Origin of the sequence: Myroides albus (assembly GCF_009711045.1) — a bacterium.
GTDB lineage: Bacteria > Bacteroidota > Bacteroidia > Flavobacteriales > Flavobacteriaceae > Flavobacterium > Flavobacterium album_A.
Genome location: NZ_WMJX01000025.1, coordinates 1 through 40,845, shown reverse-complemented (window position 1 = coordinate 40,845; position 40,845 = coordinate 1). Strand labels below are relative to the sequence as shown.

The 40,845-nt window shown below is 35.0% G+C and carries 32 protein-coding genes; 6 read left to right on the top strand and 26 right to left on the bottom strand.

Going from position 1 to position 40,845, the window contains the following annotated elements:
• Positions 1 to 41: 41 nt before the first annotated feature.
• Positions 42 to 2,405, bottom strand: a complete 2,364-nt coding sequence (locus GJV76_RS11170; protein ID WP_155092700.1) for a hypothetical protein — start codon at positions 2,403 to 2,405, stop codon at positions 42 to 44.
• Between the two features lie 158 nt (positions 2,406 to 2,563).
• Here GJV76_RS11170 and dusB point away from each other — a divergent pair, with 158 nt between their 5' ends.
• Positions 2,564 to 3,556 carry a tRNA dihydrouridine synthase DusB gene (dusB, locus tag GJV76_RS11165; protein WP_155092699.1) on the top strand — a complete coding sequence of 331 codons (993 nt, stop codon included), beginning with the start codon at positions 2,564 to 2,566 and terminating at the stop codon, positions 3,554 to 3,556.
• 210 nt (positions 3,557 to 3,766) lie between these two features.
• Here the strand turns inward: dusB and GJV76_RS11160 are convergent, their stop codons facing one another.
• The 5 genes from GJV76_RS11160 to GJV76_RS11140 form a co-directional block, all read right to left on the bottom strand.
• Positions 3,767 to 4,354, bottom strand: coding sequence for a DJ-1/PfpI family protein (locus GJV76_RS11160; protein WP_155092698.1), 588 nt, complete (start codon positions 4,352 to 4,354; stop codon positions 3,767 to 3,769).
• Between the two features lie 144 nt (positions 4,355 to 4,498).
• Positions 4,499 to 5,326 carry a mechanosensitive ion channel family protein gene (locus GJV76_RS11155; RefSeq protein ID WP_155092697.1) on the bottom strand — a complete coding sequence of 276 codons (828 nt, stop codon included), beginning with the start codon at positions 5,324 to 5,326 and terminating at the stop codon, positions 4,499 to 4,501.
• Positions 5,327 to 5,341: 15 nt separating this feature from the next.
• Positions 5,342 to 6,541, bottom strand: a complete 1,200-nt coding sequence (locus tag GJV76_RS11150) for a C1 family peptidase (protein ID WP_155092696.1) — start codon at positions 6,539 to 6,541, stop codon at positions 5,342 to 5,344.
• Positions 6,542 to 6,993: 452 nt separating this feature from the next.
• The gene (locus GJV76_RS11145) at positions 6,994 to 7,872 is read right to left on the bottom strand and encodes a hypothetical protein (protein ID WP_155092695.1); all 879 of its coding nucleotides are present in this window, start codon (positions 7,870 to 7,872) and stop codon (positions 6,994 to 6,996) included.
• 240 nt (positions 7,873 to 8,112) lie between these two features.
• Positions 8,113 to 10,014 (bottom strand): S9 family peptidase, encoded by a 1,902-nt coding sequence (locus tag GJV76_RS11140; protein ID WP_155092694.1) that lies wholly within the window; start codon positions 10,012 to 10,014, stop codon positions 8,113 to 8,115.
• A 419-nt stretch (positions 10,015 to 10,433) separates the two neighbouring features.
• Here GJV76_RS11140 and GJV76_RS11135 point away from each other — a divergent pair, with 419 nt between their 5' ends.
• A complete protein-coding gene (locus tag GJV76_RS11135; protein ID WP_155092693.1) occupies positions 10,434 to 11,666 on the top strand; it encodes a dicarboxylate/amino acid:cation symporter in 1,233 nt (410 codons plus the stop codon).
• Positions 11,667 to 11,691: 25 nt separating this feature from the next.
• A complete protein-coding gene (locus GJV76_RS11130) occupies positions 11,692 to 12,405 on the top strand; it encodes a DedA family protein (RefSeq protein WP_155092692.1) in 714 nt (237 codons plus the stop codon).
• A gap of 143 nt (positions 12,406 to 12,548) precedes the next feature.
• Here GJV76_RS11130 and GJV76_RS11125 read toward each other — a convergent pair whose 3' ends face one another.
• The 14 genes from GJV76_RS11125 to GJV76_RS11065 all read right to left on the bottom strand — a co-directional run bounded on the left by GJV76_RS11125 (position 12,549) and on the right by GJV76_RS11065 (position 30,137).
• Positions 12,549 to 12,887, bottom strand: coding sequence for a 2Fe-2S iron-sulfur cluster-binding family protein (locus tag GJV76_RS11125; RefSeq protein WP_155092691.1), 339 nt, complete (start codon positions 12,885 to 12,887; stop codon positions 12,549 to 12,551).
• Positions 12,888 to 12,889: 2 nt separating this feature from the next.
• Complete coding sequence (locus GJV76_RS11120; protein ID WP_155092690.1) at positions 12,890 to 13,942, bottom strand: NAD(P)/FAD-dependent oxidoreductase; 1,053 nt, start codon at positions 13,940 to 13,942, stop codon at positions 12,890 to 12,892.
• 119 nt (positions 13,943 to 14,061) lie between these two features.
• Entirely contained in the window at positions 14,062 to 14,301 is a 240-nt protein-coding gene (locus GJV76_RS11115; RefSeq protein ID WP_155092689.1) for a NifU family protein, read from the bottom strand.
• 20 nt (positions 14,302 to 14,321) lie between these two features.
• Complete coding sequence (locus GJV76_RS11110) at positions 14,322 to 15,452, bottom strand: Mrp/NBP35 family ATP-binding protein (protein ID WP_155092688.1); 1,131 nt, start codon at positions 15,450 to 15,452, stop codon at positions 14,322 to 14,324.
• A gap of 118 nt (positions 15,453 to 15,570) precedes the next feature.
• Complete coding sequence (locus tag GJV76_RS11105) at positions 15,571 to 16,866, bottom strand: TolC family protein (protein ID WP_155092687.1); 1,296 nt, start codon at positions 16,864 to 16,866, stop codon at positions 15,571 to 15,573.
• Entirely contained in the window at positions 16,859 to 19,288 is a 2,430-nt protein-coding gene (locus GJV76_RS11100; protein WP_155092686.1) for an ABC transporter permease, read from the bottom strand. Before GJV76_RS11100 ends, GJV76_RS11105 begins: the two co-directional genes overlap by 8 nt.
• A gap of 20 nt (positions 19,289 to 19,308) precedes the next feature.
• On the bottom strand, positions 19,309 to 20,139 hold the full coding sequence (locus tag GJV76_RS11095) for a GIN domain-containing protein (protein WP_155092685.1): 831 nt from the start codon (positions 20,137 to 20,139) through the stop codon (positions 19,309 to 19,311).
• Between the two features lie 19 nt (positions 20,140 to 20,158).
• Positions 20,159 to 22,612, bottom strand: a complete 2,454-nt coding sequence (locus tag GJV76_RS11090; RefSeq protein WP_155092684.1) for an ABC transporter permease — start codon at positions 22,610 to 22,612, stop codon at positions 20,159 to 20,161.
• A gap of 2 nt (positions 22,613 to 22,614) precedes the next feature.
• Positions 22,615 to 23,931 carry an ABC transporter permease gene (locus tag GJV76_RS15935; RefSeq protein WP_230381541.1) on the bottom strand — a complete coding sequence of 439 codons (1,317 nt, stop codon included), beginning with the start codon at positions 23,929 to 23,931 and terminating at the stop codon, positions 22,615 to 22,617.
• A 12-nt stretch (positions 23,932 to 23,943) separates the two neighbouring features.
• A complete protein-coding gene (locus GJV76_RS15930) occupies positions 23,944 to 25,035 on the bottom strand; it encodes an ABC transporter permease (protein ID WP_230381540.1) in 1,092 nt (363 codons plus the stop codon).
• A gap of 2 nt (positions 25,036 to 25,037) precedes the next feature.
• Positions 25,038 to 27,413, bottom strand: a complete 2,376-nt coding sequence (locus GJV76_RS11080; RefSeq protein ID WP_155092683.1) for an ABC transporter permease — start codon at positions 27,411 to 27,413, stop codon at positions 25,038 to 25,040.
• A 2-nt stretch (positions 27,414 to 27,415) separates the two neighbouring features.
• Positions 27,416 to 28,168, bottom strand: a complete 753-nt coding sequence (locus GJV76_RS11075; protein WP_155092682.1) for a GIN domain-containing protein — start codon at positions 28,166 to 28,168, stop codon at positions 27,416 to 27,418.
• 3 nt (positions 28,169 to 28,171) lie between these two features.
• Positions 28,172 to 28,855: an ABC transporter ATP-binding protein gene (locus GJV76_RS11070; RefSeq protein ID WP_196216225.1), complete on the bottom strand. Its 684-nt coding sequence runs from the start codon at positions 28,853 to 28,855 to the stop codon at positions 28,172 to 28,174.
• A 25-nt stretch (positions 28,856 to 28,880) separates the two neighbouring features.
• The gene (locus GJV76_RS11065) at positions 28,881 to 30,137 is read right to left on the bottom strand and encodes an efflux RND transporter periplasmic adaptor subunit (protein WP_230381539.1); all 1,257 of its coding nucleotides are present in this window, start codon (positions 30,135 to 30,137) and stop codon (positions 28,881 to 28,883) included.
• Positions 30,138 to 30,276: 139 nt separating this feature from the next.
• On the opposite strand from GJV76_RS11065, the gene GJV76_RS11060 reads away from it, so the two are divergent.
• Complete coding sequence (locus tag GJV76_RS11060) at positions 30,277 to 31,623, top strand: sigma-54-dependent transcriptional regulator (protein ID WP_155092680.1); 1,347 nt, start codon at positions 30,277 to 30,279, stop codon at positions 31,621 to 31,623.
• Positions 31,624 to 31,636: 13 nt separating this feature from the next.
• On the top strand, positions 31,637 to 32,962 hold the full coding sequence (locus GJV76_RS11055; RefSeq protein WP_155092679.1) for a sensor histidine kinase: 1,326 nt from the start codon (positions 31,637 to 31,639) through the stop codon (positions 32,960 to 32,962).
• 94 nt (positions 32,963 to 33,056) lie between these two features.
• On the opposite strand, the gene GJV76_RS11050 is transcribed toward GJV76_RS11055, so the two are convergent.
• The 6 genes from GJV76_RS11050 to GJV76_RS11025 all read right to left on the bottom strand — a co-directional run bounded on the left by GJV76_RS11050 (position 33,057) and on the right by GJV76_RS11025 (position 37,857).
• Positions 33,057 to 33,296: a hypothetical protein gene (locus tag GJV76_RS11050; RefSeq protein WP_196216224.1), complete on the bottom strand. Its 240-nt coding sequence runs from the start codon at positions 33,294 to 33,296 to the stop codon at positions 33,057 to 33,059.
• A 1,047-nt stretch (positions 33,297 to 34,343) separates the two neighbouring features.
• The gene (locus GJV76_RS11045; protein WP_155092677.1) at positions 34,344 to 34,676 is read right to left on the bottom strand and encodes an MGMT family protein; all 333 of its coding nucleotides are present in this window, start codon (positions 34,674 to 34,676) and stop codon (positions 34,344 to 34,346) included.
• A gap of 2 nt (positions 34,677 to 34,678) precedes the next feature.
• On the bottom strand, positions 34,679 to 35,308 hold the full coding sequence (locus GJV76_RS11040) for a LysE family translocator (protein ID WP_155092676.1): 630 nt from the start codon (positions 35,306 to 35,308) through the stop codon (positions 34,679 to 34,681).
• Position 35,309: 1 nt separating this feature from the next.
• On the bottom strand, positions 35,310 to 35,981 hold the full coding sequence (gene trmB, locus GJV76_RS11035; RefSeq protein WP_160339746.1) for a tRNA (guanosine(46)-N7)-methyltransferase TrmB: 672 nt from the start codon (positions 35,979 to 35,981) through the stop codon (positions 35,310 to 35,312).
• Between the two features lie 81 nt (positions 35,982 to 36,062).
• Positions 36,063 to 37,139: a sensor histidine kinase gene (locus tag GJV76_RS11030; protein ID WP_155092675.1), complete on the bottom strand. Its 1,077-nt coding sequence runs from the start codon at positions 37,137 to 37,139 to the stop codon at positions 36,063 to 36,065.
• A gap of 22 nt (positions 37,140 to 37,161) precedes the next feature.
• Positions 37,162 to 37,857: a response regulator transcription factor gene (locus GJV76_RS11025; RefSeq protein ID WP_155092701.1), complete on the bottom strand. Its 696-nt coding sequence runs from the start codon at positions 37,855 to 37,857 to the stop codon at positions 37,162 to 37,164.
• Between the two features lie 180 nt (positions 37,858 to 38,037).
• Between GJV76_RS11025 and GJV76_RS11020 the strand changes: the two genes are divergently transcribed.
• Positions 38,038 to 40,782, top strand: coding sequence for a TonB-dependent receptor (locus GJV76_RS11020; protein ID WP_155092674.1), 2,745 nt, complete (start codon positions 38,038 to 38,040; stop codon positions 40,780 to 40,782).
• Positions 40,783 to 40,845 lie beyond the last annotated feature (63 nt).

The window sequence follows — 40,845 nt, the reverse complement described above, 5'->3', positions numbered from 1 at the left end:
GGTTTTGTTTTTTAGGCTTTTTAGACAGCCTCTTTGTTTTTCTACAAATAGTGATTTCTCAAAAATAAGTGCATCAGATTCACATAATCTAATGACTCGGTATCAAAATCGAGATTCACGCCGATACGCAGTCCTATCATTCCTGAAACCCCCTGCATATCTTCAATCTCAAATTGTTCAAATTCTGAAGTAAACAAGCCTAACTTCTGACCAAAACTCAAGTAGTTTCTATATTCTTCTAAATCTTTTGAAGACGCAAATGCGATAGTTACTTTTTTGGGTTGTACAATGCGTTCGGTTGTTTCTTTTATGTAAGCTTTATCCAATCGCTTCTTAATAATTTCATATCTTGTATTGTATGATCCATCAATATCAAAGCGCTTTTCATCCATTCTAAACTGAATCCCAAGTGAAGTATCGTAGACAAAAATCAAAACTGTTACATCCATCGGAATTACTTCCTGAATATTATTTCGATAATGCGTACACATAAGTTCTCCCATCACCTGTAACTGCCATAATCGGAGATTCTGCAAATAAGTAAAATCAAAGCTTAACGTTGGACAAATTGATTCCCCAATATAGATATTGTGCTCTATCCCATCCGTTTTGAAACGCTCATAATAATGAGGAAACACATTCTGAACGACCTTTTGACGAGCATCTAAAATATCAGAAAAACACTTGTTCATACGACCTACTTGATGATCAAATATCTTTCGATACTTATAATATATATTAATCTGCAAATCGATGTGATTAAAATATGTTTTCAACAAATCCTCATCAAACAAATGGCCTTCTTTTTTGAGAAATGGATGTAACTCCTCTTTTATATAGGTTTCAATTCGCTGCTCCAAACCAGAAAAAAAGTGAGTTTCCAACTGTCTGATAAAAGCAGTAAGTTTTAAAAAATGCTTCTCTAAAATCAAGGAAGACACCTCTCCTTTTGAATTGCTAAACATCTTTTTCAACAGAGATAATTGTTCCCTAAGATCCTTAACTATCGCTTCATTGCGCAACTGACTCGATCCTTTAATATCAATTTCCCCATACAGAGGATAAACATCCGAAAAAGAAATGGGATTAATGTAGTAATCCTTCTCTATGACACTTTCTACATAATTCCTTCTTGCCTCCTCTAAAAATTTCCAATATACACTTGGGTGAATCGTTGTAAACTCTCTCTGTATAATTGCTTCAACGTGATTCAACAAATCAATCTTTACTCGTTCAAATGTCTCAGCAATAATAGGGATCAGCGCATTGAGCTTTTGTGCATTGACGCTGTGAAGCGCACGCTGATCTTCTGATATGATTTCCAAAATACCTTCTATGCCCGTAGAAATAACTACTGGACTAAATAAACAACTCTTTACACCACGGGCTTTCAACTGTTCATACATCATGCGTTCACTTTCGTTGGCAAGGTGTTCGTCTATATCAGAGATTGAAAAATACTCCAACTTTTCTATAATCTTAGTATAAGCATTCTTTGAAAGGACAATTTCATTAGTTTGCTCATTAATCAAGTAGCTATTAAGCGCCATAATATCCCTTGTTTCTACTTGAATCAACTTGTCAAACTCCAAAGGAGTATAACCAACCTTCAAATTAGGTACTTTAAAAATCGAACTAAATAATTGTCCCAAAGTATTGCCAATCGGCTCACGTTGAAGCTCTGCTTTCAGAAAATTCTCCTTTAACAGTGAAATAGCACTTTCAATAGTAACATCCACTAAACTTATGATACCGAATCCACGAATAATCCAACTCTCTTGAGGAAAATACTTAATCCACAAATCGAGGTCGTCGTAATTATCTTGTAGTAACTCAATATCTTCTTTGGATAACATCAGGGCTTTCTCCGTTGGGAATACTTCCACGAAATCGGCATTGTACAATACTCTATAGTGATGAATAATACCCTTGCTGTCAGGCAAGTCAATAAAAAGAGGATATGATATATCAAAATCACATTTGAAGTAATAATTCATCACGATACAACAACATGCGATATAATACTGATGTGGACTAAAATTCCTAATCTCAATATCATAATTGCCTCCACTTTCTTCAATAATCTTGTGGAATCGCTTGGTATAATTGAACATCAAACTTTGAAAAGGCATGGAAACAGCCTTAATCTCATTGTCTTGTAATCCGCGCGGAAAAAGAATCTCTAAAAGCTCATTTATCAATTCTTGATTATCCTTAATCACTTGTTCATTAGCTATTATACCCAGAGTAGGTACTTGATCTATTCTTTGAAGTAAATCTTGATAATACCCTTTTTTCAGACCACTTTGCAGGTCGTCACTAACGAAGGCCTTCACTTCGTGAATCAACCTGTGAAAAGAGAACTGTATCTGAAAAGGAGTCTTATCGTAAGATGTTAATTTCATAATATAAAGGCATCGAGAATTAGGCTCTAAAGATACGAAAATAGCAATCGTTTAAGTCTGTATAGTTCATTGAAAGTCAAGTTAAAATTACAATTTGAACACAAAAAAGTAGAAAAACTAAAAATATTGTACTTTTGCATCAAATTTCGAAAACGAATATGATAAAAATAGGCAACATAGAACTCCCTGATCACCCGCTTTTATTGGCACCAATGGAAGATGTAAGTGATCCACCATTCCGCCGCCTGTGCAAAGCACATGGGGCTGATTTGATGTATTCTGAGTTTATATCTTCGGAAGGGTTAATTCGAGATGCGATGAAGAGTAGAATGAAGCTGGATATCTTTGACTACGAAAGACCAGTAGGAATCCAAATATTTGGTGGTGATGAAGAGGCTATGGCTGAATCTGCAAGAATTGTAGAGACCGTACAACCAGACTTAGTAGATATCAACTTTGGATGTCCTGTAAAAAAGGTAGTATCAAAAGGAGCTGGAGCTGGTGTACTAAAAGACATTGATCTAATGGTTCGACTAACCAAAGCTGTAGTCAATAGTACACATTTACCAGTGACAGTTAAGACAAGACTGGGCTGGGACGAAGATTCGATTAACATTGACGAAGTAGCAGAGCGACTACAAGATGTAGGGGTACAAGCTTTGACTATTCACGCGCGTACAAGAGCTCAAATGTACAAAGGTCATTCAGACTGGACGCATATTGAGCGCATCAAAAATAATCCTCGTATACAAATTCCAATTTTTGGAAATGGAGATATTGACAGTCCTCAAAAAGCGTTAGAATACAAAGAAACCTTTGGTTTAGATGGAATGATGATAGGAAGAGCAGCCATAGGATATCCCTGGATATTTGATGAGATTAAACACTTTTTCAATACGGGAGAGATTTTAGCGCCACCGACAATAAAAGATCGTTTAGACGCTGCTAAGAACCATTTAATTTGGTCTATGGAATGGAAAGGTGAAAGATTGGGAATTGTTGAAATGAGACGTCATTACACAAACTATTTCAAAGGTATTCACGGTTTTAAACCACACCGTTTAAAATTAGTAACCACAGATGATCCAATCGAATTATTAGCTTTATTTGACAAGATTGCAGAAGAATACAAAGATTACATTATCGAATAAGAAATAAGCTTTCAAAATAAGCTATTAAATAACAGAGGGGGGCTTCAAGCCCCCCTCTGTTATATGTATACTCTATCTATGAAATTAATCAACAACAAATATATCTATATAGATAAAGTCATTTCACATTCATTACAAATAGCAAGCGAATTGTAGCTGCACATCTAAAGCACAAACCATAACAAAATACAACTACACAGACGGAGTTACTCAAGAAGCCTCACTCCAAACACCGTGCTTAAACAATTGATACCATTGCTCAACGTAATATTTATCGACATTTAAAACTAATAATATTTCCTTTGTAAACTCAATAGGAGAAATACCGTTAGCTGTAATCACGCCATCATCAAAAACGACAGGTTGATCAATATATAGTAGCTCGCCTTTATACATCGATGCTTGCTCCTGTAAATACTCAAGCGAATTACTCGTATGTAATTTATTGTCTAACAAACCGACACTTGCCAACAACAATGTCGCACTGCAAATTGAAGCGATGACACACTGACTTTCAACCACTTGATTTAAGTAACTAAACAATTTCGTTTTTGTCCTGCGATTGCTCTCCCATAAATGACCACCAGGAATAATAAAAGCAGCAACGCGATTCCATGCGATGTCCCTTAAACTTTTCGTAGGAGTAACTTCCAATCCCCCCATAGAAACCACCTTTTGCCTGCAATCAGATACAAACTCAATCTTGAATTGATTCAATTTTCTGAGTTCAGGAAGTAGAAAAGATATTTCCCAATCCGAATATCCTTCAAACAAATAGATATATACAGTCTGTTTCATAACCTTTAATTTTTATCAAATTTACCCATAATATAGCAAAAGCTGTTATTTGTATTGCTATTAATATTAGCAATCTATTGAATATGAAACAGAAAGGCCCCGTACAATAAATGTACGAGGCCTATAACTTATTATGAATTTATCCTACTTTGTATTATCTGAGATAATATGCAAATCTCTTTGTGGAAATGGAATCTCTATATTTGCTTCATCTAAAGCATTCTTCACCAGTTGCTGAATTACAAAAACAGTATCCCAGTAATTAGCTTTATCCATCCATACACGTACATTTAAATTAACAGAACTATCCGCTAAACTATTTACAAATATGATAGGTTTCGGATCTTGTTTAACTGCTTCATGTTTGGCAAGAGCCTCTTGGATAACATTCTGTGCTGTCTTAATATTAGCACTATACGAAATCCCAACAACGAAGTCATAACGACGTGAAGTAATATCACTATAATTCGTAATCACCGAGTTAGCCAACGGTCCGTTTGGACAATAGATTTTTAATCCTGTAGCTCCAGTTATCGTAGTATAGAGCAGGTCTATTTTATCAACTGTTCCTTCTACACCTCCCGTATTAGAAATATACTCTCCTACCTTAAAAGGCTTAAACAACAAGATCAACACCCCTCCAGCAAAGTTAGATAAACTCCCCTGAAGTGCTAAACCAATCGCTAAACCTGCAGAGGCAAACATCGCTAAGAAAGAAGATGTCTGAATTCCCATAGTAGATGCAGCTGTAAGTATTAAAAGGATGTATAAAATCACTTTGATCATACTCAATAAGAATCCCATCAAAGACTTTTCCATTTCACGTTTCTCAAATCGACGACGCAATCCTCGTAAAACAGCTTTAACAATAAACCCTCCTATCACTAATATTAAGACACCTACTGCAATCTTGGGTAGGCTTCCCATAATATTGGTGATCATATTCTCTAATCCAGCAGCTAATTTTTCCATAACTTATTTCAATTTTTAAATTTTCAGTTTCTTTTTCATGTCTTTAGATAGTGCATCCTTGTGAATCATAATATCCGTTGTTTTGTACTTTACATATTCCTTAGACATGTACATATATCCTTTATAATCATTTGTTATACCCCATGAGTTCTTGATAATGTAGTATTCCTTATTATTTTGATCTTTGGCAGTACCTACGATGTGCATACCATGATCATCTGTAGTAGAGTAATTATCAAAAGCTTCTTGACGCATTTCTGGTGTTACTTTACGCTCTCCTTTAGGTCCATCAAATAAAGTCTTGCGTTCCTCCTCATCCATATCTTCCCACTCTTTTTCTGGTACAAAAGCCACGCCATTCTTCCAACTAAAATACTTTTCACTTACATCACCAGCCCATGCTACCGTAAAGCCATTGTTCACAGCGTGATCAACTATATCCGTCAACTCGTTCATCTTCACATTGTAAACTTGATCAAATGCCCAGTTATCTGGAACTAATAAAATAAACTTTTCATAGAAAGGATAGTTCAAATCAGAACCTATTTCAATATAATCATCTGCATTTAGGCCAATTACTTCACTTGCAAAACTTTTAGGAGTATATTCTTTACCTTCCCAAGTAAACTTTTCAGGTACCTCTCCAAGATAAGCATCTATAGCAGCAGCATAAGCTTTTTCCCAGTTCGGAGTAAGTTTCCCATTGGGATTGGAAACCACAGCTTTGAGGATTCCCTCTTGAATAGCAGCCATTTCAGCAAACTTATTCTTAGTCGTACCATAGTTTAATCCTGCATAGACAGACTGAGGCACCGCCCCATATTTTCTATACATATTAATTACATCGTGAAAGGCACCACCATCACCAAGTGTAACAGCTCCATGCATTTTCACATACATTTTTCCCTTTTCAATATAAGCATTACGCGCTGAGAAGATTTGAGATATCTCAACAGGACGCTTACCCATGCGCATCATCTCTGATTCAAGAAATGAATTTGCAGAATAGCTCCAACAAGTACCCGAAGACCCCTGATTTTTAATTGTAGTATTCTCTATATCAACTACTGGTGTAAATTGATATAACTCTTTACTCTTCTCACTTGCATTGTATTTCAACGCATTCACTAAATTATCTTGTGCAAAAGATTGCACAGAAAAGCCCGCTGATAAAATAGCAGCAAATACCCATGCTTTTAATTGATTTCTATACATATTGTTAGGTTTGTTAGAATCGTAAAGATAGAAAAAGTGATTTAAACAGCCTTATTTTCTATCATAAAACTATTTTTCCGTCATACTTTTAGGTAAAACAGCAACTTTAGTTACTTAACTCGCAATCTGTTTTTCTAATGGGACAGCCCTACCATCATCCACACCCCATGCCAGCATGGTACGCTAACTCTTACGACTTTGATTGTATTGATATGTATATGCTTACTATATGTTCGGGTAGTGATCGGCTAATAATGGTACTTTTAAGCCGACCATATGCCTATCACAAGCCGACCACAAGCCGACCACCTCGAAAAAAAAGTAAAAAACACCGCTATATCCCATTTATACGAACCAGCACAATGACAGAAAAATAACCCTGTCTTAAACAAAAAAGAGGTTATTTCCCATTGCAGGAAATAACCTCTTCTATCTAATATATGATAGACTTACTATAACTCTTTATAAATAATTACAGCATTACCATCAACTTTCTCTGTAAAAACTACTTCCTTGTACTTATTCTCCTCTCTATCCCATTCATTACTAACAAAGTGTTCTACTATACTATAAACAAATGACACTGGATAATTATTAGCATCATAGGTATAAGTAATAACAACTTCTACTTCTTCCTTACCTTCTACCAACGTATGTTTTAAATAAGTAGGATTATTAGAAGGCAATACCCTATTCGCATAATCCAATCCCATAATAGCTCCCTTACTATTGCCAAAATCAACCTGTGTTTTCTTACTTAGGTCAACTGCTCCTGTTGTATTCAAGGTATGAAACGGTCCAAAAGGTTTGTCATCGTATTTCATAACACTACTATATGTGTTGACAACCTCATTGTTATAGTTATATGAATAAAAAGTCATATCCACTACATTCCCTCTATCAACTCCATTAATAACACCCAGTTTACCAAAATTAAAAGGAGTTAAACCTAAAACTTCTGCCACAACATACTTGGTAGTTACTAACTGATCTCCACCTGGAAAATACTCAAGTTGAGTCGATTCGACCTCTTTCACTATCCCTTTATCATCATAGATAAATTTGTAGTGAAAATCATTATCTAAATCTGATACAGTGTGTAATTTCTTATCCACATAGGTAAAATCAACAGTAGCTTCTCCTTCTTCTACTTTACCTCTATCATTAAACTTACTGTCAATTATAATCTTATCGATTACCTTTATTTTATTATTTGGTGGAGTTATCCCTCCACCGTTCTCACCATTGCCAGTAGAACCTCCGTCATCTGAGCTACAAGATGCTCCAAGAAATGCAAGTGCAATAAAAGCACCAAAAACAATCTTTTTCATATCAATTAATTTTTACACAAATTTAAGTTAATTGACACTTAAAACATATACAATACACCACTATTACATTTTTATCAACAAAATATGCACAACTTCACATTAATTAATGTACTCAAAAACACTATCAATGAAAAAAAAGAAGATTACTCCAAAACAATAAAATAAAAATACTGCCATAAAAAAACAGTGTACCTCCATTATCAGAGATACACTGTTTCTTTCCTATTAATATACTATCTATTACAACGTTTCTTTCAACCAACGGAAGAACTCACCTTGCCATACTTGAGCATTCTGCGGTCTTACAACCCAGTGATTCTCCTCTGGTAAATACAAGAATCTACTCTTTACCCCTCTCAATTGAGCTGCTTGGAAAGCTTCTTGTCCTTGTCCAATTGGTACGCGATAATCTTTCCCTCCTTGAATAATAAGGATAGGTGTATTCCATTTATCAACATTATTGATTGGATTGAAATTAGCATAAGCATTTTGAGCATCTTTGTTGTCTTTCTCCCAATATGCACCTCCAGTGTCAAAATTAGGGAAGAACACTTCTTCAGTCGTTCCATACATACTAACCAAGTCAAATACTCCACAGTGTGAAATAAAAGACTTAAAGCGATTCTCGTGAATACCTGCTAAGAAAAACACTGAATATCCACCATAGCTCGCTCCTACAGCACCTAATCTCTCTTTATCAACATACTTTTCGGTAGCTACATCATCTATAGCTGCCAAATAATCTTGCATTGGTTTTCCACCCCAATCTTTGCTAATTGCCTCATTCCACTCTACGCCATGACCAGGCATTCCTCTGCGGTTTGGAGCTACAATAATATATCCCTCAGCAGCCATCAATTGAAAATTCCAACGGAAAGAATAAAACTGAGATAAGGCAGACTGCGGTCCTCCTTGTGCATAAAGCAATGTCGGATACTTCTTATTCGGATCAAAATTTGGAGGATAAACTACCCAAGTAACCATATCTTTTCCATCCACAGTTTTCACAATTCTTTTTTCACTGTGACTCAAAGCAATTTTTGAATAAATATCATCGTTTACTTTCGTAATTTGATTCCAAGTTTTCTTTTTCATATCATACGAAAACACTTCTGTTGCATGGTTAAAGTCTGTACGGGTAACAATTGCTTTATCACCGTCAATGCCAACAATACCAGTCACGTCAAACTTACCATCCGTAATTTGTCTTACAACAGGAGCAATGCGCTTTCTTCCAGGAAAGTTAACTTCAAAAAGCTGTATAGTTCCACCAACAGCAGCAGTAAAGTATATCTTACTTCCATCTTTACTCCATTGGTAACTACCTACTGTACCATCCCAATTTGCGGTTAGATTTTGATCTCCACCTTCATAACGCACAATTAGGTCATTCTTGTCTGCTTCATAACCATCTCTTTTCATTTGCAGCCAAGTCAAATATCCTTGTGGAGAGAACGTAGGATTCGTATCATAACCAACATTTGCCTCAGTCAAGTTCTTCGTCACTTTTGTAGCTAAGTTATACTCATACAAATCTGTGTTTGTACTTGTAGCGTACTCTGTACCGAACTTCTTCTTTGCTACGTAAACAATACTCTTGCCGTCAGGAGCCCATACGTAATCTTCATCTCCACCAAAAGGTTTTTGTGGTGCGTCATAAGGTTCATTAGGCATAATATCAATAGCTGCATCTTCCTTTCCAATAGGAGCATAAAAAACGTGGTTATGAGAACCATCATTCCAAGTGTCCCAATGTCTATAGTCTAATCCATCAAAAACGTAAGCATCCGACTTAGGCATGTTCGGATACAGATCTTTTCCTAATACATTATTGACTTTAACAGCCTTGTCCAACAGCACATATTCTCCTGTAGGAGATACATTCTTATCTGTCAGTAAATCTTTATACTCAGTAATCTCAGTTGGCACACCACCTGCTAAAGGGATTTGATAAGTAGTAGTATCAAACTTATCTTCTTCCATATTGGCATAGCCTACTTTGTAAATTAAGTTTTTACCATCTTTCGAAATTCCGAGTGGAGACACTCGTCCTAGTTTCCAAAGTAATTCTTTAGTCATTACCTCTTGTGAAAACGCGCTTAAACTTGCTAAACTCAAGGCAAACAAAAATATTTTCTTCATAGTTAGGGATTTATAAAGCCGTAAATTTAGCCTTTTCTTTTAATTATCAAATCTTCTATACCGTTTAATACACCTCTTTAACAGTCTTCTAATTGGAAATCGCAAAGCAGGAAGTCAAAGAAAAGTTCAAAACAGCTGAGTTAAGACCATAGCAAATGGATCTGAATAAACTGTAAATCAAATGAGGTGAATCAGCCAAAAAAGAATTACTTAATTGTCAATAAAAACAAGAAACAACTAACTATATCACATGCTTCAGTAGTTAAACATCTAATATATAGACAAAGAATAGTTAGACATTAAAATAGAAAAGAAACAAAGAATACAACAAAACCATCTTTTATCTATTGTTATTTTTTTGTGAAAGAGGATATTATTATAAAAAAATAACTATTTTCACGCACAAATCTTTATTGTAGATGAAAAACAACAAACTTTTTATCGCAATTATTATTGCTTTAATCATGGGTGTACTTTTGGGATGCACCTTTTATTACCAGTTCCCAGCACATAAAGAAGTCTTTGCGAATAACATTAGGTTACTTGGAACAATTTTTATTCGACTGATCCAAATGATTATCGCTCCACTTGTATTCTGTACACTTGTTGTAGGAATAGCGAAAATGGGGGATATGAAAATGGTGGGCCGTGTAGGAGTAAAAGCGATGGCATGGTTCATCACAGCTTCCTTCTTTTCACTTGCAATTGGACTTGCTTTAGTCAATTTATTCAAACCTGGAGTTAATGCAAAGTTTGACTTAGACAATATGCAAGATGCAACTGAGTTAGTATCTAAAACTGATGCTTTAAGTCTTAAATCATTTATAGAACACTTGATACCTCAGAGTGTTTTTGAAGCCTTTGCGCACAATGAGATCTTACAAATTGTAGTATTTGCCGTTTTCTTTGGTATTGCCTTAACAACCTTAGGGGAACGCGGTAATCAAATCATAACCTTATTCGACAAAATATCTGAAGTTGTCTTAAAGATGGTAACCTATGTGATGTGGACTGCACCATTAGGTGTATTAGGAGCTATAGCGGGGATTGTCGCAGTGAATGGACTTTCCATCTTCTTGGTTTACGGAAAGTTCTTAATTGCATTTTTAGGAGGCCTAATTGTTCTTTGGACTATCTTAATCATTGCCGGATACTTCTTCCTTGGCAAAGACGTATGGCGCTTAATGAAAGCCATCAAAGAGCCGCTATTAATTGCCTTTTCTACAACGAGTAGTGAAGCTGTATTCCCTAAATTAGTAGAAAACTTAAAAGAATACGGATGTTCTCCAAAAGTAGTGTCATTTGTATTACCTTTGGGATACTCTTTCAATTTGGATGGCAGTATGATGTATCTAACATTTGCCAGTATCTTCATCGCTCAGATTTACGAAGTAGAAATGTCATTAGCAACACAGATAGGAATGCTATTAGTACTAATGGTTACAAGTAAAGGTGTTGCAGGAGTTCCACGTGCATCTTTGATTGTTATTGTAGCTACTTGTGCAATGTTTAATATACCACCTGAAGGAATCGCTTTAATATTGCCAATTGATCATTTTTGCGATATGGGCCGTAGTATGACAAACGTATTGGGGAATGGTTTATCAACAGCAGCGATAGACAAATTTGAAACAAACAGTCAAGAAGAATAAAACAGACAAACTATAAAAAAACACTATGGAAGAATTTCAAATTTCCCAATTGATTAACCCAGAGTTTTACATCAATTTACAAATTGCAGGGCATTCAATTGGAATTTATGTAGTACTATTTATTGTATTTGCAGAGACAGGGTTATTTGCAGGTTTCTTTTTACCTGGAGATAGTTTACTTTTCTTATCAGGTATTTACAGTACTGCTCTAATGCAAGAACTTTTCAATATTGACAGTGATTTTATCAATGTTGCATTACTTGCCACTTTTGTCGCTATCTCAGGTATATTAGGAAATACCTTTGGCTACTGGTTCGGGGCAAAGAGTGGAAATTATCTCTACAATGTAAAAGATAATTTCATTTACAAAAAGAAATACTTATACGAGTCAAAAGTATTCTTTGAAAGACACGGAGGTAGAGCAATTATCTTTGCGCGTTTCTTACCTGTTGTAAGAACATTTGCTCCAATTATCGCAGGAATTGTTCGCATGGATGTTAAACGTTTTATGTTCTACAATGTGATTAGTTCATTCTTGTGGGCAACTACATTAATCTTCGCTGGGCACTATTTGCAAGTATGGTTATTAGAAAGCTATGATATCAACTTAAAACACTATATAGAGTATATCGTATTGTTCTTAGTATTAGTGACAACACTACCTGTAATCATCAAACTATTAAAGAACAAAGCAGGCAAATCTAATAAAAAGGAAATTTCATCTGAGGAAGGAGAATAATCCTACTTCATTCTAATTATATCAAAAAGCTTCATTAAATACATGAAGCTTTTTTTATGGTCTAAAATAGGTGAAATAAAAAAAGGGAATTACTTCGTCTTGAAGTAATTCCCTTTTTGGTATATTGCATTTAGTTGACAAGTTTAACTCTCAGGAGCCAATTGAACAACTAATCCTTCTAAACTTGGTTCAATGTGTATTTGACAACCTAAACGACTATTATCCTTAACGTTAAACGCCTCGGAAAGCATAGCCTCCTCATCTGGGTTCATTTCAGGTAACTCAACCTCATCGCCATTGATGACATAACATTGACATGAAGCACACATTGCCATACCTCCACAAATACCAATAGTACCTTCTGGAGCAAGTTCATATGCACGTACCACTTCCATCACATTCATTCCCATATCAGTAGGAGCATCCACAATATGTGTTTCTCCATCTCTGTCAATAATGGTAAGTTTAATATCTTCTGCCATAACTATTCAATAGATTTTACAACAGCTTTTTCAGCCTCTTTACGAGTACCATCAAAGCCATTAATTCCAGAAACAGTAGTATATTTCAATACGAACTTCTTACCTGGGTTCAACATATTATACACACTTTGACACATCAAAGTAGCTTCGTGGAATCCACATAAAATAAGTTTTAATTTTCCAGGATAAATATTCACGTCACCGATAGCGTAAATACCTGGAATATTCGTTTGGTAGTCCAATGCATTATTAACTTTAATAGCGTTCTTTTCTATCTCAAGTCCCCAATCTGCAATAGGTCCTAACTTTGGAGTTAAACCAAACAATGGAATGAAATAGTCACAAGCGATTTCTCGTTTTTCTCCTTCGATATCAACGACAACAGCTTCTAACTTATCCGTTCCTTTTAATTCAACTATTTCACCTGGAGTAAGCATATTAATCTTACCTTGGTCTTTTAAAGCCTGAACTTTTTCTACTGAATCTAAAGCTCCACGGAACTCGTTACGTCTGTGAACTAAATGTACTTCCGCAGCAAGATCTGCAAGGTAGATACTCCAATCTAAAGCAGAGTCACCTCCACCAGCAATAACAATCTTCTTGCCAGCAAACATTTCAGGTTTTTTAACGAAATACTCAACCCCTTTATCTTCGTAAAAAGCTAAGTTTTCTAACTCTGGTTTACGTGGTTCAAAAGATCCTAATCCTCCAGCAATAGCAACTGCCTTACCGTGGTGTTTTGTCCCTTTGTTAGTTGTAACAATGAAAGTTCCATCTTCTAATTTTTCAACTGTTTCGGCTACTTCATTCAAAGTAAAGCCAGGTTGGAACTGTTTAATTTGTTCCATCAAGTTGTCAATTAATTCCGCTGCTCCTACAGAAGGATAGCCCGGAATATCAAAGATTGGTTTTTTTGGATATAACTCAGTTAATTGTCCTCCAGGTTGTGGTAACCCGTCAATTAAATGACATTTTAATTTTAAAAGCCCTGCTTCGAATACAGCAAATAGCCCCGTTGGCCCAGCTCCAATAATAATTATATCTGTCTCGATCATGATGTAGTGTTTACTTTAGTGCAAAGTTCAACTTTGCAGTGATTATTAGAAATGATAAAAGTCAATCAGCAGTAAAAAACACCATGAATGCCTTATTAACTGATTGACCTTAAATATTATTATCCAACATTAACTACAGATTCAATCTCTGGTGCGTACTTTTTAATAGTAGTTTCAACACCAGCGCTTAAAGTCATTTGATTTACGCTACATGCAGTACAAGCCCCTTCTAAACGAACTTTAACGTGTTTATCATCAACAATATCGATTAAAGTGATGTCTCCTCCGTCTGTTTGCAAAAATGGGCGTATTTCATCTAACGCCTTCATAACATTTTCTCTGATAGTTTCTGATGCCATAGTTTTCAATTGATTAATTCTTATTTTTTACCTACTGCTGAACAACCAGCCATGGTAGTTATTTTAATAGCTTCTGTAGGAGGCAAAGATTCGTTTCTCTTCACAACTTGTTCTACAACATTTCTTGTTACTTCTTCGAACACGTTTGTTACTACCGTGTCATTTTGTAAAGCTGCTGGGCGACCAAAGTCACCAGCTTCGCGAATGCTTTGTACAATAGGTACTTCTCCTAAGAAAGGAACGTCTAAATCTTTGGCTAAATTACGCGCACCGTTCTCTCCGAAAATATAATACTTATTCTCAGGTAGTTCAGCAGGAGTAAAATATGCCATATTTTCAACGATACCAAGTACTGGTACATTGATACTTTCAGACATAAACATAGAAACACCTTTCTTAGCATCTGCTAAAGCAACTGCTTGAGGTGTTGATACAACAACAGCACCTGTTATAGGTAATGACTGCATAATAGATAAGTGAATATCTCCAGTTCCAGGAGGTAAGTCTATCAATAAGAAATCTAATTCACCCCAATCAGCGTCAAAAATCATTTGATTCAATGCTTTTGCTGCCATTGGACCTCTCCAGATAACAGCTTGATCCCCTTTTGTAAAAAATCCAATAGAAAGTATTTCTACTCCATAGGCGTTGATCGGTTTCATCTTAGATTTACCATCTACCTCAACTGAAATAGGTCTTGCACTTTCAACGTCAAACATAATAGGCATTGACGGACCATAGATATCTGCATCTAATACCCCCACGTTAAAGCCCATATTAGCCAATGTTGCAGCAAGATTAGCAGTTACAGTAGATTTACCCACACCACCTTTACCTGATGAAATCGCAACGATATTCTTTATGCCAGGAATTGCTTTTCCTTTGATCTCAGGTTTTTCAGGAGCTTCAATCTTGATATTAACTTTAACCTTAGCTTTTTCATAGACGTGATCGTGAATAGCTTTCATCACATCTACTTCAGCTCTTTTCTTGATATGTAATGCTGGTGTAGATAAAACTAAATCAACAACTACTTCGTCTCCGAAAGTCATTACGTTAGCTACTGCACCACTTTCAACCATATTTTTCCCTTCTCCAGCTACAGATATAGTCTCTAAAGCTTTAAGAATCTCTTTTCTCTCTAATTTCATTATATAAGATTAGTTTTCAACAAATTAATATGATAACACTTATATGCAAAGATAATAGGAAATATTGAGATTTTAGTGTTAATATATTCTAAATACAAATAAGCCTTTAAACTCAGTATCAGAGCTTATTGCTATTATTCAACGCTAATCTTTTTTCTAAAAATTGACGATCTAAGTTATTCTTCACCAATGCATATTGAGAAGTAAGCAATTGGTTTTTTGCTGAATTAAAAGAGAAGATATCTACCTTGCCATTTTCGTATTTCACTTGTGTTGTCGTAAATGACTTTTCGGACATTTCAATACTTTTTATCAAGTTTTTCTCCAGTGTTTTTAATTGCTGAATCTCGTGTTCTAACTGTGTATTTTCGTTGTTTAATTCAAGCTCAATTTCCTTAATTTTCAAATCGTTAAGTGCTATTTCAGTATTCTTTGTTCTCACCTGCCTAATCACAACTCCTCCCGTAAAAACAGGAATACTAAGGCGGATACCAACATAGTGACTTTTGTTGTCGCCTAACTGCTTAGAGAAGGCATTCACCTGTGCATCTAAAGCTGTATTAAAAGGTTTTGAATAGAATGATCCATATTGATAACTTACAGAAAGTTTTGGTAAACTTTGAGAACTTATCAATTGCTTCTCTTTTTGCAAGAAAAGGCTATTTAAACGTTGTTTTTCCAACCTTGGATTAAACAAATAATCCGTAAAAAGTCCAATAGATTCCGTGTTATTTACTAATTCAAATAACTCCACTTGACTGTCACTCATATTGAGGAAATGTAAAAACTGTAACTTTTGATTATACAGGTTATTTTGGGTTCTTTCTATTGCTATTTGCTCGCTGTTATAAATATACTCAATGTCATACAAATCACTATTAGGCTTAGCTCCAGCATCTACTTCTTTTAATACGCGCTTGTAATTTGTCTCACTATTCTTCAATTGTTCTACTTGGATTTTCAAATACTCTTGCAAGCCTACTATCTCATAAAAGCGAAGAAGCAAAGAACTCTGATAGTGAAACAAAACTTCTTGTTCAGAAAGTTCTGACATATTCAAGGCCAAGCTCTCTTGTTGATATTTCACAATATTAGACCAGTTAAAAAGCTCTACATTAGCATCCAAAGAAAGCTGCGTAGATGCCATATTTGAACTGACTCTGCTATTAGTCGTCGGATCAATTGCTGATCCAAAATTATAACCTTGATTGCCATTTACTCCGATATTGGGTAAATAATAGGAAACTACACTTTGTTTCTGACGCTCTACAACTTGTGTTTCTAAAGCAGCTACCATTAGTTTTAAACTATTCTCTTTTCCTTTTTCTACACAGTACTCCAAAGTCCACTTCTCCTGAGCTACTCCGACAACACTGAACAGAATAGTCAATACTAAACACCAATTCTTACTCATACTTTATATATTTTAAAACGTCAATACGCGTTGCCTTCCTTGCCTTCCATATCACTAATAGGATAGATAATAAAAACAAACTACTAAATGCTATTATAAAAGGCACTGCCGTTATTGCTTCACGGTATGCAAAATCTTCTAACCACAGTTGAACAGCAAAATAAACAGGGTACACAGAGATACAGAATCCGAGTACACAGTACAGCATAAAACTTTTCGACAAAGCAACAGTCAACTTTCTCGAATCGGCACCCATAACTTTTCGGATAGCAACTTCTTTTAATCTATTCTCAATACTGAACGACACAATAGACAATAGCCCTATAAGTGCAGTAAATACAGATATACTCATTAGTACAAAGAACAGTGTTTTTTGATACGTTGCTTGGCGGTACGTATTGGCAAACTGTTCATTTGCAAAACCATATTCCATAGGGTATACTGGCTCTACGCGATCTTTCCAAAACTTCTCTATACGAAATAATGTACCTTGCACATCATCTGTCTTCAGCTTGACAGATATAGTTCCTAACAGATGATGAAACCATCCTACTGAGTCACCTAAGAAATAAGTTTGAGGTGATACTTCCGTATTAAAACCGTGTAAATTAAAATTCTTGACAACACCAATAATCTGAAATACTCTATTATTCCAACGAATCTCTTTGCCAATCACTCCCTCTTTAAAATTAAATGCCTTCTCAAATGCTTCATTAACTAAGACCTTTTCACTATTATCCGTCCGTAACTCTGGATCAAAAAACCTTCCTTCCTTTAATTGAATTCCCATAACATCTAAAAAGCTATGATCTACAACTATATTACCACTATGCAATGAAACATCTCCAATGAAATTAGTAGAAGAACTTCCTAATTGTTGTCCAATTTTAAAAGAATGAGCAGTTACTCCTTCTACTCCTTGAATCTTTAAAAAGTCGTCCTTAAAGTCCCTAAATACCTCATCTCGATTTTGGAAGCCCGATAGTTCGTATTTTATATTTACAATTTGCTCCCCTTTAAATCCAAGGTTTTGATTTATGAGATACGTTATTTGCTTATTCATAAACAAAGCTATCGTCAAAAAGAAGAAGGCAATAACAAATTGCAAGACCAAGAAGATATTGCGAATAACAACTCCTGATTTACTTCTTACAAAGTTTCCTTTTAGCACTTTCAAGGGATTAAAAGATGCGGCGAAAAGAGCAGGTAATATAGCTGATAATAAAAGTATAACAACGACCACAATAGACAATTCAACTATAAAATCACTTATATAGAAAACAAGTGCTCTGTCTACTAATAAATTAAAATATGGCAACAACAATTCCACTAAAAACAAAGCGATTATAAGAGACATGAGAATTGTCAAAAGGGATTCAAACACAAATTGACTGATTATATTTGATCTCGCACCTCCTAATGCCTTTCGAATACCTACTTCTCTTGCACGTTTGAAACTCTGTACCATGCTTAAGTTAACAGCATTGAAAATAGACAATAGCAATAACAACAAAGAAACAACTAACATACTCGTCAATATTTTCTTTGCATTACTCCCACTTCCATATATCTGAGATTTCGGATTAAGATGAGCAGATTCTAAATCAAAAAACACGTACTGATCTTCCTTCAGATACTTCGCACGGTACTCGTCTTCGGTAATCCCCTCACTTTTAGCATAACTTGTTAAGAAAGGTTGATAAAGTGTATTGATGACTCTGTCTTTTACTATATCGAGTTGAACGCCCTCTTTTAATTTTATCAGGATATTATAATTATAATCACCCCAAATATTGATATTATCTTTAATCATCTGCTCTGCTCCATAAGATACAAGTGCATTAGGAGCATTAGATGTCGCCGAAGGAATTTGATAAACTAAACGAACAACAACATGCTTTCCTCCATCTAATTCAATCTCTTTTCCAACTGGATCTACTCCTTCACCAAATAGGCGAATAGCTTGTTGATGTTCTAATGCGATAGCATTGTCTTTATTATCTTGATAGCTCTTTATAGACCCATATACTGCAGGAAAAGGAAACATATCGAGATAAGAAGCCTGGTGATCAGCTATATTAAATATAAAATCTTGCTTATCTCCAACGACAATACTCTTTCTGCGAGTGAAGTTCCACAAAAAAGTATATGATTCAACAACATCTGAAAGCTCCTCAATTTGCGTCGCCATAGGAGCAGGTAACCAAGGACTTATTTCCCCATCTTCAAACCCCGCACTATAAACCTCATATACTCTATCCTTGTAAGGATTCCATTGATTGTAACTATGTTCATTATGCCAATATATTAATACTAATAATAAGGCAGTTACCCCAATAGATAATCCCAGAACATTTAAAATAGTGAAGAACTTATTCTTCCAGAAATACCTTAGATATAACTTAAACCAGTTGTTAATCATTAGAATCCTTATTTATTTAATTAATCTATATTTTTTACTTGTCCTGAAGAGGAAGTGTTTGAACTCACTATCTTAGCTCCTCCTGTATATAAAACACGTCCTGAAGAACTCGCTCTACCAGATACCTCATCAGTTACATTAAACACCATAGAACCAGACGAACTTGCCTTGCCTTCTAATACCTTAGTTGTAAAGTCACCAGCTTTTATATTCCCACTGCTTGACGCAGTAGCATTCACTGAATCAGCCTTTCCAGATAAACTCATTCTTGCAGAACTACTCACTCCAAGACTTACATCACTTGTCTTTAAAGAGATATCTATACTCGCAGAAGAGCTAGCGCTTGCAGAAGTCTTATTCATCACTTCAAACTCACCTTGCACTTTAGAAGATGAACTACATTCAATATTCAAATTATCAGCTTGTACTAACGCTCCTGTAAACTTTGCTGAACTACTCGTCTTCACGTCAAATGACTTTGCAATAACCTTGTTCAATAAGTTAAACTTAGATGAAGATGATGCTCTTACTCCTTCTAAAGTAGGATTACTAACGGTTACTGTTACTTTGCCAAATTCACTCGAATTAAAGCCCCAGTTCTTTCTGTTTTTCTTCTTCTGTTCAATATAAATCTGCAATTCTCCTGTAGCAGTAACCTCCGTCTTTACATCTTTCATATTCTCAGATTTCTCCACCTCAACTACTACACTCTTCGACTCACCGTAAGTAAAGTTTACTTCTATTGCCTGTGAAGATTTAACGGAACTAAAATCGTTCACTTGACGTGTTTCTTTTGACTGTGCAAATACACTTCCTCCTACTAATAAGAAGAACATGACTATTTTTTTCATATTTAAATTTGTTTTATGGTTATTCATACTTGATGTACTTCAATACATTGATCTTCGTCGCTGACCAGGCTTTAATAAAAACAACTATCCCTGTTAATAAGAGAATTAGTAAAAGACTCACTACAAAAGGCATGACACTGATATCAATTCTAAAAGCATAATCACTTAACCACTTATTCAAAAAGTAATAACTCGGGAATATAGCTATACCAAATCCTATTAAACACATCATTACATATTGCATCGATAACTGCTTTAGCAAACTTGAAGCACTTGCTCCTAATACTTTGCGAATAGCTACTTCCTTTAAGCGGTTATTAATATTAAAAGAAGCCAAGCTATACAGTCCAAATAAGGCGATAAACACAACAATTGCGTTAAGCGTTAGAAAAACGTCTCTCTCTTTCTTTACATTGTTAAATGTCTTTGCATACTTTTTATTCAAAAACTCATAACTAAAAGGCTCTTCTGAAACATCTCTTCTCTCCCATATCTTTGCTATTTCATTCATCGTTTTTTCAACATTATCTCCTTTAACTTTGACTGTAATCTGTCTGCTATTTAATCCCACCCATGAAATGGTTTTTAAACTAAAGAAAACAAGAGGAGCATAATCGGCTTTCAAATTATATAGATTAAAATCTTTAACGACTCCCACTATAGTTAATTTTCTATCGTTCCACTCTATAGTCTTCCCTATAGGATTCTCTTCTTTCATCTCGTAAACAGTGCGCTCACTAATCAATATATTAGAGATAGAATCAGTGGAAAATTCAGACGACAAACTTCTACCCTCTTTCATTTTAATATCTAATACATCTAAATAGTTATAATCCATTCCTACATTGATCCCCTGCACCCTATTGCCCTTGTACAAAAAACTAGATGAACTACCGAAATTACTACCGATACCAATAGAAGCAATCGAAATATCTTCAACCCCATTTAGTGTCATTATCTCTTCCTTAAGAGAGTGATAAACATTCAGCTTCTCTCCATGAGGTCCTTTATATAAATAAGGAATAATGACAACTTGATCTCCCTTAAATCCAAGATCCTTATTCATCATATATGTCACCTGCTCATATACGATATAACTACCCACCATAAAAAAGCAAGCCACCGTAAACTGCACGACTAACATAACGTTCTTTAATGTCTTGCCTTTCTTACTCTTATTTACCTCGCCTTTTAGCACCTCTAACGTTTTAAAACTCGCAGTAAATAAAGCAGGAATGATACCGACCAAAAGAATCACACATACCATGAACAACAATAACCACGGCAATATATAAGCTCCTTCTACTTCCATCTGTGAATTGAGAAAAACCCTTAACCAAGGTATTGTAAATTCAATCAATACAAAGGCAATGATACAAGCTAATGCTGATGTGATGAAAGCTTCAAATAACCCTTGAAAAATAAGGTTCTTCTTAGTCGCACCTAATGTCTTTCTAATTCCTACTTCTCGTGTACGACTGATTGCCTGAGCAGTACTTAAGTTGATATAGTTAAACACTGATAATATCAATATCAGCAGAGAAAGTCCGATAATTATATTTAATCTCCCAACATTAGTTGCCCCTTCAGGTGTACCACTTAATTCAGATCTCTTCTGCATTCTTTGTTCTGATAAAATATGTAATTTATACCCTTTGTCCTTTAGTGCTCTAAATTCGTCCAAGGTCACTCCTTCTTCTTCTACCATGTACTCCTCTAAACTCATACCTTTATCCTGAGCCAATGACGCATATACATACCTAATCAAAATATCTTTTATCAGCCACTCTACTTCAGCTGTATACTTAGCATCATCTAACTTTAACCAAATAGTTGAATTATAGTTGCCCCATTGTTCTATCCCCTCTTTTTCATACTGATCTACTGCATTAACCAGAATGTTAGCCATCACAGAACTTCTTCTCTCTTTTAACTTATAAATAGCACTAATGACATAGTTTTCTTTATAACAAACTACGGTTTTACCTATTGGATCTTCATCTCCAAACAATTGCTTTGCATACTCCTCTGCAATCACTGCAGTATTAGGTCCGCTAAATGGATTACTTCTATCTCCTTTTATAATCTCTGATGGAAAAAAGCTAAAAAAGTTAGACTTTACAAAACCTACCTTCTCTACCTCTCTTATCACTCCTCCTATAGCTATTTTTCCTTCCCCATAATAGTTATCCATATACGTATAATCAACGATATGAGAAGACTCTTCTTGTAGCTTAGAGCCAAAGGGATAAGGCAACTTCATCCAACTTGTATCTGTATTCAGAATAGACTCTACTGTGAAGATATTGTCTTTATTCGGGTTATCTTGATCATAAGAAACCTCTTCTCTATAATGTACAAAAGACAGTATAACAGAAGCAAACCCCACCCCTAAACTTACTAATGTCAGAATAAAATAGATTTTATTCTTCAACACATTAGACCAATATATTTTCAACCAGTTCTTTAACATTTTTATTCGTATTTGATATACTTTAATACATCTACTCTTGTCGCCTTATAAGCACGACTGATAACAATCAACAATGTCAATCCTAAAATCAACAATAAACTATACACGTACACACCCCATCCAATCTCTATGCGATAAGCATAGTTTGCCAACCACTTATTTAAAAAGTAATAACTCGGGAATACTGCTATACCAAATCCAACCAAACAATAAACAACATACTGATACGACAACTGTCTTAGTAAGCCTGTTGTCTCAGCTCCAAGTACCTTGCGGATAGCTACTTCTCTTAGCTTTGTTCCTATCGTAAAAGACGATACTGCAAACAATCCAAATAAAGCAATGAATACAACAATATTGCTCAATACACCAAACATCTTTCGTTCTAATAATACCCGGTCAAAAGTCTTGGCAAACTGCTTGTCTACAAACTCATAATCGAAAGGAATCTTACTCTCATTATTGTACTTTAGCCATAGTTTCTCTATGTCCTTCAATACTTGTTCTACTCGCTCTGGCTCTACTTTGATTGACACCTCTTCAAACAGTCCCTTAGCACCCTGAAAAGTTGCGTGATGTGCAAATACTTGAGGGTTAATACCATTCTCTACACCACTTAAATTAAAGTTTTGTATAACTCCTACTACTGTATATTTCTTTTTATTACTGACTATTTCTGAATTAATAGGTTCTTTGATATTAAACATTTCGATAAATGCCTCATTGACTAAAACATTATTGATACTGTCTGATGCAAATTGATCTGAGAGCATTCTTCCCTCTTTAAGTTTAATCTGCATAACATCAAGATAATCATAATCTAAAACAATGCGACTAACCAATAATTTGTCCTCTCCCTTTTCAAAAAAAGAAAACACGTTTCTACCACCTAATGGACCAAAAACCATTGAAGAAGCTGTTACATTAATTACACCAGTTACATTCTGTACTTCCGTTTTAAAATTATTGTACTTATCAAAGCGAATGCTATCGTATTTTGTCTCTGATAAGAAAGGAACTGAAATAATTTGATCTCCTTTGAACCCGAGATCTTTGTTGAGCATATAATTAACTTGTTTATTAATAATTATAGAGCCTATAATAAAAAAACAAGCGATAACAAACTGCAAAACCAATAAGCTGTTACGCATTAAGCTACCCTTTGCATCATTAGCAATACGCCCCTTCAGCACACTGATTGCTTTATGTCTTGAGATATACATAGCAGGGACAAATCCGCAAAGCACGATAACCACTATCAGAATAGCTACTATAATAAATATATGCTGTATAAAAGAGATACTAATATTTACATTCAAGAATATATTGATTTAAGGCAACAGTAATTCCATAACGCAAATAGCCAATACAAAACTTGTGAGAACCATTAAGGACGACTCAAAAATGCATTGTAAATAAATATCCATTCGCTTTGCCCCTAATACTTTACGTACTCCTATTTCTTTGCCTCTTTCCATCATTTGGGTTAAACTCAAATTGATATAATTAAAAATCGAGAGTAGTAGTAAAGCAACAGATAAACCAATTGTTATATACAACAAATTCAAATTTGCGCTCGCCTCTGAAAAGAAGTATTTGCCATTCATCATATGTATATCTTTCAAAGAGTAAAAAGTAGGTCTGGTAAGCATATCACCAATTACGGTTTTCTTATACTCATCTAAACTCATCCCTTTATCTTTGGCTGCTCCCGCATAGAGATTGTCATCTATCACACTTTCGATGATTTCACTTACTCTATGAGTATCTTTTGTTTTAACAAGCATTGGAGTACTGGCTGATCCCCAATCATTGTTAGTCATTGCTTCTTGCGTTAACGAATGAGTCACTAATTCAGGCATCAACGAACTTCTCTTCTTTCCAATTTCGTATACTCCTGCTACAATATAGTTCTGATCATCGAATAAAATCTCCTGTCCAATAGGGTTAACCCCTTGACCAAATATACGTTCAGCCAAAGTCACTTCTAATGCTACATCATTCAAATTAACTAATGCTGTCTGTGCATTACCATATACAAAATCATAGGGAAAGAATGAAAAAAAGGTATTCTGTGAATCAAGTGCTTTCTTTACTTCAAAAGACTTTCCATTGCGATTAACAGTCACTGATCTATAATATCCATAATACATATAAGATTCTACAGCGCCTGAATTATCGTGAATATACCTTCCTAAAGTCAAAGGTTGTGAACTATACATCATTCGTTTACCTAAATTCTCAATTACATAGACCTCATCCTTATTCGGATTCCATTGATTATAGCTCTTCTCTTCCAGATAATATAACGATGCCAATGTAATTGACGCAATACCAATCGCCAATCCTACCACTGTCAACAAGAAGTACATCTTGTGCTTCATCGTATTGTACCAATAAATTTTCAACCAGTTCTTTAGCATCTCTATTCGTGTTTTAAATAGTTTATTACTTTAAAATTCAAAGCCTTCAATACCTTCAGTAACAATATAGCTGTCACAATAAATAACAGCACAAGAAAGGAAATAACAAAAGGCATAAATGATATACCCTCTTTGTATACAAAGCGTTGCAACCATTTATCCATCAATAAGAAAGTGGGTACAGCAGCGATACAGAAAGAGATAAAAACAGCTATTATAAAAGGAAATATCAACTGTATCAAAAGCGTTCTTGTACTTGCTCCCAATACTTTTCGGATAACCAATTCCTTCATCTTCTGTTCCAATACAAAAGACAATGTTGCATATAATCCAAAAAGTGAAATAAGCACTACTGCTAAATTCCAAAGGACAAACATATTGCGTTGAGAAATTACCCTTTCATAAGTAAAAGCGATATGATCTTTAATCGTCATCACTTCGAATGGATACTCCACATCCACATTCACAATCCAGTAAGCTAAAATCCTTTCCATTGTTTCCTCACTCTCGTCCTTATCAATCTTAATTGATAAAGATTCTATCATATAGGGAAGAAATTCTATATCTCGCCATTTAAAAAAGATAGTTGGCTTTACTCTTTGTTCAAATCCACTATTGTAAAAATCCGCTATAACTGATTCTATAACATAAGTAACTCCTTCAAATGAAATTACTTCTCCTATAACCTCCTCTATAGGAACTCCCATTTTTTGAACAAACTTTTGATTAACTACAACAGTAGATACTTCTGAAGGAATATCTACTTCTTTAGCTAAAACACGCGAACCTATTAATGTAAGATACTCGTCATCTACCCCTTCAAGTACAAAATCACTTACTAACTGTTGCCCAAAATAAGCTATATGATTACTACTCATTGACTTGCTCTTAAATGACAAAGTAGATAAGGCAACTCCGTCAACCCCTTTAATCTCTTTAATCTGGTCGATTATCTTCTCTCCTTTGTAGAACTTACGCCTAATTTGCTGTGTATATAATTTGACTTGCAAAACCTCCTCGTATTCAAATCCTAATGGTTGACGCTTAACATACTCCACCTGACTGTGAATAATCAAGGCTCCTATCATAAAGAAAAAGGCAATGATCAACTGTAAAACAACCAAACACATACGCCATTTCATCGAAATCAATAATGAACCCTGTACCTTATTGACAATATGCTTACGAGTAATATAATTAGCATAAATAGCGGGGATAAATCCCCCTAATACTATAACAACAACACTAATTATAGCGATAATATCAAATGACTCAACAAAAGAAAACAGCAATGTCTTGTGCAAAAACTGATTGTATACGGGTAAGCTAATTTCTATAAATACCAATGTGACAAGTAGTGATAAGATTAAGTTGAGCAGTGTCTCAAACACGATCTGAAAAACGAGTTGAAACTTACTTGCTCCCACTATTTTTCGAATACTAAACTCTTTGGCTCTTATTAAAACACTTGTTTGATTTAATATGATATAATTTAGAATACTCAGTATAAAAATGAGAATAGAACAAGCAGTGATTAGGTTAACAGTATCATGCTTTGTCTTACCTTCCAAAAGGGCAGTCTGTTTAGAAACAAACCTACCTTCTCTAAAAGAGGATAAACTAACTGAAACATCTTCTCCTTCATCAAAAAACTTATTCGCTCGCTTTTGTTGCTTAAATGTATCTGCTAAATATCTTGAAACCAAAAGCGTATCTCCCTCGTGCTTCATCTTTACCAGTAAGCCTCCAATATTTTCTTGCCACAGTGATTTACTTTCCTCCTTATGCCATTCCATATTAGCCAGTACCACCTGTGGTCGAATAGTCACATTCTTATTCAGTTGATACACTCCTCTTACTATATAAGGCTGATGAGCCAAAGACAACGTATCGCCAATTGGATTCTTATCGCCAAAAAAAAACTGAGCGACCTCATTCGAGATAGCTATAGAATAGTCATCTTGAAAAACCTCATCTGCCCTTCCATAGACAAAATCGAAGGGAACAAAGTCAAAAAAGCTCCTTTGTGTATTCAATATCCCCTTTTGCACACGATTACTTAGTGTGCTTGCTGCATAAAATTCGAGGTACTCTACTGCAAAATAACAATAGTTGTCAACCAAACTATTTTGCTGTAAAGAAGGCCCAACCCCTGCAGGTATATAAATTGAATTGGCTTCTGTACCTACATCAATATTTACTTCATATATCTTATCCACCTCAGGTATCCAACGGTTATACCCATATTCATCTTGATAGTGAATAGTCCCAAGTACAACCGCACTGATTCCAAGTGCTAATCCCAAGATATTCCACAAGAAAAAATACCTTGATTTATTGATGAACGCAATATATAGTTTAAGCCAATTCTGCAACATTATTACTTTGATTTCACAGACCCCATTGAGTCAGTATATTTCTTTAATTCTTTCGGTGTGTTATAATAGACCACTTTTCCCATTGAATCTGCATAAGCATTTAGGCTTTCTGTAGGATATACCAATGCTTTCCCCATTGAATCTGCTTCCACTTTGACGTTTTTAGCCTTTAAGTCTTTACCGTCAAATGTTGCTGCACTATCGACATTAACAGTTAGCGACTCTACATCTCCACTGACAGTAACCTTAGCAGCAGAATCTATATTTGCCTTTATAGAAGTTGCTGATATATTCCCTTTAAACCATCCAGCAGAATCTATATTCAAGCTCACTGAATTTGCCTGAAAATCTCCTTGAAGACCACCATTCGCATCAACGCCTACAGTAAGGCTATTCACTTTCATCCTCCCGCTTACATATACTTTTGCAACAGCACTAACCGAAAACTTTTCAATACTCTTTTGGCTGAGGTAGACATTTACAGTTCCAATTCCCAGATTTCTTCGTTTACTTTTAGTATCTACATCAACAACAACTTTCTGACCTACCTGCCTTACAGAGATATACTCAATTACATCTTCCTTTGCTTCAACCTTTATGACATTATCGTCCTTCGTCGCATCGACATAGACGTTAATAGGGTAAGACACATCCAGAGCAACAATACTCCCTGTTATATCAACTGTTTTTGTCGTTTGGGCACTCATCACCCAAGACATTAAAAACAAGAAGAAACTAATTATTATACGTACCATAATTTATTCTGCAAAAACATCAACAATCTTTGTATTGATCTTTTCAGATAGGATCATACCGTCTTTCATCAAAATAGTACGCTCTGAATAAGATGCATCATGGTTAGAGTGAGTCACCATAATTATAGTCGCTCCCTGTTGATGAAGTTCAGTTAACAACTCCATAACTTCTCCCCCATTTTTACTGTCTAAATTTCCAGTTGGCTCATCGGCTAAAACAATCTTGGGATTTGTAACCAAAGCACGTCCTACCGCAACACGCTGCTGTTGACCACCTGACAATTGTTGAGGATAATGTTTCAATCGGTGTACAATATTTAAGCGTTCTGCAATTTCCATTACACGCTTTTTGCGCTCACTGCTCCCCACTTTATTATAAAGTAAAGGCAGCTCTATATTATCGTACACTGATAACTCATCTATCAAGTTAAAGTTCTGAAAGATAAAACCAATATTCTCTTTTCTTACTTGTGAACGCTGTCCTTCAGTTAGTCCAACCATTTCTTTGTCTAACAAGAGATAGCTACCTCCTGTTACACTATCAAGTAATCCGATGATATTAAGCAACGTTGACTTTCCACAACCTGAAGGTCCCATTACAGAGATAAACTCTCCTTTTCTCACCTCAAGATTCACTTTATTAAGGGCTGTTGTCTCTACCTCTTCTGTTTGAAACACACGAGACATATCTTTAATCTGTATTACCATAATCTCAATTTTTAATATTTAAATATTCAACTCTCAAATAATCTTTATAACTCGATATTATCACTTCTTCCCCTGGCTGTAACCCCGATACTATCTCATAATAGGCTGGATTTTCTCTACCTATTTCTATTTTTCTTCGTTCAGCTCTATTGTTCTTTACGACATAAACCCATTCTCCTAATGTCTCTTGGTAAAAATTACCCTTTGCCAATAAAAGTCTTTTCTCTTTTCCAGATAGGAATAATTTTACACCAAAGGTGCTTCCTTCCTGAAGCTTCAATTCTTTATCTGTTAAGAACTCCAATTGTACTTCGAACCTTCCCTTTTTTACCTCCGGAATAATCTTCTTTACCTCAACCCCTAACAATTGTCCCTTCATATCGATTTGACCTTTCTGACCTACCTGAATGCGTTCAAGATAAAACTCATCAACCTGTGCTACTAATTTATACCCCTTCATAACGTCTATCTTTCCAATGCTCTCACCTGCAGCATAGGTTTTTCCTAAAATTACATCAAAAGATGACAATCGACCCGATATAGGAGCTGTCAATAAGAAATTTTCTTTGTTTTCTCTTAACTTTACAAGACTCTTCTGCATGACAACCATAGATTGCTCTATCTGAGTAAGCTGAACAGCACTTGTCTGCTTTTCTTTGCTAATACTTTCTTCGATTAAGGCCTTGCGCTCTTGTTGATAACGAAAAGATTCCTTTGTGCGTTCCCAATCACTTTTCGACAATACCTCTTGATCATATAGTTTTTTGTTCAACTCATACATTAACTCTGCCTCCTTATAATCATGTTGAACACTAATAAGATCTTTTGTCAAGTTAATCTCTTGATTTCGTATATTCATCTTACTGACATTCAGATTATTCATTTGCTCAATTAACGCATTTTCCTGCGACATAAAGTTGTACTCCGTACTTGGATTATACAATCTCACTAAGGGGTCTCCTTGTTTTACAAACGCACCATTCTCAATGAATAACTCTTGAATAGCACCTCCCTCAACTATATTTATCAACATGGAGTGCAGAGGCTCAACCTGTCCCTGAAAGGAAATATAATCCTCAAAAAAACCTTCCTCAACCGCACGTATGCGAACTTCTTTTCTCTCAACATTCAAAGCGATATTTTGAAAGAAAGTTTTATAAGTAGCGAAAGTTAAAAGTAATATTGCTACAACAATTGCAATTACTTTAACTTTTTTTCTATTTTTACGAGGCAATGCTCTATCCATGTCTTTCTTTTTCAAGTATTTAAAAGGAAAACTATACCAATTAATAAAGAATTGCTAACAACATATTATTCAACAACTTGCAAGATGGAACCTAAAGCAGACTGTTCGATAATGAACACCTTAATGTTCGATTTTGTAAAACCGTCCACTAACTATGAAAAAAACAATTGCTAATATTTTAATTCTCGATGACAACACTGAGATTCTAATAGCTGCAAAAATGCTTTTAAAACGTCATTTCGAAACAGTAAATACGAATACGAACCCAAAAAAGGCTATCGAATACATCTCAACAGAAGAAGTGGACGTTATCCTTTTGGACATGAATTTTAGAGTTGGATTTGAAGACGGAAAAGAGGGTATATTTTGGTTTAAAGAAATAAAGCGCATCTCTCCGAAAACGCAAATTATACTGATGACTTCCTATGGAAATGTTGAAACTGCAGTGGAGGGCATCAAGCTTGGGGCTATTGACTATATACTAAAGCCTTGGAGCAATGAAACTTTAGTAGAAACCATCAAAGTAGCAATCAAACAAACTCGCAAGAAAAAAGCAATGGCCTTAGCCTTACCAGAAAAAGACAATGTGTTTGTCGGTCAAGCACCTTCGATTGAAAAGGTGTACAATATGGCAAATAGAGTAGCCAAAACAGATGTTAATGCTTTAATCTTAGGAGAGAATGGTACGGGAAAATATGTCCTTGCCAAACACATCCACGACAATTCTACACGTCGTGATAAGCCATTTATTCACGTTGACTTAGGCTCACTCAATGAGAATTTATTTGAAAGTGAATTGTTTGGTTATGCTAAAGGCGCTTTTACAGATGCTAAACAGGATACAGAAGGTCGATTCGAAGCGGCCAATGGCGGTACAATCTTTTTGGATGAAATTGGCAATGTTCCCCTTCACTTGCAAGCAAAATTACTTCAAGTGATCCAATCAAAAAGTGTGATTCGACTGGGAGAATCTAAACAGAGAGCAGTGGATATACGCATCATTACAGCTACGAATACTGACTTAGAACAAGAAGTACAAAACAAACTCTTCAGAGAAGACTTATACTATCGAATCAATACGGTTGTTTTGAATCTACCTCCATTGCGCGAACGCAAAGAAGATATCATTCCCCTTGTCAATTTCTTTCTGGAACAGTATGCAAACAAATACGACCGCGCGATTCCCAATATCAAAACAGATGTCCTTGAAACACTTGAACAGTACGATTGGAAGGGTAATATTCGGGAAATGCAAAACCGAATTGAACGAGCGATGATCTTATCTGAAGAAAATGATTTGGCAATAAGCGATTTCGGTATTTCTTTAACAATGGTCATACCCCAAAATCAAGAAGAAAATACCCTACAAGATATGGAGCGTATTTCTATCGTCAAATGCCTTGAAAAACACGAGGGAAATATATCCCAAACGGCAGAAGAACTTGGTTTGTCAAGAGCTGCACTTTATAGACGATTAGAAAAATACAATATTAAAAATTAAAGTTACTTTAGCTATGTCATTCCACATCAAAGCATTTTTACGCATTTTCACCATATTGTTACTCGGGCTTTTAGCAGTAGTTGTCTTTGAACAGAAACTTAACTACTCCCTTGTATTGATTAGCTTCGTAATTATCATGCTATTTGTTGAGTTTTACTACTTTCAGAAAAAGTACTACAATACCATAGACAGGGTCGTCCTTGCTATGCTCTATGAAGACTATAGCTTAAAGACTTCCAAACCTCAAAAAAACGACACTTTTGACAATCTGCAAAAGCTCTATCACAAATTGCAAAATGACCAAATGAAAAATGAGGTTAAAGAACTCGTTTACCTCAACATATTAAACAGCTTAGAAACAGGAATTATCATCTTTGAAAGAAAGGTAGATACGTGGGAGCTTTTCCTTGTCAACAATTATTTCTCTGAACTATTTGACATCCCAAAAGTAAAGACATGGTACAATCTCAACCGATTACTACCTTCATTGACCAATCATATTACCCAACTTGGGTTCAAAGAATCGAAAGGGTCTATTGACCTCCAAATAGAGAATGAAAATAAACAGACGTTCATGCTACAAACTTCAAAAACAGTAAGTCATGACCAAGAATACTTTATTGTCCTATTAGACTCGATACAAAATGTTTTAGACAAAAAAGAAAAGGATACCTGGGAAAACTTAATGAAAATTATTTCTCATGAAATCATGAATTCACTAACTCCTATTCACTCGCTTGCACATAATACACAACAAATCTTAAACGATAATACAGAGCTTACCTCGGAAGACTTAGAAGATATCAAAATTAGTGTACAAACGATTGTCAATAGAACAGACCACTTAAAGCACTTTATTGATAATTACAGGAGATTGACTATGTTGCCAAGTCCAAAAAAACAGATTACAAATCTAAAATCTCTATTAAATAATAGTATCGAAACTTTGCAACCACTGTTTAAAAAAAGCGGTATTTCTGTAAAAGTAAACCTGGCTGACAATGTCCTATTAAACGTAGATAAACAACAGATAGAACAAGTATTTATCAACTTGTTAACCAACGCAATTTACGCTGTACTCAAGCAACCTACCAAGCAAATAACGGTAGATCTATACGAAAAGAATAATCGTATCTACATCGACTTTACAGATTCAGGTAGTGGGATTGCCGAGGAAATTCAACACAAAATATTTATACCTTTTTACACCACTCGCGAAGAAGGTGCTGGTATCGGACTACCGCTCTCTAAGAATATTGTAGAGATGCACAATGGGTATCTAACGTACCACAGACGAGAAGAAAGAACAGTCTTCAGCCTTAACTTCCCACTGTATTAAATTAATTAAAGAATTAGAAATTAGACACAAAGAAGCTGTGCCTACCACATCATGTACAGATATATTATAATCTACTAAGATCGACAGCGTGGGCTTACAGACCATGCTTTATCACATATTCTGCATTTGTCAATTTCACCTTTTTCAACTGCAACTCTACGCCTTGAAGCACTATTCCATTATTGACAACTGGATTCGCTAACCTTCTATAAAAAGAAAGCGTATCCGTAGATAATTCTTTAATTACCACCATATCTCCCAAAACTAAATCCCCTTCACCGTCAAGTGTATAAATACAGTTATCTCTCAAATCGTACTTTACTTTTTTGATCAATACTATTCACTTTCCTTCTTTGTCTATACCATTATACTTAAAATACTCTATGCTTTCTTCACCAAAAGTTATAACCAACAACTTACAGTGATTAGGGCTTTCATCTCCCACTTCACTTACCATATTCCCATCTATACCATATACCTTCGAATACACAAATTCCCAAGACCCGAAAAGGTCTTTCTTAATATAGGAGAAACACCTATAACCACTTGATTAACAAGTAGTCACCACCTTAAAAAAAGATAACACTAAAAACAAAAAGCTTTTCATAACTATTTTTGACTTCTAAAATTACACATTAAAATGCAATAACTCATCCTCAATATCTTTAGTTTCTTTAATCTATTCAACAACACCCCAAACTATCTTCAAGACCGATATAATTTCTAACCAATCAAAACACTAAAAGGCATATACTCTTAATAATCAACAACTTAAAGCATTACAATCTCAATCGTATTACTAAACAAGAGTTCTACAGCTTAAAGAAGTGAAAAAATATAAAAAACCTTGAACTCGATAATAGAAAAGAAAAAATACTATCAATATGAAGACTTTAAGATACAGATATTTAAGCACTAACTAAAGTTAATTCTATCTTATCTAATGACAAAATTACCAAAATCAATGAGGAGGTTGATGAATTTTAAAAAGCAGATTAGCATACTTTATAAGAGGGGGTGGCTTGCACTTCCTTGGGGTTTTCTTGCACTTTTCTAGGGGTTTACTTGCCTAGAGGGCCTTTTTGTCGAAGAAAGGTGCAAGAAAACCCCAAGCAATGTCTTTGTATGTCGCTACAAAGCGATAGGTAAGTTGCCAATAAATATGCAGAAGCGATAATCCGAAGGCTTAAATCGAATGAATAGTAAAAGAAGAATCCTAATAGACTTACAATAAGTATAAAAAAGATATCTAGAAAAAAATAGCAATCATTTTACTTTCAAAATTTGATGTAAACAAACTAATACAAAATATGAGCTATTGGCATCTAAACAACAAGAGAATAATATGCCTCTGTAGAAAAAGGGGAATTTTTAAAACTATTTATTCTCCTTCGTACACGGTAGGTTCCCAAAGGAGTTCTTTAAAATTGACTACTTTATTATCAACAACTTCCACTCCTTCACTCTCCAATAACTGTTGCATTAGATTCGTTCCATCGAAGTGAAATTTGCCTGTAAGTAGTCCATTGCGATTAACTACGCGATGAGCAGGAACTGTATCGTCATCATGCGAGGCATTCATCGCATAACCAACCATACGTGCAGATCGAGCTGCACCGATAGCCCTGGCGATAGCACCATATGTAGTTACTCTACCATGAGGTATTTGCCTAACTACGGCATAGACGCGTTCAAAAAAATTCTGTTCCTTCATCTTTAACGCAATAACTTATAAACCGTAATTAAACTAATAATCGCAGTAATACTACCTATAATGTAATTGATGTTCTTTAGGATAAAAGCATCTTCCCTGGTAATCTTCTTAAAGAAGTAGATATACATATAAAACATCAAAGCCGATCCCATCACTACTCCTAACGAAAATAGTATAGTGTAGATTTGATCAAAGATATGGTAATCGTACGTGGCTAATGTTATACTCAAAAAGACATAGAAAGGAATAGAAAAAACATTGATAGAGGCCAACAGGATTCCCTGTAGAAACGGAGTTTGTCTTTTGGGAATGTCTCCTTGGTGTTTTCTTTTTTCTTTGCGCTTAGCAAAGAAAAAAAAGTAGATCGTCAATACTGAAAAAATTGCCAGTCCAATCTCGTGTAAAGCTTCCGTAATAGCAGGACTCGATTCAATCAATCGAGAGAAAAATATAGCGATAAAAGTCTGAATAAATATTACACTCAAAGCCCCGCAGATATATTTAAAGGCATCGTTGTACCCATATTCCTGCGAAATCTTTACAGCAGTCATGTTCAACAGTCCTGGGAGAGAAACTCCAAGGACTGCTGCCATAAAACCATATAATAGTAATATTATTCCTTCTACTTCCATTCTATTTTATTCTAAATTGAATGTAAGTAATAGGTTTATTTTCCTCTAAATATTGTGACTCGTAAAATGTTTGAATTTCAGTAACCACTGCTGGAGCACCTTCATTTTTATAAATATGGTGATTTGCATACAATACCTCATGACCTTCTCCGTGAAGAAGTCCTAAAGTATATCCATGCATAAACTCGCTATCCGTCTTAAGATTCATAATACCATCCGCTGTAAGGATATTCTTATATCTCTTCAGAAACTCAGAGTTGGTAAGACGGTGTTTAGTGCGTTTATATTTTATCTGTGGATCAGGGAAAGTAATCCAAATTTCACTAACTTCTCCTTGTGCGAAAGCATATTCAATCAACTCTATTTGCGTGCGTAAGAATGCAACATTAGTCATTCCAGACTCTACAGCAGTCTTTGCTCCACGCCAAAATCGAGCTCCTTTAATGTCAATGCCAATGAAGTTTTTCTCAGGGAAACGCTTAGCTAACTCAACTGTATATTCACCCTTTCCACATCCTAATTCCAAAACAATCGGATTGTCATTTTGAAATACTTCTTTTGCCCATTTGCCTTTTTGTGGCAAATTTTCAATCATATCTTCCCTTGTAGGCTGGAAAACGTTACCAAATGTTTCGTTCTCTCTAAATCGCTTTAACTTATTTTTACTTCCCACTATTTATTTTATTTAGAAAAATTTTGAGCAAAAATAATTATTTAAACTTAAAGAAAAACATTCTATGCTATTTTGATCAAACTAATCTGTCGCTAAAGGATCTGCATAAGCGTCTAAAGGAGCCTTTTCTAAAGTAAATGAAAACTCCGATCCATATCCATAACTGCTTTCGACATAGATATGCTCTTCGTGTGCTTCTACGATATGCTTGACAATAGACAAGCCCAATCCAGAGCCCCCTACTTGCCTTGATCCCGTTTTGTCTATTCGATAGAAACGCTCAAAAAGCCTTGGTATGTGCTCCTTCTTGATTCCTTCGCCATTATCTGTTACGCGAATAATCATTTTATTTTGAACTAAATCTTCAATACTCACTTCAGTAGTTCCCTTGTCTTTTCCGTATTTAATTGAGTTACTCACCAAATTAGTCAATACCTGACTAATGCGATCGCGATCGCCCTTCACATAGATTGGCATATCGTAACTCATATCAAACATTAAAGTGATATGTCGCTGTTTTGCCTTGTACTCAAGAAAATAAAACACTTCTTGGATACAAGCTACAATGTCAAATACACCAACTTCTAAATGCAAAGCACCTGTTTCTAATTTAGATATCATATCTAAATCCTTTATGATAAAGGTTAGACGATCCACTCCTTGCATCGCGCGCTCGAGGTATTGATCGCGGATATCAAGATCGTCTATAGCACCATCTTGAAGAGTTTCTAAATAACTTTGGATGGTATATAAAGGAGTTTTCAATTCGTGAGAGATATTCCCTAAATAATCACGGCGATACTCTTCTCTCACTTGAAGAGATTCGATCTCAATCTTCTTGTTTGTAGCAAACTTCTCTATTTCCTCAGTTAGCGTTTGCATATCAGTAGTGACAGCTTTAGATCGCAATTCAGTATGCTCTAATAAAGACACATTGTCGTAGATTTTTTTCACTCTGCGATAGATAAAGTGCTCAACTCTGTACTGAATAATAAAGAAAGAGATAAAGAAAACCAGGATACTGTGGATGATATACAGCCACCATGAAACAGTTGTAAAATAAATAACTAAAGGCATGACTAAAACAAAACCATACAACATGATATACAGTGATGCCTTCAGAGCAAATTTATAAGTCTTCTTGAACTTTACAGACATTAATACGCTATGTTTAAAAATATTAATATTCTACATTTTCAAACTTATATCCCACTCCTTTAATAGTTTTAAAGTAGTCTTCACCTAATTTCTCACGCAATTTTCGAATGTGTACATCAATAGTACGCCCACCCACAATCACATCCATACCCCATATAGACTCCAGTATTTCCTCACGTGTAAATACATAACCGGGTTTAGATGATAGTAAAAAAAGTAGTTCAAACTCTTTTCTCGGAAGGACTAACTCCTCCCCTTTATAATAAGCCTTGTACGTATTCTTGTTCACAAGGAAATAGCCAATCTTAACGACATTCTCATCGATAATCTCATCGATTTTCACTCGTCTTAACAAAGATTGTATTTTACTAACAATAACCTTCTGACGGATAGGTTTAGTTAAATAGTCATCTGCACCTGCAGCAAATCCTGCTATTTGAGAGAAATCCTCCTCACGTGCTGTTAAGAATACAATTACTGTTTCCTCAAAGCCCTCTAAAGTGCGTATCTCTTGACATGCCATAATCCCATCCATCTCAGGCATCATGACATCAAGAATAATTAAATCAGGTCGATATTGCTTTGCTTTTGCTACAGCTTCTACACCATTCAAGGCAGTAACTAAGTTGAAACCCTCCTTTTTCAAATTGTAAACTAAGGGTTCAATATTTTGGAACTCGTCATCTGCGATTAAAATAGTAATATCCTCGTTTTTCATCATAATGTTGTGTGTTTATAGGGCTCAAAGATAGAATATTCTAAAATACAAAAAATTTAGTTTACGATTTTTTAATAACTTAACCATTTAATAACAATGACATAACGATTTGATAATGTTGCCTTAACACTCACTTCACATTCAGTTAAGTTATTTGCGTCAAAACACAACTGAATTTTTATGAAATTATTAAATCTGGTTGCATTAGTTGCAACTACCTGTGCTGTCCAAGCACAATCAGTCAAAGTAAATGGTGTAGTGAGTCACCAAACAACTCAAGAACCACTTGCTTTTGCAACAGTTAGTATTAAAGACCAAACAATCGGTACAAATACTGATATTAACGGAAAGTACGAATTCAATTTAAAACCAGGAAATTACACACTTGTATACCAATACTTAGGGTATAAAACTGCGGAAAAGACCATTCAAGTTATTGAAGACAAACCCCTTAAAGTAAACATGAGTTTAGAGGAGGAAAGTATTCAACTTGAAGGAGTAGTCGTAGAAGCTACACGCTCAAAAAGTAGGGAATCAGCTCTATTACTTGACCAACAAAAAGCAGCAGAAATCAAACAACACATCGGATCTCAAGAATTATCGAGAAAAGGAGTAAGTGATGTTGCGACTGCTGTAACAAAAACAACAGGAATATCTAAACAAGAGGGGTCAGGTACAATCTTCGTAAGAGGACTTGGAGATCGATATAATAGTACATCGTTAAATGGACTGCCTTTGGCGTCAAACGATCCAGAGAAAAAGAATATTGACTTAAATATTTTCTCAACTGATATTGTTGAGTACATATCAATAGACAAGGCTTATAGCGTAAAACAATATGGAGATGTTGCTGGTGCAAATATCGACATCATATCAAAAAAACACCACGGGAATGATTTTCTCGAAATAGGTATCGGGTCGAATGTCAATACAAACGCCATAGGAGAAAGTACATTTTATTCTATCGCTGATAGAAACTCATTTGGTTTTTCAAATACCAAGATTCCAAACAACCCTTTGAGTTCTTTCTCTTTCAATAATTCAACTCAATCCGAAAAGAGAGTTCCGATAGGAACAAGCATAAACGTCAATGGTGGTAAATCATTTTTCTTCGGTGAAGAATCTTCATTGGATCTATTTGCAACTGTTTCTTTTGGAAATAATTTTGGATTCCATGAAGGTCTTTCTGGCTCAGTTCAAGCACAAGATAATTACACTAAAAAATTGAACAGAAAAGTTTATGAGTACAGTACAAATACAACAGCAATGTTTAATGCTGATTACAGTATCAACCCAAAGCACAATATTAAATACAACTTCTTATTTATCAATGACTCAAAAGAGAAAAACGAGCAGTATAACGGGTATATAAGAGATACTACTTCAGAAGAATTAGGAGCTGAAACACTAATATCAAGAGGTACCTATAGACAAGATCGCTTATTTGTCAATCAACTTTTGGGTGATCACGAAATCAATGAGCAACTTAAGTTTAGATGGGGAACGGCATTCAACAGCGTTTCTGCTCAAACCCCAGATAGACAACAATATACGCTAAACAATAATGGGAGTGATTCATATGCCTTCTCTACAAACTCGAGATCAGACAATCACCGTTATTTCGAAGATCTAACAGAGAATGAATTTGCAGCTAACGTAGCTTTAGATTACAGTTTTGCAAAAAACAGTGAGAACCTTTACAAAGGAAAAATGACTGTGGGATACAACTTCCGCAATAAAAAGAGAGATTTCGAAGCCACACAATTTAACTTCCAAATCGTAAATGCACATAACAAAAACATTAACCCATTAGCATTAGACAGTTTCTTTAACCAAGATAATTTTGAAAAAGGGTACTTTAGAACGTATACGTTTAGAGGTGGAGCTGAAACAAAAGATGCGTTAAAACCACAAACTTATACAGGAGATCTTGATATACATTCAGGTTTCATCAATGTTGAATATCAATTGAGTGATCGTTTATCTGGGGTTGTTGGAACGAGATTTGAAACAATCACTCAGAATGTAAAATGGCAAACGCAATTAGACAATGTTGGTAGTGAAAACGAGTTGACTAAAAATGCTTTCTTACCAAGCTTATCTTTAAAATATGAGCTAACAGATATTCAAAACTTGAGATTAGCAGCTTCAAAGACATATACTTTACCACAATTTAAAGAAAGAGCTCTATTCTTATATGAAGATATTACAGAAACGAAAACGGGTAACCCATTCGTTTACGCTTCTGATGACTACAACTTAGATTTGAAATGGGAAATGTTTCCAACAAATGATGAAGTTTACTCAGCAACAGTTTTTGGAAAATACATCCAAAATCCAATTAACGAGGTTACTATAGCTTCTGCATCTAATGACATTTCTTATGTCAACACAGGTGACTATGGATATGCAGTGGGGTTAGAAGTTGAAGTTAGAAAAAACTTAATCTCATTTGACGATGCTGAAACAAACAAAATTACTGGAGGTCTTAATGCGTCTTGGATGAAGACTTACCAAGAATTAGACAATAAAAAAGTGGCAGATGAAAACCCACTTTCGACAAGCTTCACAGAAGAAAACTCATCTTTTACAGGAGCTTCAGATCTATTGATAAACGCAGATTTATCCTATATCAAAGAGTGGAAAGAAAAGAGCTTAATCGCTACTCTATCTTACGCTTACTTCTCGGATAAGATCTATGCGCTGGGAACAGAACAAAGTGGAAACTTAGTAGATAAAGCATTTAATATGTTAGACTTTGCTTTCAAATTTAACTTCAATGAAAATTTTGGAATTAGTTTAAACGCTAAGAACTTACTTAATCCTTCAATCGAAAGAAAACAGGAAAACAAAACACAAGATGTAACAGTACAATCATATAAGTTAGGTTCTAATTTAAGTCTTGGTTTGAAATACACATTCTAAACTAAACTCTAAATTAATTATTCGAAAAGAGGCTGTCTAAAAAGCCTAAAAAACAAAACCCCG

Coding starts and splice junctions, on each gene's coding strand:
- GJV76_RS11170 (WP_155092700.1), bottom strand. CDS start 2,405: ATGAAATTAACATCTTACGATAAGACTCCTTTTCAGATACAGTTCTCT.
- dusB (WP_155092699.1), top strand. CDS start 2,564: ATGATAAAAATAGGCAACATAGAACTCCCTGATCACCCGCTTTTATTG.
- GJV76_RS11160 (WP_155092698.1), bottom strand. CDS start 4,354: ATGAAACAGACTGTATATATCTATTTGTTTGAAGGATATTCGGATTGG.
- GJV76_RS11155 (WP_155092697.1), bottom strand. CDS start 5,326: ATGGAAAAATTAGCTGCTGGATTAGAGAATATGATCACCAATATTATG.
- GJV76_RS11150 (WP_155092696.1), bottom strand. CDS start 6,541: ATGTATAGAAATCAATTAAAAGCATGGGTATTTGCTGCTATTTTATCA.
- GJV76_RS11145 (WP_155092695.1), bottom strand. CDS start 7,872: ATGAAAAAGATTGTTTTTGGTGCTTTTATTGCACTTGCATTTCTTGGA.
- GJV76_RS11140 (WP_155092694.1), bottom strand. CDS start 10,014: ATGAAGAAAATATTTTTGTTTGCCTTGAGTTTAGCAAGTTTAAGCGCG.
- GJV76_RS11135 (WP_155092693.1), top strand. CDS start 10,434: ATGAAAAACAACAAACTTTTTATCGCAATTATTATTGCTTTAATCATG.
- GJV76_RS11130 (WP_155092692.1), top strand. CDS start 11,692: ATGGAAGAATTTCAAATTTCCCAATTGATTAACCCAGAGTTTTACATC.
- GJV76_RS11125 (WP_155092691.1), bottom strand. CDS start 12,887: ATGGCAGAAGATATTAAACTTACCATTATTGACAGAGATGGAGAAACA.
- GJV76_RS11120 (WP_155092690.1), bottom strand. CDS start 13,942: ATGATCGAGACAGATATAATTATTATTGGAGCTGGGCCAACGGGGCTA.
- GJV76_RS11115 (WP_155092689.1), bottom strand. CDS start 14,301: ATGGCATCAGAAACTATCAGAGAAAATGTTATGAAGGCGTTAGATGAA.
- GJV76_RS11110 (WP_155092688.1), bottom strand. CDS start 15,452: ATGAAATTAGAGAGAAAAGAGATTCTTAAAGCTTTAGAGACTATATCT.
- GJV76_RS11105 (WP_155092687.1), bottom strand. CDS start 16,866: ATGAGTAAGAATTGGTGTTTAGTATTGACTATTCTGTTCAGTGTTGTC.
- GJV76_RS11100 (WP_155092686.1), bottom strand. CDS start 19,288: ATGATTAACAACTGGTTTAAGTTATATCTAAGGTATTTCTGGAAGAAT.
- GJV76_RS11095 (WP_155092685.1), bottom strand. CDS start 20,139: ATGAAAAAAATAGTCATGTTCTTCTTATTAGTAGGAGGAAGTGTATTT.
- GJV76_RS11090 (WP_155092684.1), bottom strand. CDS start 22,612: ATGTTAAAGAACTGGTTGAAAATATATTGGTCTAATGTGTTGAAGAAT.
- GJV76_RS15930 (WP_230381540.1), bottom strand. CDS start 25,035: ATGCTAAAGAACTGGTTGAAAATTTATTGGTACAATACGATGAAGCAC.
- GJV76_RS11080 (WP_155092683.1), bottom strand. CDS start 27,413: ATGTTGCAGAATTGGCTTAAACTATATATTGCGTTCATCAATAAATCA.
- GJV76_RS11075 (WP_155092682.1), bottom strand. CDS start 28,168: ATGGTACGTATAATAATTAGTTTCTTCTTGTTTTTAATGTCTTGGGTG.
- GJV76_RS11070 (WP_196216225.1), bottom strand. CDS start 28,855: ATGTCTCGTGTGTTTCAAACAGAAGAGGTAGAGACAACAGCCCTTAAT.
- GJV76_RS11060 (WP_155092680.1), top strand. CDS start 30,277: ATGAAAAAAACAATTGCTAATATTTTAATTCTCGATGACAACACTGAG.
- GJV76_RS11055 (WP_155092679.1), top strand. CDS start 31,637: ATGTCATTCCACATCAAAGCATTTTTACGCATTTTCACCATATTGTTA.
- GJV76_RS11045 (WP_155092677.1), bottom strand. CDS start 34,676: ATGAAGGAACAGAATTTTTTTGAACGCGTCTATGCCGTAGTTAGGCAA.
- GJV76_RS11040 (WP_155092676.1), bottom strand. CDS start 35,308: ATGGAAGTAGAAGGAATAATATTACTATTATATGGTTTTATGGCAGCA.
- GJV76_RS11030 (WP_155092675.1), bottom strand. CDS start 37,139: ATGTCTGTAAAGTTCAAGAAGACTTATAAATTTGCTCTGAAGGCATCA.
- GJV76_RS11025 (WP_155092701.1), bottom strand. CDS start 37,857: ATGAAAAACGAGGATATTACTATTTTAATCGCAGATGACGAGTTCCAA.
- GJV76_RS11020 (WP_155092674.1), top strand. CDS start 38,038: ATGAAATTATTAAATCTGGTTGCATTAGTTGCAACTACCTGTGCTGTC.